This window comes from Corynebacterium sp. ES2775-CONJ, assembly GCF_024814515.1.
In the GTDB taxonomy this organism is placed as follows: domain Bacteria; phylum Actinomycetota; class Actinomycetes; order Mycobacteriales; family Mycobacteriaceae; genus Corynebacterium.
In genome coordinates this window covers 170,986-228,656 of sequence record NZ_JANUXT010000004.1, presented here as the reverse complement: position 1 = coordinate 228,656, position 57,671 = coordinate 170,986, and the positions used below count along the sequence as shown (strand labels likewise).

The 57,671-nt window shown below is 53.1% G+C and carries 55 protein-coding genes (2 of these 55 only partly in view); 21 read left to right on the top strand and 34 right to left on the bottom strand.

The window, feature by feature from the left end:
• Together NXT01_RS06605 and radA are read left to right on the top strand one after the other, a co-directional pair.
• Positions 1-104 carry the final stretch of a hypothetical protein gene (locus NXT01_RS06605; protein ID WP_396124760.1) on the top strand. Its footprint begins 451 nt before the window's first position, so the window shows 104 of its 555 coding nt (coding positions 452-555); its start codon lies beyond the left edge, outside the window; the stop codon is at positions 102-104.
• 71 nt (positions 105-175) lie between these two features.
• The gene (radA, locus tag NXT01_RS06600; protein ID WP_259078875.1) at positions 176-1,552 is read left to right on the top strand and encodes a DNA repair protein RadA; all 1,377 of its coding nucleotides are present in this window, start codon (positions 176-178) and stop codon (positions 1,550-1,552) included.
• A gap of 4 nt (positions 1,553-1,556) precedes the next feature.
• On the opposite strand, the gene NXT01_RS06595 is transcribed toward radA, so the two are convergent.
• Positions 1,557-2,360, bottom strand: coding sequence for a hypothetical protein (locus NXT01_RS06595; protein ID WP_259078874.1), 804 nt, complete (start codon positions 2,358-2,360; stop codon positions 1,557-1,559).
• Between the two features lie 77 nt (positions 2,361-2,437).
• Positions 2,438-3,055, bottom strand: a complete 618-nt coding sequence (locus tag NXT01_RS06590) for a carbonic anhydrase (protein ID WP_310470433.1) — start codon at positions 3,053-3,055, stop codon at positions 2,438-2,440.
• A gap of 63 nt (positions 3,056-3,118) precedes the next feature.
• On the opposite strand from NXT01_RS06590, the gene NXT01_RS06585 reads away from it, so the two are divergent.
• Positions 3,119-4,036 (top strand): A/G-specific adenine glycosylase, encoded by a 918-nt coding sequence (locus NXT01_RS06585; RefSeq protein ID WP_259078872.1) that lies wholly within the window; start codon positions 3,119-3,121, stop codon positions 4,034-4,036.
• Between the two features lie 40 nt (positions 4,037-4,076).
• Complete coding sequence (locus NXT01_RS06580; RefSeq protein WP_259078871.1) at positions 4,077-5,438, top strand: lipase family protein; 1,362 nt, start codon at positions 4,077-4,079, stop codon at positions 5,436-5,438.
• A 47-nt stretch (positions 5,439-5,485) separates the two neighbouring features.
• Here NXT01_RS06580 and NXT01_RS06575 read toward each other — a convergent pair whose 3' ends face one another.
• The 3 genes from NXT01_RS06575 to NXT01_RS06565 all read right to left on the bottom strand — a co-directional run bounded on the left by NXT01_RS06575 (position 5,486) and on the right by NXT01_RS06565 (position 10,640).
• The gene (locus NXT01_RS06575) at positions 5,486-6,118 is read right to left on the bottom strand and encodes a twin-arginine translocation signal domain-containing protein (RefSeq protein ID WP_259078869.1); all 633 of its coding nucleotides are present in this window, start codon (positions 6,116-6,118) and stop codon (positions 5,486-5,488) included.
• 2 nt (positions 6,119-6,120) lie between these two features.
• Positions 6,121-7,500, bottom strand: coding sequence for a 6-pyruvoyl tetrahydrobiopterin synthase (locus tag NXT01_RS06570; RefSeq protein WP_259078867.1), 1,380 nt, complete (start codon positions 7,498-7,500; stop codon positions 6,121-6,123).
• A gap of 434 nt (positions 7,501-7,934) precedes the next feature.
• A complete protein-coding gene (locus NXT01_RS06565) occupies positions 7,935-10,640 on the bottom strand; it encodes an ATP-dependent Clp protease ATP-binding subunit (protein ID WP_259078865.1) in 2,706 nt (901 codons plus the stop codon).
• Positions 10,641-10,911: 271 nt separating this feature from the next.
• Between NXT01_RS06565 and NXT01_RS06560 the strand changes: the two genes are divergently transcribed.
• Positions 10,912-11,829, top strand: a complete 918-nt coding sequence (locus NXT01_RS06560; protein ID WP_396124759.1) for an SPFH domain-containing protein — start codon at positions 10,912-10,914, stop codon at positions 11,827-11,829.
• Positions 11,829-12,029, top strand: coding sequence for a hypothetical protein (locus NXT01_RS06555; protein WP_259078864.1), 201 nt, complete (start codon positions 11,829-11,831; stop codon positions 12,027-12,029). The genes NXT01_RS06560 and NXT01_RS06555 overlap by 1 nt, the downstream gene beginning before the upstream one ends.
• 56 nt (positions 12,030-12,085) lie before the next feature.
• Here NXT01_RS06555 and NXT01_RS06550 read toward each other — a convergent pair whose 3' ends face one another.
• The 3 genes from NXT01_RS06550 to NXT01_RS06540 all read right to left on the bottom strand — a co-directional run bounded on the left by NXT01_RS06550 (position 12,086) and on the right by NXT01_RS06540 (position 15,797).
• On the bottom strand, positions 12,086-13,729 hold the full coding sequence (locus NXT01_RS06550; protein ID WP_259078862.1) for a phospho-sugar mutase: 1,644 nt from the start codon (positions 13,727-13,729) through the stop codon (positions 12,086-12,088).
• A 2-nt stretch (positions 13,730-13,731) separates the two neighbouring features.
• Positions 13,732-14,385 carry a deoxyribose-phosphate aldolase gene (deoC, locus tag NXT01_RS06545; RefSeq protein WP_259078861.1) on the bottom strand — a complete coding sequence of 218 codons (654 nt, stop codon included), beginning with the start codon at positions 14,383-14,385 and terminating at the stop codon, positions 13,732-13,734.
• 128 nt (positions 14,386-14,513) lie between these two features.
• On the bottom strand, positions 14,514-15,797 hold the full coding sequence (locus NXT01_RS06540; protein ID WP_259078859.1) for a thymidine phosphorylase: 1,284 nt from the start codon (positions 15,795-15,797) through the stop codon (positions 14,514-14,516).
• 170 nt (positions 15,798-15,967) lie between these two features.
• On the opposite strand from NXT01_RS06540, the gene NXT01_RS06535 reads away from it, so the two are divergent.
• Together NXT01_RS06535 and NXT01_RS06530 are read left to right on the top strand one after the other, a co-directional pair.
• Complete coding sequence (locus NXT01_RS06535) at positions 15,968-16,420, top strand: cytidine deaminase (protein ID WP_396124758.1); 453 nt, start codon at positions 15,968-15,970, stop codon at positions 16,418-16,420.
• A 35-nt stretch (positions 16,421-16,455) separates the two neighbouring features.
• Complete coding sequence (locus NXT01_RS06530; protein WP_259078841.1) at positions 16,456-17,670, top strand: NupC/NupG family nucleoside CNT transporter; 1,215 nt, start codon at positions 16,456-16,458, stop codon at positions 17,668-17,670.
• Positions 17,671-17,733: 63 nt separating this feature from the next.
• Here NXT01_RS06530 and NXT01_RS06525 read toward each other — a convergent pair whose 3' ends face one another.
• The gene (locus NXT01_RS06525) at positions 17,734-18,690 is read right to left on the bottom strand and encodes a sugar-binding transcriptional regulator (protein WP_259078839.1); all 957 of its coding nucleotides are present in this window, start codon (positions 18,688-18,690) and stop codon (positions 17,734-17,736) included.
• Between the two features lie 272 nt (positions 18,691-18,962).
• Between NXT01_RS06525 and NXT01_RS06520 the strand changes: the two genes are divergently transcribed.
• Complete coding sequence (locus NXT01_RS06520) at positions 18,963-20,177, top strand: NupC/NupG family nucleoside CNT transporter (RefSeq protein WP_259078837.1); 1,215 nt, start codon at positions 18,963-18,965, stop codon at positions 20,175-20,177.
• Positions 20,178-20,310: 133 nt separating this feature from the next.
• Here the strand turns inward: NXT01_RS06520 and lysS are convergent, their stop codons facing one another.
• The 13 genes from lysS to dacB form a co-directional block, all read right to left on the bottom strand.
• Positions 20,311-21,876: a lysine--tRNA ligase gene (lysS, locus tag NXT01_RS06515; RefSeq protein ID WP_259078835.1), complete on the bottom strand. Its 1,566-nt coding sequence runs from the start codon at positions 21,874-21,876 to the stop codon at positions 20,311-20,313.
• Positions 21,877-21,974: 98 nt separating this feature from the next.
• The gene (locus NXT01_RS06510; RefSeq protein WP_259078826.1) at positions 21,975-22,787 is read right to left on the bottom strand and encodes a pantoate--beta-alanine ligase; all 813 of its coding nucleotides are present in this window, start codon (positions 22,785-22,787) and stop codon (positions 21,975-21,977) included.
• A 6-nt stretch (positions 22,788-22,793) separates the two neighbouring features.
• Positions 22,794-23,381 (bottom strand): hypothetical protein, encoded by a 588-nt coding sequence (locus NXT01_RS06505; protein ID WP_259078820.1) that lies wholly within the window; start codon positions 23,379-23,381, stop codon positions 22,794-22,796.
• Positions 23,374-24,474: a DUF6779 domain-containing protein gene (locus NXT01_RS06500; protein ID WP_259078818.1), complete on the bottom strand. Its 1,101-nt coding sequence runs from the start codon at positions 24,472-24,474 to the stop codon at positions 23,374-23,376. Before NXT01_RS06500 ends, NXT01_RS06505 begins: the two co-directional genes overlap by 8 nt.
• A gap of 70 nt (positions 24,475-24,544) precedes the next feature.
• Positions 24,545-25,009: a DUF3180 domain-containing protein gene (locus tag NXT01_RS06495; RefSeq protein ID WP_259078816.1), complete on the bottom strand. Its 465-nt coding sequence runs from the start codon at positions 25,007-25,009 to the stop codon at positions 24,545-24,547.
• Positions 25,010-25,028: 19 nt separating this feature from the next.
• Entirely contained in the window at positions 25,029-25,550 is a 522-nt protein-coding gene (gene folK / locus NXT01_RS06490) for a 2-amino-4-hydroxy-6-hydroxymethyldihydropteridine diphosphokinase (RefSeq protein ID WP_259079001.1), read from the bottom strand.
• Between the two features lie 2 nt (positions 25,551-25,552).
• Positions 25,553-25,918 (bottom strand): dihydroneopterin aldolase, encoded by a 366-nt coding sequence (gene folB, locus NXT01_RS06485; protein ID WP_259078815.1) that lies wholly within the window; start codon positions 25,916-25,918, stop codon positions 25,553-25,555.
• A gap of 3 nt (positions 25,919-25,921) precedes the next feature.
• Positions 25,922-26,734: a dihydropteroate synthase gene (folP, locus tag NXT01_RS06480; RefSeq protein ID WP_259078812.1), complete on the bottom strand. Its 813-nt coding sequence runs from the start codon at positions 26,732-26,734 to the stop codon at positions 25,922-25,924.
• Complete coding sequence (folE, locus tag NXT01_RS06475; RefSeq protein WP_259078809.1) at positions 26,727-27,296, bottom strand: GTP cyclohydrolase I FolE; 570 nt, start codon at positions 27,294-27,296, stop codon at positions 26,727-26,729. Before folE ends, folP begins: the two co-directional genes overlap by 8 nt.
• Positions 27,293-29,806: an ATP-dependent zinc metalloprotease FtsH gene (gene ftsH / locus NXT01_RS06470; RefSeq protein ID WP_259078807.1), complete on the bottom strand. Its 2,514-nt coding sequence runs from the start codon at positions 29,804-29,806 to the stop codon at positions 27,293-27,295. Before ftsH ends, folE begins: the two co-directional genes overlap by 4 nt.
• A 319-nt stretch (positions 29,807-30,125) precedes the next feature.
• Positions 30,126-30,728 (bottom strand): hypoxanthine phosphoribosyltransferase, encoded by a 603-nt coding sequence (gene hpt, locus NXT01_RS06465; RefSeq protein ID WP_259078801.1) that lies wholly within the window; start codon positions 30,726-30,728, stop codon positions 30,126-30,128.
• Between the two features lie 82 nt (positions 30,729-30,810).
• Positions 30,811-31,695 (bottom strand): tRNA lysidine(34) synthetase TilS, encoded by an 885-nt coding sequence (gene tilS, locus NXT01_RS06460; RefSeq protein ID WP_259078796.1) that lies wholly within the window; start codon positions 31,693-31,695, stop codon positions 30,811-30,813.
• A gap of 8 nt (positions 31,696-31,703) precedes the next feature.
• Entirely contained in the window at positions 31,704-32,972 is a 1,269-nt protein-coding gene (gene dacB / locus NXT01_RS06455) for a D-alanyl-D-alanine carboxypeptidase/D-alanyl-D-alanine-endopeptidase (RefSeq protein WP_259078794.1), read from the bottom strand.
• A gap of 157 nt (positions 32,973-33,129) precedes the next feature.
• Here dacB and NXT01_RS06450 point away from each other — a divergent pair, with 157 nt between their 5' ends.
• The 4 genes from NXT01_RS06450 (at position 33,130) to NXT01_RS06435 (ending at position 35,164) form a co-directional block, all read left to right on the top strand.
• Positions 33,130-33,603 (top strand): inorganic diphosphatase, encoded by a 474-nt coding sequence (locus NXT01_RS06450; RefSeq protein WP_259078791.1) that lies wholly within the window; start codon positions 33,130-33,132, stop codon positions 33,601-33,603.
• A gap of 94 nt (positions 33,604-33,697) precedes the next feature.
• On the top strand, positions 33,698-33,988 hold the full coding sequence (locus tag NXT01_RS06445; RefSeq protein WP_259078790.1) for a rhodanese-like domain-containing protein: 291 nt from the start codon (positions 33,698-33,700) through the stop codon (positions 33,986-33,988).
• Between the two features lie 417 nt (positions 33,989-34,405).
• A complete protein-coding gene (locus NXT01_RS06440) occupies positions 34,406-34,546 on the top strand; it encodes a hypothetical protein (RefSeq protein ID WP_259078789.1) in 141 nt (46 codons plus the stop codon).
• A gap of 138 nt (positions 34,547-34,684) precedes the next feature.
• Entirely contained in the window at positions 34,685-35,164 is a 480-nt protein-coding gene (locus tag NXT01_RS06435) for a MarR family winged helix-turn-helix transcriptional regulator (RefSeq protein ID WP_259078788.1), read from the top strand.
• Here the strand turns inward: NXT01_RS06435 and ppk2 are convergent.
• The 4 genes from ppk2 to groL all read right to left on the bottom strand — a co-directional run bounded on the left by ppk2 (position 35,161) and on the right by groL (position 38,865).
• The gene (gene ppk2, locus NXT01_RS06430) at positions 35,161-36,057 is read right to left on the bottom strand and encodes a polyphosphate kinase 2 (protein WP_259078784.1); all 897 of its coding nucleotides are present in this window, start codon (positions 36,055-36,057) and stop codon (positions 35,161-35,163) included. The genes NXT01_RS06435 and ppk2 overlap by 4 nt on opposite strands.
• 149 nt (positions 36,058-36,206) lie before the next feature.
• On the bottom strand, positions 36,207-36,374 hold the full coding sequence (locus NXT01_RS06425) for a hypothetical protein (protein WP_259078780.1): 168 nt from the start codon (positions 36,372-36,374) through the stop codon (positions 36,207-36,209).
• A 60-nt stretch (positions 36,375-36,434) separates the two neighbouring features.
• On the bottom strand, positions 36,435-36,620 hold the full coding sequence (locus NXT01_RS06420) for a PorH family porin (RefSeq protein ID WP_259078778.1): 186 nt from the start codon (positions 36,618-36,620) through the stop codon (positions 36,435-36,437).
• 601 nt (positions 36,621-37,221) lie between these two features.
• Positions 37,222-38,865, bottom strand: coding sequence for a chaperonin GroEL (gene groL / locus NXT01_RS06415; RefSeq protein WP_259078775.1), 1,644 nt, complete (start codon positions 38,863-38,865; stop codon positions 37,222-37,224).
• Between the two features lie 219 nt (positions 38,866-39,084).
• On the opposite strand from groL, the gene NXT01_RS06410 reads away from it, so the two are divergent.
• Entirely contained in the window at positions 39,085-40,461 is a 1,377-nt protein-coding gene (locus NXT01_RS06410; RefSeq protein WP_259078773.1) for a dipeptidase, read from the top strand.
• 49 nt (positions 40,462-40,510) lie between these two features.
• Here NXT01_RS06410 and NXT01_RS06405 read toward each other — a convergent pair whose 3' ends face one another.
• From NXT01_RS06405 to NXT01_RS06390, 4 genes are read right to left on the bottom strand one after another with little or no spacing between them, the layout of a single operon-like run.
• Positions 40,511-40,894, bottom strand: coding sequence for a hypothetical protein (locus tag NXT01_RS06405; protein ID WP_259078772.1), 384 nt, complete (start codon positions 40,892-40,894; stop codon positions 40,511-40,513).
• Complete coding sequence (locus NXT01_RS06400) at positions 40,895-42,034, bottom strand: glutamate--cysteine ligase (protein ID WP_259078771.1); 1,140 nt, start codon at positions 42,032-42,034, stop codon at positions 40,895-40,897. It lies immediately after the preceding gene.
• A 4-nt stretch (positions 42,035-42,038) separates the two neighbouring features.
• On the bottom strand, positions 42,039-42,746 hold the full coding sequence (locus NXT01_RS06395) for a LytR C-terminal domain-containing protein (RefSeq protein ID WP_259078770.1): 708 nt from the start codon (positions 42,744-42,746) through the stop codon (positions 42,039-42,041).
• A gap of 3 nt (positions 42,747-42,749) precedes the next feature.
• Positions 42,750-42,989 (bottom strand): DUF3263 domain-containing protein, encoded by a 240-nt coding sequence (locus NXT01_RS06390; RefSeq protein WP_259078769.1) that lies wholly within the window; start codon positions 42,987-42,989, stop codon positions 42,750-42,752.
• 17 nt (positions 42,990-43,006) lie between these two features.
• Between NXT01_RS06390 and NXT01_RS06385 the strand changes: the two genes are divergently transcribed.
• Genes NXT01_RS06385 through NXT01_RS06370 form a run of 4 tightly spaced genes read left to right on the top strand, consistent with a single transcriptional unit; the run spans position 43,007 to position 46,753 of the window.
• Entirely contained in the window at positions 43,007-43,612 is a 606-nt protein-coding gene (locus NXT01_RS06385) for a peptide deformylase (protein WP_259078768.1), read from the top strand.
• Complete coding sequence (locus tag NXT01_RS06380; protein ID WP_259078767.1) at positions 43,612-44,505, top strand: hypothetical protein; 894 nt, start codon at positions 43,612-43,614, stop codon at positions 44,503-44,505. Before NXT01_RS06385 ends, NXT01_RS06380 begins: the two co-directional genes overlap by 1 nt.
• A 38-nt stretch (positions 44,506-44,543) precedes the next feature.
• A complete protein-coding gene (locus tag NXT01_RS06375; RefSeq protein ID WP_259078766.1) occupies positions 44,544-45,299 on the top strand; it encodes an exodeoxyribonuclease III in 756 nt (251 codons plus the stop codon).
• Positions 45,296-46,753: a phospholipase D-like domain-containing protein gene (locus tag NXT01_RS06370; protein ID WP_259078765.1), complete on the top strand. Its 1,458-nt coding sequence runs from the start codon at positions 45,296-45,298 to the stop codon at positions 46,751-46,753. Before NXT01_RS06375 ends, NXT01_RS06370 begins: the two co-directional genes overlap by 4 nt.
• Positions 46,754-46,790: 37 nt before the next feature.
• Here NXT01_RS06370 and NXT01_RS06365 read toward each other — a convergent pair whose 3' ends face one another.
• From NXT01_RS06365 to NXT01_RS06350, 4 genes are all read right to left on the bottom strand, one after another.
• On the bottom strand, positions 46,791-47,960 hold the full coding sequence (locus NXT01_RS06365) for a multidrug effflux MFS transporter (RefSeq protein ID WP_259078764.1): 1,170 nt from the start codon (positions 47,958-47,960) through the stop codon (positions 46,791-46,793).
• A gap of 163 nt (positions 47,961-48,123) precedes the next feature.
• Positions 48,124-48,891, bottom strand: coding sequence for a multidrug ABC transporter permease (locus NXT01_RS06360; RefSeq protein ID WP_396124764.1), 768 nt, complete (start codon positions 48,889-48,891; stop codon positions 48,124-48,126).
• A gap of 6 nt (positions 48,892-48,897) precedes the next feature.
• A complete protein-coding gene (locus tag NXT01_RS06355; protein WP_259079000.1) occupies positions 48,898-49,839 on the bottom strand; it encodes an ABC transporter ATP-binding protein in 942 nt (313 codons plus the stop codon).
• Between the two features lie 1,795 nt (positions 49,840-51,634).
• Positions 51,635-53,230, bottom strand: coding sequence for a hypothetical protein (locus NXT01_RS06350; protein WP_259078762.1), 1,596 nt, complete (start codon positions 53,228-53,230; stop codon positions 51,635-51,637).
• Positions 53,231-54,172: 942 nt separating this feature from the next.
• On the opposite strand from NXT01_RS06350, the gene NXT01_RS06345 reads away from it, so the two are divergent.
• The 3 genes in view from NXT01_RS06345 to NXT01_RS06335 are tightly spaced (each overlapping or abutting the next) and all read left to right on the top strand, a layout consistent with a single transcriptional unit that may run on beyond the window.
• A complete protein-coding gene (locus NXT01_RS06345; protein WP_259078761.1) occupies positions 54,173-55,543 on the top strand; it encodes a phenol hydroxylase in 1,371 nt (456 codons plus the stop codon).
• On the top strand, positions 55,543-56,550 hold the full coding sequence (locus NXT01_RS06340) for a glutamate ABC transporter substrate-binding protein (protein ID WP_259078760.1): 1,008 nt from the start codon (positions 55,543-55,545) through the stop codon (positions 56,548-56,550). The genes NXT01_RS06345 and NXT01_RS06340 overlap by 1 nt, the downstream gene beginning before the upstream one ends.
• Positions 56,550-57,671, top strand: partial view of a tetratricopeptide repeat protein gene (locus NXT01_RS06335; RefSeq protein ID WP_396124757.1) — the 5' end (the start) only. The gene runs 1,128 nt beyond the window's last position; the window shows 1,122 of its 2,250 coding nt (coding positions 1-1,122); the start codon lies at positions 56,550-56,552; its stop codon lies beyond the right edge, outside the window. Before NXT01_RS06340 ends, NXT01_RS06335 begins: the two co-directional genes overlap by 1 nt.

The window sequence follows — 57,671 nt, the reverse complement described above, 5'->3', positions numbered from 1 at the left end:
CTTTCGTCTTCGACGATTCCTCGATCGTGGTTGATGCCACCACTGCGGCCCCCGTACTCGAATCTGGCCAGCACGACCGCGAACACAGCCATACCGAGCACTAATATTCTTTCCTTTGCTGCGCTGATCGCTTCGATGAGCGCAGTATTTTTTTGACCTTTGTAAGGTAGAGGCTATGGCGAAGAAAGTACGGAGCACTCATATCTGCGCGGAATGTGGCTATTCCTGCCCCAAGTGGCTAGGACGGTGCCCCGAATGCGGTACCTGGGGATCCATGGAAGAGAGAATGGTCCAACCCGTAGCCCACCAGGTCCCTTCCGCAGGCACAGCTCTCACGCCAACATCCCCCGCTACCTCGATCACTCGCATCAATCCTGAAGATGCGCCCTCGGTGAGTACCGGAATCGGAGAACTCGACCGAGTTCTAGGAGCCGGAATCGTCGCCGGATCTGTTATTCTGCTGGCTGGCGAACCTGGGGTTGGTAAATCCACGCTCCTTTTAGAAGTGGCCTCGAAGTGGGCTAAGGAAAAAAATCCCGATGGATCTCCTCGTATCGCCCTATACGCTACCGCCGAGGAATCTGCTGGCCAGGTGCGTATGCGCGCGGAGCGCACCCACGCTTTAGAGGAAAGCCTCTACCTCGCAGCCGAATCCAATGTGGATATTCTCTTTGGCCATATTGAAAAGTTGCAACCAAGTCTGCTCATAGTCGATTCTGTGCAGACTATGTCTCTTAGTGGTGTTGAGGGCGTATCTGGTGGGGTGGCGCAATCACGCGCAGTCACCGCAGCGTTAACAACTGTGGCTAAACGCTCTGGAATACCTATTATTTTGGTAGGTCACGTCACCAAGGACGGCACTGTGGCCGGCCCGCGCGTTCTCGAGCATCTCGTCGATGTGGTTTTGAATTTTGAAGGTGACCGGCACTCTAGTTTGCGTTTTCTGCGTAGTATTAAAAATCGCTTCGGGGCCACCGATGAGGTGGGATGTTTTGAGCAGCAATCCGACGGTATCAAGGAGGTCGCAGATCCCTCGGGGCTCTTCCTCTCCCATCGAGATTCCACCCCCGATGGCACTGCTGTCACGGTAGCCATGGATGGTGTGCGTCCAATTTTGGCAGAAGTGCAGTCACTAGTGGTACCTACTGAATCCAAAAACCCCCGGCGCGCCGTTACTGGGTTGGATGCCACCAGGGTTCCCATGGTGCTCGCTGTATTATCAGCGCGCGCGGGCAAACGGACCCACGACAAGGAAGTCTATGTGGCGACCGTTGGAGGGATGAAGGTGGGTGAACCCGCAACCGATCTGGCAATCGCTTTAGCGACTGCCTCAGCAATGGCGAGGAAATCGCTTCCGCCTCAAACTGTGGTTTTAGGAGAGGTGGGTTTAGCTGGCGAGATTCGACGGGTCCCCCATCTTGCACGTCGCTTAGCAGAGGCTAAACGGCTGGGTTATCAGCAGGCGATTATTCCGCGCACGGAGGAAAAAATAGAGGGCATCACCGTCTTTACGGTTGATACCCTCCTCGATGCGCTGAGACTTTTTCTATAGCCTCCTATCCCAGTTTGAAATCGAAAGGCTGGGAAGCATTGGAGCCCATGACGGTGTGCAAATAGTAGGCTCCGGCTGGTACTGGTTGTCTATTGGCACAGCTTTCAGGGGTTGAGGTAGTCCGAGACCAGCGCGCTTCAAATTTGCGCTCTTTGCCTGCCGGGAATATTTGAGTACCGAGCCCCACGGGGGCGTTGCAATCAATATCTGCCCACATGCGGCTATTATTCGCCAGCTGGTAAACCTCGAAGCGTAAAACATCAGAAGTAAGATCAATGGAACAGTCCGCTTCGGTGGGATTCTTCACCGTCATGAAGAAGCTCGGGAGCTCCTTATCGTTATAGAAAATCTTGTCAGCTGAGGCGGTGATCATCAGGTCAGCTAATTCGCAGGTCTTTTTCACTTCAGGTGCTTGCTCGTTTGCCGGGTTTTCCGGTGGAAGAGTGGGATCGACTTCTTTTGCTGGTTGGTCCGCGCTTTCATCCGAGGGCTCGAGGGTGATTGTGACACTCGGTACGCTCGTCTTTTCAGGCTCGTCCAAGGCGATGACCGCCTTTGTTGAGGTACTGGTGACAGTCGATGCGACGGGGGCAGAATTATCGCTACCCCGAGTTGTTAGTAGGAAGATGAGCGGCAGCGCGATGGCCGCAACGATAATGATGGCGGCCCAACGACGGCGTCGATAATAAATCTCGGGGAGCCTTTTCGGCCCAGCATGATCAGCATGGTCGGTACCCCGCCGTCGGGGAGCTCCTGGTGCAGGTGACTGCGGGCGGGAATAACTGGAATGATTATCTCGGCGATCCACACCCTAAGCCTAAAGCGAAACTACCTAACAAGCGCGCTTAACCGGCGGTGTGTTGCCAGTATTTTCTCTCAGTCCCGTCAAAAACCTGCGGTTTTCACGGTATCTACATGGCCATCGACGATACTGTAGTGGGCAGCTACCATTGCGGTCTCACCCTTTTCAACGGCAGCGTTAATCACCGACGATAATTGAGTTATTTTGCGCATAATCGCCGAAGCATGTTCCCGCTCGAAGTCTGCCGAGCTGTGAAAACCATGACTCTTTGCCTCCAAGATGGACGGGGCAATTTGCTCCACGATGGCTCGCTGATGGCCAGTGGGCACTTGTGCTCCCTCAAGAACCACCTGGGCAGCAGCTTCAACGGCACCACAGGAAGCGTGTCCAAGGACCACAACCAATTCCACTCCGAGATTGGCCACCGCAAATTCGAGGGAGGCTAGTACCGCGGTATCGACGACTTCGCCAGCGGTACGAACCACAAAGGTATCACCCAAGCCGACGTCAAAAAGCAATTCAACCGGAACTCTCGAGTCGCCACACGTGAGTACAGCGGCGCGAGGCTCTTGCTTCAAAGATAATTCAGCGCGTCGGCTCACTGATTGATTGGGGTGCTCCGGGGCGCCTTCGGCGAAGCGGCGATTGCCCTCAAGCAATCCCTTCCACACGGCTTGCGGGTCCCGCGATAAACCTGTCATAGTGAGTATTTTTACACGGCGGTAGCGCTGGTGGAAATAGGCACGATAGAATAGAGCGTTCTCATGCACACATCACCATCACCTCAGCTCCTCCCTCCAGAAGATTTAGCGCATATTCAGAATACTGTTATTCAGTGGTATTCCCATAACGCCCGGGAGATTATTTGGCGCACGCCAGCGACGAGCGCGTGGGGCATCTTGGTCAGTGAAGTGATGAGCCAGCAAACCCCGGTGGCTCGTGTGGAACCTCTCTGGCAGGCGTGGATGCATCGGTGGCCGGAGCCGCGCGATCTGGCCCATGCTCCCACCGCCGATATCTTAAAAGCATGGGACCGTCTCGGCTATCCGCGGCGAGCATTACGGCTAAAAGAATGCGCTACCGTCATTGCCCATGAGTATGGCAATGAAGTGCCCAGTGATCTGGGCTCATTATTGTCGTTGCCAGGAATTGGCACCTATACAGCCGCTGCGGTTGCGGCTTTTGCCTTCGGCCAACGAGTACCGGTACTAGATACCAATGTGCGTAGGGTACTCTCGCGTCTCATTTACGCCCGCTATCTTAATCCTAAAAGCTCTACCAGCAAGCGTGAATTACGTGAGCTCGAGGATTTGCTTCCCGCTAGCGACGCTCCTCAATTCTCCGTTGGACTTATGGAGTTGGGGGCACTCGTTTGCAAGACCATTCCCGCCTGTGATCGATGCCCCTTAACTGGCCTATGTGCGTGGCAACGAGCTGGATGCCCCGAGCCGAGCACTCAAGAACGGGAGATAGCACGTCACAGAGTACAAAAATTCAGTGGAACCGACCGCGAGGTCCGCGGCAAAATTATGGCTGTGTTGCGCCACGCCGAGCACCCAGTCAGTGCGATGGATTTGGCCACGATATGGCCTGACAGTGAGCAGTACACGCGCGCCCTGGAGGGGCTTATACGAGACAAACTGGCCCAAGAAAGCAATGGGTTCTTCCATCTTCCCCACTAGAATCTATTATTTTTTCATCAGACTCGGTTAGATTGGTGGTATGAAAAGTAGACAACGCCTTATCGGGGCCATTTCAGCTATTGCTCTCAGCGTGGGAAGTTGTGTTCTTGCAGTACCCGCAGTAGCCCAATCCTCAGTCAATGATGTAATTGCGGGTGTTGATTGGGCCGGGACACACCGAACTGATGCGTGGGTTGAATCGCCTATCGACGATGCTTTTTACGCTACTCCTGAGGTTATGGATCCGCGCCCGGGTGCAGTCTTAAGAACTCAGCCGGCTCCCCATCTCCTCAATACTTTCGGCCCGCGATTTCCCGCATATGCACAGAAGATCCTCTATACGTCCACCACTCAGGATGGCCGCCCAGTTCCAGTCAGTGGCTATATTATGGAGCCTCGGAACCCATGGCGCGGACCGGGCCCTGTGCCCACAGTGATCTTTGCCCCCGGCACCCGTGGTCAAGCAGATATTTGCGCTCCCTCGCGCGGTGCATACCTTCTGGGATCCTATTCACGCCCTGATAAGGCGCTGGGAATCAACTACGAGATTATCGTGCAATATCATCTCCTGGAGCTCGGGATGAGGGTAGTGAACACGGACTATATAGGTTTGGGAACTGAGGGGGTGCACACCTATGTCAATAATATTGAAGAGGCTCACGCGGTTCTGGATGCTGCCCGCGCAGCACTATCTGTAGCCAACGTAGACCCGCGCTCCCCCATTGCCTTCTACGGTTATAGCCAAGGTGGTGGCGCTGCTGCAGCAGCCGCGGAATTTGCCTCGAGCTATGCCCCCGAACTCAATGTTAAGGGGACATACGCCGGTGCGGTACCAGCTGATCTCCCCCAGGTCATCAAGGCGATCGACGGCTCGAGCATTTCCGGTGTCCTGGGAATGTCTATCAATAGCTATGCGGCACGCGATCCGGAATTTAGAGCGATCGTAAAGGAATATCTCAATGAAGCTGGTGAGGAATTCTTAAGGCGCTCAGCACGTAGCTGCCTAGCAGATGCCGCCGTCGACGATGGACTCAAAACTACAAGGTTCTTTACCAAAGATGGGCGCACACTAAGCGAAAGTCTCGGCAGCGATCCGCGGATTATTAAGATTCTCGACCGCCAAAAACTGGGAAGAAAGAAGCCAAGCGCTCCCATTATGGTGGGCTCGGCAATTCACGACGATCTCGTTCCTAATGCGCAAGTGCGCCAACTAAGTCGCGACTACTGTCAGCTAGGCGCTGAGGTCTACTACTTCGAATCATCACTTCCGGTCATAACCCCGAGCATTCCTTCCGGGCTTAATCACGCGGCGCAGGCCTTTGGTGATCTGCCTGAGGCTGCACGCTACCTATACGATCGCTTCCTGGATCGCCCGGCTTTGAATAATTGCCCAGCAACATAGTCACCCGAAAATAAATGACCTCCCCGCAGACTGGGGAGGTCATTTACTTAGAAGGGGAATGTTTTCCACCAAGGGGTTTGGGTTCGAGGGCGTGGCTTCGGGCGCCGCCGGCGCGGTCGCTTCGGTTGCTTCGGCTGCTCAGGTCGTTCTGGGCGCCGCGGCCGGGAGGGGACTACCTGAAGCGAGCTTGAGAATGGTTGACCAACAACAAACTCCTGGGAAAAAACCTCATAATAATCGTTGTGATCGGTACTAAGCTGTGCGGTTGCTAGAAGTCGTAGCCCTGTTGCAGGCTCACCGGTCCACTGCAGTTCGAAGATCGATGTCACCTGTGGCGAGATGGCTTCTGGCAGGCGGAAATTCCACACGCCATCTTCTGATTTGAAGCCGTGGTCACCTTCGAGAGCTGGAATGGCCTGGGAAGCCATACCAATAAGTCCAGCTGAATCCAGCTGGCGTGCATTCATGCGGATATTCACTGCATCCAGCACCATATCTGTCGGATTGGATATCACGAGGTAACGCGGTAGACCAGCGGGATTTAGTTCAGCGAAATCAAGAGTAATAAGCTCCGTTTGCGCTTGCCCATGAGGGCGCGCTGCTGCAGGTAGCGCACTGGATGCGACCATAACGGCACCAGTTACGGCTATCGATGTCATAAAATCACGGCGAGAGAGCATCTCTACTGCCCCTTTCGAGAGATTCGGAAAATGCCACCAATGGTGCCCTGCCACCAGGTTCCATAGGAGTCGATGGTGCCCACCATCTGAAGGGTGTCAGTACCCAAAAGAGTGACTAGCCCTGGTAGGCGTTGAGAATATACGGTTTGGCCGGTCTCAATATCGATGGCAACGGCGTTGACGGTAATCCCATTAGCAAGACCGGCAGGTCCTCGAGGGCGTTCGCAGGTATAAATCAACCCATCTGCGGCTGAGTATCGCGGGACGGCGGAGGAATAGATATCTTCTCGCCTCCACACCTGCTTGAGACCGCGAGCGCCTAGATCCCAGCGCTCAAATCCAGGGGAGAAGAGATCGTGAGCTGGCATGGAGGGGCCGGCCCCCTCTGGATAGCGAGGATAGGGATAACCATAGGTGCAGGCGGCAATAATCGTATGACCGATGCCGATCATGGAATTCTCGCTGCCAGACTTAAATGGCATGAAAAGCCCCGCTCGCCCCAGCTCCTTGGCAGTTGCTGTCTCGTAGACTACGACGGACTCCTGGATATCCCCGTTATCGGTGAGCATGAGGTAGTCGCTGCCATTTGGCCCAAAGAACGTGGGCGAAGCCCCGGAGCCGTACGCCAATTTTCCGGGTTTACGGTGTGAGCCGTAATCGTAGCCCACAGACCAAACGACCTCCGGCCGACCGCTGCGCCAATCAAGCAGATACATCCCGCGGTTGGTGATGACCGAGACACCCTCGGGGGCCGAGGAAATGGAGTTATCTACTCGCTCCCCGGTGGGATCGAAGTGGTTGAGGGTGATGCCGCGCACCTCGCGGAGATTTTCATCCATAACGGCCACCCGGCCGTTACGCGAGGCCAGCCAGACACGACCTGACCAATCGGGGGTCAATCCCACGATCTGGTCTCCAGGCTGCTGAGAGAGAAAACTTGATAGATCAGCACGCTGATCAACATAAAGAGCAGACCCAGATGCATCGTGTGCGACGCGAATTAGTGTTCCGGTACCGTCGGTGACCACCATGCGATTGCGGTGGTCGATATAGGCGTATACAGCCCCAAGCAAGGCGCCCTTAGGAATTTCCAGCGAGCTGAGAAGAGATCCATTGGGGTGGAGGAGGGAGATCTTTGGTTGCAGAAACGTGAGGTCGCTGCCAAAGCGCTGGGTGGTGAGGACCTGAATGAAATCATCGTGGCCTACCAAGACTGTGGGGCAGGCTCCACCCAAGTTGAGGGCTTGTATATCCCAAGGTCCTGCGCCCGGCCCGGGCAATGGGGTGCAGTCCGAGGCCTGGGCGTCGCCATGCATAGTGGCGGTTCCCAATGGCCCCAGAAATGGGTTGGGTTGCGCGTTGTAATGTAATTGCGTCTTCATTGTCTAAGGGAGATATCTTTCAGTAATCTTCGAAACTATTCGAAGCTGCCTAAGTTGAACCTCAGCAATTATAGGTGTCATATCAACGTCTACCGATTCGTGCCCGGCGCACCCCAGGCCGGCCTCAAATCGGCTCCAAAATATTCAAAAAATACTTAAGATCGCTTAGCATTTTCACATAAAAAGCTCTCCGCACCCCCTCGGGGGTATGGAGAGCTATCTCTTAGTTCTGCGGAGCAATAACCCGCCGCCTTGCTACGCCAGCCCTCCCCCCATATTGGGCCACCACAGCCCGTTCGTCCGCTGACTCATGGGCGGTATGGTGATTAATTTCACAATTAACCCGCCAAAATCTCTTTATAGCCACAGCCAAAAACCGCCCCCACACCTTTACGCGGGGGGCGGTTTTTCAACACTAAAACAGTGGACTTATCTTAAGACTCGCGATCCTCATCCTCGGGGGAATCTTCTGCTGTCAAAAAATGTCGGCCTCGCTCTCCATCAGCGGTAGCGCTTTCAGATTCCTCCTCCGGGGTAGGAGCTTCACTAGCCTCAATAACTTCTTCTTGGGCTTGTTCCGCGGGGCTGAGCCCAGGCAAGTCAGGCAGTGGCTTTGGGCGGGGGCTAAAGGTGAAAGTTGCATCCGCAATATTCTTAGATTCACCATCCCAGCCGTCAACATCCACGGTCACAATCTCACCGGCACCTATTTCACCGAAGAGGATCTTCTCGCTCAAGGCATCTTCGATCTCCCGCTGAATGGTGCGGCGCAAAGGACGAGCACCTAGCACTGGATCGAAGCCGCGTTTGGCCAGAAGATTCTTAGCCTTTGTAGATAGCTCAATACCCATATCCTTGGCAGCAAGTGCCTTCTCCACGCGAGCGATGAGCAGATCCACCATCTCCACAATCTCGCTTTGGGTGAGCTGGTGGAAGACTACAATATCGTCGATGCGGTTGAGGAATTCGGGCCTGAAGTGCTTCTTAAGCTCGTCGTGGACCTTATTCTTCATCCGCTCGTACTGGCCCTCGACGCCGTTATCGTCAGAAGAGCTAAAGCCGATACCGACTGCCTTAGAAATATCTCTCGTGCCTAGGTTCGACGTGAAAATCAAAACAGTATTCTTGAAATCCACCACTCGCCCTTGACCATCGGTCAGCCGGCCATCTTCGAGCACCTGCAGCAGGGTATTGTAAATTTCCTTGTGCGCCTTTTCGATCTCGTCAAAAAGTACCACGGAGAATGGTTTGCGGCGAACCTTCTCGGTTAATTGGCCGCCTTCTTCATAGCCCACATATCCTGGAGGGGCACCGAAGAGACGGGAGGCTGTAAAGCGATCGTGGAATTCACCCATATCGATCTGGATCAGCGCGTCATCTTCCCCAAAGAGGAAATTCGCGAGTGCTTTTGACAGCTCCGTTTTACCCACACCTGATGGGCCGGCAAAGATGAAGGAACCGGAGGGGCGACGCGGATCCTTAAGGCCGGCCCGTGTGCGCCTAATGGCACGCGCTACCGCCTTGACGGCATCATCTTGGCCAATAATGCGCTTGTGCAGCTCGTCTTCCATATGAAGCAGGCGCGAGGATTCTTCCTCGGTGAGCTTGAATACGGGGATGCCCGTCCAATTGGCAAGCACCTCAGCAATCTGCTCTTCGCCTACCTCGGCGATATCCTCGAGATCACCGTTACGCCATTGCTTTTCCTTCTCATCGCGTTCTTCACCGAGTGTGCGCTCTTGATCACGCAGACCCGCAGCTTTCTCGAAATCTTGGGCATCAATGGCGGCTTCTTTTTGTTTGCGCACTTCAGCAATGCGCTCATCAACTTCGCGCAGGGATTCCGGCGCAGTCATTCTCTTGATGCGCATCCGGGCACCCGCTTCGTCGATAAGATCGACAGCTTTATCGGGTAAGAAGCGATCATTGATATACCGTGAGCTCAAATTCGCTGCGGCGGCCAAAGCTGTATCCGTGATAGAGACTCGGTGGTGAGCCTCGTAGCGGTCGCGCAGCCCCTTCAAGATCTCGATGGTATCTTCCACCGATGGCTCAGGAACATTGACGGGCTGGAAACGGCGCTCGAGCGCAGCATCTTTTTCAATATGCTTGCGATACTCATCAAGTGTAGTTGCACCGATAGTTTGTAATTCACCACGTGCCAGCTTCGGCTTGAGCAGGGATGCAGCATCGATGGCGCCTTCAGCAGCGCCAGCACCAACAAGAGTGTGAATCTCATCAATGAAGAGGATAATATCGCCGCGCTGGTTGATTTCCTTGAGCACCTTCTTCAGGCGCTCTTCGAAATCACCACGATAACGAGAACCTGCGACTAGCGAGCCTAAGTCGAGGGAGTAGACCTGCTTATCCTTGAGGGTCTCAGGAACCTTGCCATTGACAATATCTAAAGCTAATCCCTCGACAACAGCAGTTTTGCCGACGCCTGGTTCACCGATGAGCACTGGATTATTCTTCGTACGACGCGAGAGCACCTGCATAATGCGTTCAATCTCTTGCTCACGGCCCACAACGGGATCCAGCTTACCTTCACGCGCTGCCTGGGTAAGGTTTCGGCCGAACTGATCTAAAACTAGGGAATTGGAGCGGTCCTGGCCGCCGCGGCCCCCGCGCGGGCTGGAATTGCCTACGGTACTGCCGGCACCCACTGCCTCTGGCCCCTCGGGATTATCCTTATTCTCCCCCTCGTAGCCGGAAAGTAACTGAATAACCTGTTGACGCACCCGAGGTAGATCAGCGCCGAGTTTCACTAATACTTGAGCTGCTACCCCATCGCCTTCGCGAATGAGCCCAAGGAGTAGAAATTCGGTGCCGATATATTTGTGCCCCATCTGCAGTCCCTCACGAAGGGAGAGTTCGAGAACTTTTTTAGCTCGAGGCGTAAAGGGAATATGACCAACGGGAGCCTCGGAACCTTTGCCGATAATATCTTCCACCTCTTGGCGCACGGCCTTGAGTGAGATGCCCATAGACTCAAGGGCTTTGGCGGCAACACCTTCACCTTCGTGGATAAGACCTAAGAGAATGTGTTCGGTACCAATATAGTTGTGGTTAAGAGTGCGTGCCTCTTCTTGAGCCAGCACGATAACGCGCCTAGCTCGGTCGGTAAAACGCTCGAACATGGTATAAGTGATCTCCTTTTGTCTCTACAGCTAATAGCCCTTATGTTATCGCAGGAAAAAACACTCTCGGCGATCAACGTTCGATCCAACAGTCATCAAGGCGGTGTTTTTCCAGTCCACGGGTAGTTTTTAGAGCTGTACGCCTGTAGCGAACACCTAGACAATCGCCCTTTTCAGACCCATTTCCCCAGTGGCTTCTATTGGCGGCGGAGCAGTGCTAGCGTAAAAAAGTGATATCACTTTTTATCCCCTCAACGCCTAGGAGAGCTCTATGGACGCCCCGCTCCAAGTCCCAACCGCAAGCAATACCAATATATCCATCAATGAAGTACCAGCTCAGTCCTTCCGGGGTGCCACAGCAGTAGCAATTATGCTCACCTCCTTCATCCTCGTAATCCTCGCGGCCCTAACCGCCTTTGTTATCCCCGACGTCTGGGCGGACGGCCTCGTAGGGTTTTTCGTAGTAGTGCTAGGTTTCATTCTTCTTCATATTCGTATCATTTCTCCTGGACAAACGCTCATTGTGCAGTTTTTTGGTTCCTACAAGGGCACTCTTCGCGCTGATGGCTTACACCTGATTTACCCCTTGCATACGTCCAGGAAAATCAGCGTCAGGGTTCGTAATTTCGAGACTGCGACGACCAAGGTCAACGATCTCAACAGCAACCCGATTACGATCGGTGCTATTGTCGTCTGGCAGATCACCGATACCGCGAAAGCACACTTCGCCGTAGAGGAGGTGGAAGACTTTATCCAATCCCAGGCTGAATCAGCATTGCGCCACGTCGCCACCACACACCCCTATGATTCCCAAGATGTTGACCATATTCCATCACTAAGCGGCAGTACCGATCTCGTCAGTGAGGAATTAGCTCGAGAAGTTGCGGCACGTGCCGTCGTTGCCGGTATTGATATTATCGAGGCGCGAATTTCTTCACTCTCCTATTCCCCAGAGATCGCTCAAGCAATGCTGAGGCGGCAGCAAGCCTCTGCCATTGTCGATGCCCGCGAAACTATCGTGGAGGGTGCGGTCTCGATGGTTGACTCAGCGCTGGAACAAATCGAACGCCGCAATATTGTCGACCTAGATCCTGAGCGTCGCGCCGCGATGGTATCCAACCTCTTAGTGGTGCTGTGCTCGGATACCTCGACTCAACCTGTGGTTAACGCCGGTAGTCTATATAGCTAGTGGCACCGCGTAAAGCCCTCCCCCTCAGACTCGATCCCGCTATTCACCGCGCTGTTAAGCAATTAGCTGACGATAGTTTTATCAGCGTCAACGCTCAAATCGAGATTCTTTTGCGGGAGGCACTTAAGAACCGAGGGCGCCTGCCTCGCGATATTGGTGATATCCCGAGACCGGGTCGACCTAAAAAGACCGAAGGATAAATAAAGGGAGCCGCCTTTTCCACGTAATGGAATAGGCGGCTCCGAGTGGCGTTGAGCTAAAAGCCAAGAATTTCTTTGAGCTCTATCTTGAGAGCGTCGAGGCGCTCATCTGCATTCTTATGAGAATCCGATACTACTTCGAGGTAGCATTTCAGCTTCGGTTCGGTACCGCTCGGGCGCACCACAATGCGGTCCTTGGCGCTGGTGGCAATCCAGAAACCCGGGGTACCTGGTAGCCCACGGAAGCCATCCGAAAGGTTACTAAATTCTGTCACCTCGGCGCCACCTAGAGTTTTCGGCGCCGTGGTCTCCAAATTGTGCAGACCTTGTTGGATCAAGCTGGTATCTGCCACGCGGAACGTTAGAGGACTGGTCTTATACAGGCCGTATGCCTGTGCAATCTCGTCGAGAAGATCTTGGATATTCTTACCTTCCGCGACCAAGCGCTTATTAAGATCGGCTACCCGCAGGCAGGCAGTGATACCGTCTTTGTCACGCACCGCTTGCGGATCCGAGCAATACCCTAATGCTTCTTCGTATCCAAAGATGAGGTTGGGGGTGCGCCCAATCCACTTGAATCCCGTGAGAGTATTGGCAAATTTCAGTCCATGACCACGAGCGATCTCACCCAAAAGTTGAGAAGAAACGATACTGCAGGCCAGAGTGGCATCATCATCGCCGTGGTGGGCACGGGCAATATCCTCACCTAGAAGAGCACCGACCTCGTCGCCTGAGAGCTGACGCCAGGTGCCCTTGTGTTTGATAGCCACTGAGCACCGATCCGCGTCGGGATCGAGAGCCAAGATCAGCTCGGCTCCACGACGATCTGCTTCTTGGTAGGACAGATCAAGTGCGCCCGCTTCCTCTGGGTTAGGGAAAGCGACGGTTGGGAAATCAGGATCTGGTTCCTGCTGCTCGGGGCAAGGGAAAGCATGGCTAAACCCGGCGCGCTTGAGAGCTTCACCTAACGTTGCTCCACCCACGCCATGCATGGCGGTAAAGACCATAGGAATATCACACGTCGTCGCTGGTGCCTGAGGGAGCTCCAGGGCTCTAGCAAAATACGGTTCCAAGACTTCTTCGGAAGCAATATCGCGGATACGTTCGCGGTTGCGGGCTATCTCATCGGCGAAGGGAGCCGCATCGATCTGAGCGGAAATTTCTGCATCTGCTGGGGAGACGAGCTGCACGCCCTGTTCCGCTTCACCGTGGACCGCGCGACCGCCGAGGTAGACCTTGTAGCCATTATCTTGAGGTGGATTATGCGAAGCAGTGACCATAATGCCTGCATCGCAATCGAAATAACGCACGCTGAAGGCGGTAATCGGGGTAGGGAGTTGCTGTGGGAGAGCCAGCACCTCAATACCAAGAGCACTCAAGATCTCGCAGGTTGCTTGGTAAAAATCAGCGGAACCGTGGCGAGCGTCGCAGCCCACAACCACTTTAGGGCTATCGATGAGTTCCACGAGATATTTACCAACACCGTAGGTAGCGCGAGATACAGTTGCGACATTCATGCGGGATTCACCCGCCGCTACCGCGCCACGAAGACCCGCGGTACCAAAACTCAAAGGTCCTTGAAAGCGCTCCGCTAAGGCTTCATGGTCACCAGCGTCGAGGAGGGCTTGTAATTCCTTCTGGGTTGCGGGGTCGGGATCATGAGCGATCCACTGCGTGACCTTCTCGTTGAGGGTGCTCATGATTATTCAAGACCCTCGACAATAGCCTTAGAGGCGGAGCAGCCTAGTCGGGTGGCACCAGCGTCAATCATGGCTAATGCAGTTTCGGTGTCGCGGATGCCGCCGGAGGCCTTCACGCCGAGGCGATCACCCACGGTTTTCGCCATCAAGGAAACCGCATGAGTGGAGGCTCCGCCTGATGGGTGGAAGCCCGTGGAGGTTTTGACATAATCAGCACCAGCCTTTTCGGCTGCCTCACAGCAGGCCACGATTTGCTCGTCGCTGAGCGCGGCCGATTCGATGATGACCTTAAGGAGGGCATCGGGAATAGCTTCGCGCACGGTACGAATATCGTGTTCGACTTTTTCAAAGTGGTTTTCTACGGCATCGGAAATATTGATGACCATATCTACCTCATCTGCACCGTGAGAGACGGCGAGTTTGGCCTCAAAAGCCTTGACCTCTGGGTGGTGATTACCGGACGGGAAGCCCACCACAGTGGCTACCTTGACGTGCTCAGGGGTCTCCAGCGGAAGCTGGGAAGGAGAGACGCACACTGAGAAGGTGCCGAGTTCACTAGCTTCGTGCACGAGTTCCTCAACCTGGGCGCGGGTGGCTTCGGGCTTGAGGATGGTGTGGTCGATATAGTGCGCGAGTTCTTGGCGGGAAAGAGTCATGATTCTCCTTGTCAATATTGGGTGTTCTAGTTACGAGGTTGTGGCGCCGAATTGGTGGATAGTAAGGTGCTGGCCCCACTATCCACCAGTGCGCTCGACGCGGGCGCTATCGATTATTGGCCGATCGTTTAGAAAACCTTATCCAAGATGATGCGGCGTTCAGCTGGCTTAGTGGCACCGATTTCGATACCTGGCAGGATCGAGTCAAGAGCACGCTCGAAACGATCCGGGGTTTCGGTATGCAGGGTCAAAAGTTTTTGCCCCTTCTTGATTTCTTGACCGTAGTCGGCGTGAATCTCGATGCCAGCGGTCAGTTGTACGGGTTCGTCCTTTCGGGCTCGGCCAGCACCCAGGCGCCAGCTACCAACGCCGAGTGCCAAGGCATCAAGCTTGGTGAGGTAGCCGTCTTGTTCGGCGAAAACTTCATGGGTATGAGGAGCGCGGGCGAGCTGTGCATCAGGGTCGCCGCCCTGGGCGCGGATCATCTTGCGCCACGAATCCATGGCGCGGCCATCCTTGAGGGCCTCCTCGACGTCGGCATCAGGGATACCCGCCATATCGAGCATATGGCGTGCGAGCTCGCAGGTGATCTCGATGAGATCTTGAGGGCCACCGCCGGCTAGAACCTCGATGCTCTCTTCCACTTCGAGACCATTACCGATTTTCCTTCCCAGCGGAATATTCATATCGGTTAGGAGGGCGCGGGTATTGACTCCCGCATCCTTGCCTAACTGCACCATGGTTTCTGCCAGCTGGCGGGCTTTATCAAGATCTTTCATAAAGGCGCCGGAGCCTACCTTCACATCGAGAACGAGGGAGGCGGTTCCTTCGGCGATCTTTTTACTCATAATGGACGAGGCGATTAGCGGAATGCAGTCCACGGTGGCAGTGATATCGCGCAGTGCGTAGATCTTCTTATCCGCTGGGGCAAGTCCGGCACCAGCTGCGGCAACGACGGCTCCGGAATCTTCCAAGATAGCCATCATGCGGTCGTTCGGCACATCTGCCTGCCAACCGGGGATTGCTTCGAGCTTATCGAGGGTTCCACCGGTGTGGCCAAGTCCGCGTCCGGACAGCTGTGGGACAGCAACCCCGTAGGAGGATACGAGCGGTCCGAGAGGGAGGGTGACCTTATCGCCGACTCCGCCAGTGGAGTGCTTGTCAGTGGTGGGCTTGCTGAGAGAATCGAAATTCATGCGCTCACCGGAGTTGATCATTGCTTGGGTCCAGTCCACGATCTCTCGGCGGCCCATATCGCGAATAAAGATCGCCATATTCAATGCTGCCATTTGCTCATCGCCAACTGCGCCGCGGGTATAGGCGTCGATGACCCAGTTGATTTGATCGGTGCTGAGCTCTCCACCGTCCCGTTTGGTGCGGATGATATCGACGACATCGAATTGTTCAGCCATGCCTTGCTTCCTTTCCCTTGCTGCACTGAGCTATCCCACCCTGATTGTGAAGCGGAACACAAAATGCGTGGAGCGTTATTTTAATCTCTTGCTTTCAGTTATAACTCTGATTATTATCATGCCCAGAACAATTGTCAAGGGTTGATTTTTCATTTGTTCCACCGCTCACAGTGTCTCCCCCTTGCCTTAATTACAGAAAGAAGGCCCACATTATGACCATGAGCCCTCAAGAGCTCATTGCCGCAGCTAAAGAGGCTGCCCATCACGCCTACGCCCCGTATAGCAATTTCGAAGTGGGCGCCGCCATACTCACCACCGACGGCACAGTATTTACCGGATGCAATGTTGAAAATGCTAGCTACGGTCTCACCCTCTGCGCCGAGCGCAATGCCGCAACAACAATGATTGCTACCACCAAACCCGACAGCCCCCGACAGATCCACAGCGTCGCCATCGTGGGTCTGAAGGCAAGCCCTTGCTGGCCATGTGGATCCTGCCGCCAAGTACTGCGTGAATTTGGCTGCCAAGAAGTCTTCGTCGAAGGCCCTACAGGCGAGGTGCACAGCTTGAGCTTCACAGAACTCCTCCCCCACTCTTTCGGCCCTGAACACCTCGATACTTAAATATCTCCCCATACCCTTCATAGGAGGTCCAACTGATGGAACGTCTGCAAGGACTCATCGGTGTGATCGCAATCTTTGCGGTCATCTTCAGCTTGTCTAATGCCAAGCGGCAGATCAACTGGCGTACCCTCGGCGTGGGTTTCGCCCTACAAATCGGCTTCGCACTCCTGGTGCTCAAATGGGAACCAGGCTTCCACGCTCTCAAGGCAGTATCTGGAGCGGTAGAAAAACTCATCGACTTCACCAACCACGGGACCTCCTTTGTCTTTGGCGGGCTCTTCGGTGAAGATAACGGATTCATCTTCGCCCTAAATGTTCTTCCCGTTATTATCTTCCTTGGTGCCCTCATCGGCGCCTTGTATTACCTGCGCATCTTGCAGTGGTTCGTCGAAATCGTCGGTACTGCTCTCAATAAGATTATGGGCACCTCCAAGGTAGAGTCCGTATGGGCCTCTACCGTCATCTTCTTGGGCCAATCGGAGGCTCCCCTGGTCATTCGCCCGTGGATACCGCAATTGACACGCAGTGAATTATTCGCTTGTATGAGCGGCGGCTTCGCGTCCGTCGCGGGCTCCACCCTCGTGGGCTACTCCCTCCTAGGCGCGCCACTGCCCTATCTACTCGCAGCTTCAGTCATGAATGCCCCAGCTTCCCTGATGGTAGCCAAAGCGCTGGTACCAGAAACCGAAGTGCCCAAAGCTAATGCAAATGTCCGCAATATGCGCGACGAGCACTCCAAAAACGTCATCGATGCCATTGGTGCGGGCGCGCTCTCTGGCGGTCGTATCGCGGTAACCGTTGCTTGCCTTCTCATTGCCTTTATTGCCACCATTGCTATGCTCTCCGCAGTCTTGGGAGGTATCGGTTCCATTTTTGGCCAGGACAATTGGTCGCTTGAAGGACTCTTCGGCGTCATATTCTCACCTTTAGCGTGGGCTATTGGCGTTCCGTGGGAAGAAGCTTCCCTCGTGGGTAATTTCATTGGCCAAAAGACTATTCTCAATGAATTCGTGGGCTATACCGCGTTCTCCGAGCACGTCGATACCCTCAGTGAGAAGTCCATCCTCATCTCATCATTCGCTCTCGCAGGCTTTGCTAATCTCTCATCCATCGCGATCCAGATTGGTGCCTTTGGCGCACTCGCCCCAGAGCGTCGCTCAGAAGTGGCATCCATGGGGCTCAAGGCGCTCCTTGCCGGTTTCTGCACAAATATGCTCAACGCTGCAGTCGTGGGCATTATTGTTTTCTAAGTTAACTTTTAAGTAAGCACTATAAGAATTACCCCCGAATCAGTGGCATTCAGGGGGTAATTTTTATGCGTCCTCCCACAGCGCAATAAGGGCGAGAGCGGTCGCCCCATCAATGACTAGATGCGAAGCCAGACCCATGACAAGCGCCGTATTGATAGCTCTGAGCTTCGACGCTCCTCCTGCTACCAAAATGCGAACCGGGCGTGAAGCGAGATCCTCAAGTGAGATCCCTACGGTGCGTTCATCCACACTTGGTACCGCTACCTGCCCATATTCATCGAAAAAACGGGAACAAGCATCACCGACCGCGCGCGTTGAAATCAGCTGCTTTTCGGTATCACTCAAATAGCCTAAGGTCAGTGGAAGAGAATCCCCGCTGGTGGAGCCAACGGTAAATATAACCACATCGGTGTGGCGGCCCATATCCAGAATATGGGAGATATGCCGATCGCTCTCCACCGTGCGTTTAACCTCAACGTTGTCAAAAATCACTGGCAAGGGGAGCGTGCGCGCATAAGCATCGAAGGCACGGCAGAATCTGTTAATAGTCTCAATATCGTTGGTAGAACGCTTGGTATAGCTCAGTCCACCTTTGAGTTGCACAATCTCTACACCAGTATGGGGATTATGCCGTAGCGCTTTGGCAACGGCATACATGGTATTTCCCCAACTCACGCCCACCATATGACCGTCCTGCACCTGTTCTTCGAGAACCAAGGCGCCCACTCGTCCAAGCTCTTTTAAGATCTCCTCCGGGGTCTGCCGGGCCGCTTGCACAATGCGCGCTTCTTCCAGGCCGTAGGGACTAAAAATTTCTACCAGCTTTTCCGCTAGGAAACTTCCCTTGTCACGGGGATCTCTAATTTCTATAACCACGAAGCCACGCTGTCTGGCATAGGCCAAGAGCTTAGCGACGGTCGGCCGTGACACCCCGATTTCGGCCGCGACTTCGGCCTGACTCAGGCCCTTTTGATAGTACAGTTTGGCGGCCTGCAATGATTGTTCATCTCGCAGCAGCATATAGAACAGGGTAGCAAAGATGGGCGCTTTTTCTGAGCTGGGGAGGGAAGCGAGTAATCAAGAAAATAATAAGAAAATCTCATCTGCGCAGCTCGCATTTATACCATTCAAGCTGGGAAAACGTCTATCTTAGAACTTTTGCTTTTAGCTGCGAAAGCGATTAGCGTTCATTGCACCTCTGCACCCACATACCTCTGCACACCTATACCTCTACACTCATCTACCCGGGTACCCGCGCAGACTTCCCGCATCGTATTAGGAGAATATTGACCATGGATCGTCTGCAAGGCCTCATAGGAATTATCGCCATCATGGTGATACTGCTCTGCCTTTCTAATGCCAAACGCAGTATAAACTGGCGCACCCTCGGAGTAGGTTTCGCCTTGCAGATCAGCTTCGCGCTGCTCGTGCTCAAATGGGAACCAGGATTTTTAGTGCTCAAGAAAGTATCTGAGGGTCTAGAAAAACTTATTGGCTTTAGCAATGCTGGGACCTCTTTTGTATTCGGAGGTCTGTTTGGAGAAAAGAACGGCTTTGTCTTTGCCCTCAACGTTCTCCCCGTTGTTATCTTCCTCGGTGCTATTATCGGCGCCCTTTATTATTTACGAGTCCTGCAGTGGTTTGTGGAGATAGTCGGCTCGGCGCTCAACAAAATTCTAGGCACGTCCAAGGTGGAATCTGTGTGGGCTTCCACTGTCATTTTCCTCGGTATGGCCGAGGCCCCTTTGGTGATACGCCCGTGGATTCCCCAATTAACCCGCAGTGAACTATTCGCCTGCATGAGCGGTGGCTTCGCCTCCGTCGCAGGCTCCACCCTCGTAGGTTACTCCCTTCTGGGCGCCCCACTTCCCTACCTCCTTGCCGCGTCGGTGATGAACGCCCCTGGGTCGTTGATCGTGGCAAAAGCCTTAATGCCGGAAACCGAAGTATCTCGCGCAAACGCCAATATTCGCACCATGCGTGATGAGCACTCCGAGAATCTCATTGACGCTATCGGTGCCGGGGCGCTTTCCGGTGGACGGATCGCTGTAACCATTGGATGTTTACTTATCGCTTTTATCGCCACCATTACTATGCTTTCGGCAGTATTGGGCGGAGTTGGCTCCGTATTTGGTCAGGAGAACTGGTCGCTGGAAGGCCTTTTTGGCCTCATCTTTGCTCCTTTGGCGTGGGCTATTGGGGTACCGTGGGACGAAGCCTCATTGGTAGGTAATTTCATCGGCCAGAAGACGATCCTCAATGAATTTGTGGGGTATACAGCTTTTTCCGAATACGTGGATACCTTGAGTGAAAAGTCCATACTTATCTCATCTTTTGCACTCGCGGGTTTTGCCAACCTCGGATCTATTGCCATTCAAATTGGTGCCTTTGGGGCGCTCGCCCCCGAGCGGCGCGCGGAGGTGGCGTCGCTAGGACTCAAAGCCCTCTTTGCTGGTTTTTGTACCAATATGCTCAACGCTGCCATCGTGGGCGTTATCGTTTTTTAGATTCGGTGAAAGCGCATTTCCCCCCTACCTGCCGCCGAGTAGGGGATGGGTTCGTCACATGGGTGATTACTGCGAAAAAAGTGGGTGAAAGAGGTCTTCTCTCTCACCCACCCGGCCGATATTGCACCTAATCTTAGCGCTCGGGCTTGACCATCGGGAATAGCACAGTTTCCCTAATACCTAAACCGGTCAAAGCCATGAGCAAGCGATCAATACCCATGCCACACCCGGCGGTTGGGGGCATGCCCTGCTCCATGGCGGCAAGGAAATCTTCATCGAGAACCATAGCCTCCTCATCGCCGCCAGCGGCGAGACGTGCTTGATCCTCGAAGCGTTCCCGTTGAATCACGGGATCAATGAGCTCAGAATAGCCGGTGGCTAATTCGAAGCCGCGGACATAGAGATCCCATTTTTCAGTGACACCCTCTTGTTCGCGATGTTGCCTGGTCAAGGGTGAGGTTTCCACCGGGAAATTGCGCACGAAGATCGGCCCGTCGAGCTGATCTTCGCACAGAACTTCCCATATCTCCTCTACCAATTTGCCATGCCCCCAACCAGCATTCGAAGGGACGTCCAGGCCGATCACTGCTGCTACCTCTTTCAGTTCCTCCACGCTGGATTTGGTAGTGACTTCCTGGGTGCCTGGGAATTTACGGCGCAGCGCCTCATTAAGGGAAGGATACATTTCAATCTCCTTCCACTCGCCTCCGAAATCATAGGTGGATCCGTCGGCTAGCGTCACGGTCGTGGATCCGAATACATCCTGGGCGACATATTGGATGAGTTCCCGGATCATTGTGGCGCCATCGTCATAGGTACCCCACGCCTGATATGTTTCGAGCATGGCAAATTCTGGGGAGTGCGAAGAATCCACGCCCTCGTTGCGGAAATTGCGGTTAACCTCAAAGACGCGCTCAATTCCGCCCACCACACAGCGCTTGAGATAAAGCTCAGGCGCGATGCGCAGATAGAGATCAATATCGAGGGCATTGGAGTGGGTCTCGAATGGGCGCGCTGCCGCACCGCCGTGCAGGGTTTGCAGCATGGGAGTTTCTACTTCTACAAACTCTTGCGATTCGAGATAATTCCGCAGTGCTCGCATCACCTTGATGCGCGTCATCGCATTTTCACGCGCTTTTTCCCGCATAATCAAATCGGTATAGCGATGACGCACTCGAGAATCTTCACTCATATCCGCAAAAGCCACGGGCAGAGGACGCAAAGACTTTGATGCCATGGAGAAACGTTGCACCATAATGGATAGTTCACCGCGTTTGGACGAGACTATTCGACCGCGAATGGAGACAATATCACCGAGGTCAACCTCTGTTTTCCACGCTGCGAGCGCCTCTTCGCCTACTTCAGCCAGTGAGAGCATCGCTTGGATATGCGCGCCATTGCCCTCTTGGAGCGCAGCGAAACACAGCTTGCCGGTATTGCGAATAAACATGACGCGCCCGGCGATAGCTACCTCGTCGGACGTTTCTTCGCCAGCTTCAAGGTAGATGCGCCCTGGAATCTTCTCCGTATCGGGACCAATACTTTGGTACTTCTTTTTGATCTCTGTAATCGAGTGGGTGCGATCAACTTCTACAGGATAGGGATCGCGACCAGATTCGATGAGCTTAGCGCGCTTCTCACGGCGGATGCGTAGTTGCTCAGGGACGTCTTGTACGGGGGCTTTCTTTGCGTTCGTCACAGCACAAACAATAGCCCAGACCCCACGAAAAATCTAAGCCCCATTACCCTTAGCCACTGCCCAATAGGGAGCTCACAACGCCCCTGTGTCAAAATTACCTAGTCGAGATTTTTAATGCCGATGCCCAAGGGAATCTCCGCTCCATCTATTAAGTGCGTGTGGGCAAAACGCGCGGCGATAAAAAGCCTGGCCGGTTTTTTCTCTACCGCAGGTGATAGGTCAAGCGCAGTGAGTTTTTTATATATCACATCCACTCCAGCCGCCTGAAGCACGTCCGAGACGACTGCCAGTACTTGAGCACTCCCCATCTCTGCTGCATGAAGTCCCGCAGTAACCGCAGCCGACAGGGCTAGAGCTTGGTCTCGCTCACGAGCCAGGAGCGCATCATTTCGACCGCTTATAGCAAGCCCCTGCGCATTGCGTACCGTGGGTATTCGGTGAATTTTTACGGGAGAATGGAACACTCGGATCGCTTCGGCGAGGTGAGCTAAGAGTTCATAGTTCTTTTCCCCCACGATGAGATCTGTCGGCGCCACGGCACCAAGCAGGGCCAGGATTTCCAGCAGATCGGTTGCAAGTAGCTGAGGAGACTGCATCTTATGGTCGGGGATGTTAAGGCCGAGCGTGGGCGGGCGTGACCATAGTTGCTCTTTGCTATACGGAATATAGAGATCAATATGCTCGGCTTCCACAACCGCACGGTCGATCGGGTGAAGGCTCACTACCACGACTACAGCACCAGGGATGCGGCGTGCTGCCCGCATGAGTGCGATATGCCCGGCGTGCAGTGGGCTCCGCAGGAAAACTGCCACCACAGGTTTACCTTGCGTTTTAAATACTTTGGAGAAGGCGGCTGCTTGGCTAAGCACAATCTCATGAGCGGTGCGGGGTTGAAATCTCTGTGGTGTCACGCCCGGTTATCCTTCCGTTGATAGTGCTTCCACTGCCTGCCGATACAACTGTTGGTTGTGGGGGAAATGTCGAGCCAGAAAGTGCAGAAGACTATTCTCTTCGCCCGGTCCTTCTTGCAGGGTTACGCAGCGTTTAACTAGAGGCCATTGCTGAAAAGCAAGGGCCTCAGGCGCTGGATCGAGGGCTGATATGAGTGCTCGGTGAGCGATGAGCGCTCGAGTTTTCTCCCATTCTGCAGGTTTGATGAAGGTGTAATTTTGGTTGAGTTCAGTAAAGATGAGCTCCGCAATCGTAATCCCCACCTGACTCGTCGATGACAGAGCGAAGCCTCGAGCAAGAGGGAGTACTCCTAGTGAAATACCGGGGAATTGCCGGTAATCACTGGTATAGCTGTGGCTGAAAACAATAGTCCGATCAGAAAAGATACCTGGATAGCGCTTGGAAATATGTGCTACCTCATGATCAGGGCAGCCCACAAGATGTAGTTCTGCGAGCCGTGGATCGCTCGTTCTGGTGTGCTGGTGGTTCTCCAGAATGTCGCGCAAGGGCGATGTTCCCCACAGGTAGAAGCTAAGTCGAGGGCTCCTATTCACGTTCGCGTGCCTTTTTGAGTAATTCCTCGACACTGATACCACCGTCGATGGCTTCTCTACGGCGCCGGCCACCTGAATGGTGTGGCGCGATTTCGGGAGAGCGTTCCGTATTCGGGGTGGACTCTGGTTTCCGGCGGCGTCCGCCTGTTCGACCGGACGTGCTCGCCTGGTGATCCGCCTGGGCTCGCATATGCCGTGCGTAGTCAATCGGTGCCTCGGTGTCCTCCCGGATCAGCCACGGATAATCGGTGGGCCGAGATTCAGGCGCACTCGCTCCATGCTTATTGGTTGGCTGCGTTAAAGTCTCGTGGCTGAAAGTAATGGCAACCTCATCAGCTTCGCTGGAACTCTCTTTGATCGGTGGTGTGGATCGAAATGACCTCGTGATCGGTTCCGCTGGGGCGCTCGCTGCTGATTCTTCGTGGTTCTCTTGATCGCGAACGGGCTCAGGGCTCTGGACTGTCTCAGGTTCTTTATGAGGTTGCTCATCGAAGGGCTGGACTGCCTCGAATTCCTCAGTATGATCCCACGGAGTTCGAGAAAATGAGGTGGGATCGAAGCTGGGGCGGTATGAGGGTTCATAGTGGGGATCCTCATGCTTAGATTCCAGTTTTTCAGCTACTTCTTCTATTTCTTTAACTCGAACTGCCTCAGCTTGTAGCACATTGGTATTTGTGGAATAGATAGCGCCACTTAATTGCTCCAGTTGGCTCATGACGGCCTGCAGCTGAGAATTAATTTCACCCAAGGCGCTTTCCGCTTGGATATCCACTCGCTCGTTGATACGGCGTTCAAATTCCGCTTCGGAGCGCCGCTTCTCCGCTAGATAGCGTTTTTCATTGGCGAGCAGTTGCGCTCGATATAACCTCGTCTGACTGCCCATATCGCGTTGGTAGCGAAAGACGAGGAAGGCTCCGATGAGGGCGGCCCATAAAGCCAAGACCATGGCGACTTTGAGTGAGCTAATACTGGAGGTAACCAGCATGATGACGCTCGCAATCACCGCAAGTGATACCAAGATGACTAGCAAAACGGGGCTCAGATCCCGATTTTTATCCACTGGCCTGAGGGTATCTTTGTCTTCGGCTTTCATATATACGAACTTACCTCATATTTATCGATCTCGAATGTGCCCCTCAGGTTTTAGCGAAGCTGGAATACTCCTAGGCAGGCTCCCCTTCGGCAGGCGGCGGAGCCTGCAATCCGCGTTCCAACCACAGCGCGGCGAGCATGACACCACAACTGGTCACGACGCACGCGATGACGCGTGGACCATCATAGCTAGCAGCAACAAGAAGGTCCCACCGGGGAAGAATATAGGCAGCAAATCCTGCGTAAACCCCAAAGAAGAGTGCTCCCGCCCACGCGCAAGATTGTGCGAGCACGAGGAAACTCGCCGCGCGAGTGGGGTCTAATTGGCTGCGGTCGAATCCAATTTGATTCTGCCCGATACGCCGGCGTGAGATGAGTCCAAGTCCGAGCAGTAGACACGCTAACGCGCCCAGGGTAATAGCAACCGAACTAGGGATGGGAGGGAAATAGGTATAAAAGCGCGAAACCACAATATAGCTCGCACTAGCACTAAAACCTGCGAGCGCGATGAGATTGATCAGCGCAGTAGGTTTCATATATTAACTCTTCCGTTTTCTAGGAATGTATAGGCGATGAGGAGAGGCTCGTGCTGTGACCATCGATAGCCTCCACTGCTTCGATATCGCGGGCATCGAGACGTGATAGGAGCACCGCCAATGGAATCCCCTTTAGCTTGGCTTGCGGATCGGCCTCTAACCAAGGGACGAGGACAAAAGCGCGATCGTGGGCCCAAGGGTGGGGCAAAATGAGTTCGGGATCATCTTGCACAAGCTCAACACCGTTACTGAAAACCTGCACTATATCCACATCGAGAGTGCGCGGCCCCCAGCGTTTGGTGCGGACTCGCGCGGCATTATTTTCAAGCTGTTGAGCCCTGCGGAGGAGTTCCCGGGGGCTCGACTCCACTTCTACAATAATGACGGCGTTGAGGAATTCTTCCTGATCGATCACTCCCCATGGTGGGGTGGAATAAATCTGTGAAGATGCTATTGTTTCCGCCGCAAAATCCTCGATCACTGAGTGGATAAGATGATAGCGGTCGTCCATATTGGATCCGATAGAGAGTACGGCGCGAATCATCAGCGGCGACTCCGGCGAATGACAACAGCAATATCATCGAAGATATAGGCTACCGGGGCGCTGGGCTTGTGCACCGTGATCTCCACCGCGAACAACTGGGGATATGTGGCCATAAAATCATCGGCAAGAAACCCACCCACCTTTTCAATCAGGTTAAATCTCTTCGAGGTGATGACCTCATGGGCGCGCTGTGCTAACTCAGCGTAATTGATGGTATCGGCCACATCATCGCTTTTCGACGCCGCTTTAAGGTCCAACCAACACACGATATCGATGCTGAATTCCTGCCCAATGTCACGCTCGTGGGCTAAGACTCCATGATAACCATGGGCCTTCATACCCTTAATCTCAATACGATCAGCCATATACTATTGTGCTCCTGTCCATTGGGCAGCCACTTTTATGGCCGCTACCGTAGGGGCGATTGCATGAACTCGGAAACCCCAGGCACCTTGCGCTGCGGCAAGTGCTGATACCGCTGCCGTTGCTTGATCCAGATCGGTACCCAAAGCGGCGAGGAAACGCTTGCGGGAGGCGCCGATGAGAACCGGATAGCCCAGAGCTTGAAGCTCTCCGATATGGTGCAGCAAACTCCAATTATTCTCCGGTGTTTTGGCAAAGCCTAGGCCTGGATCAATGCAAATATTGTCCGCTCTAATACCTGCGGCCTGTGCTGCACGTACGCGCTCTCTCAGGGCGGAACTAACCTCAAGGGCGATATCCGAGCTATCACTATGGGCGGTGCCAGCGGCATCTCCAAAGCGCTCCGTTTTCCAGTGCATCAAACAGATGGGAACCCCTGCCTCGGCCACGATCTCAAACATATGAGAATCGGCGAGGCCTGCAGAGACGTCGTTGATCATATGCGCACCTGAAGCGATAGCTGCCTGGGCTATATCTGCGCGCATAGTATCAACCGAGATGGTAAAGTCACGGCGCGCTAATTCTTCGACTACAGGAATGACACGGTGATATTCTTCATCGGCAGACACTCTCGTAGCACCTGGTCTGGTGGACTCGCCTCCGATATCGACGATATCAGCACCGTGAGCACGCATATTTTCCGCGTGGGCAAGCGCGGACTCTATATCGAGGTAGTGACCGCCGTCGGAGAAACTATCCCGGGTGATATTGAGAATGCCCATCACTGCTGTAGGGAATTGCTGGAAAATATTAGCCATGGATAAGACTCAGCACCTCAGCTCGTGAAGCCGCGTTCTTCTTAAATCCACCCCGCACAGCCGATGTGGTAGTAGATGCACCCGGTTTTCTAATTCCTCGCATGGACATACAGAGATGCTCACATTCTAAGACCACAATGACCGATTGGGCTCCGAGTTTGTCCACCAGGGCATCGGCTACCTGGCTGGTGAGACGTTCTTGAACTTGCGGGCGCTTGGCGTAAAGATCCACTAATCGGGCCAGCTTCGATAGGCCAGTCACTTTGCCTGACTCCCCTGGAATATACCCAATATGGGCCCGTCCAAAGAAGGGAACGAGGTGATGTTCACAGGTGGAGTAGATAGGGATATCTTTGACTAAGACAATTTCCCGATGGTCCTCGCTGAAGGATTTTTCTAAAACTACTGTGGGATCCTCATACAGCCCCTGAAAAATCTCCTCATAGGCGCGCGCCACTCGTGCAGGTGTTTCTTTAAGTCCTTCGCGATCAGGGTCTTCCCCGACCGCAATAAGTAATTCCCTCACCGCCTTCTCCGCGCGTATACGATCGAATGAACTCATGGGAGTGGTTCACCTTCATCACGGGTGGTATCCGGCTCTTTATAATGTCGTCCCGAGGTGCTTGGTTGCGCAATTTCAGTGGCCCGAGAAACCGGGTATTCCTCGTCTGGAGTTTCATCGTGGGCCTCATTATCGTCCCATGAATTCTCGGGGCGTTCTCGTTCCGGCAACCTAAAACCAATCTCTACTTCGGTCTTCTTTGCCTCTTCTAGGCCGTAATGATCCAAACCAGGGTGGCGTCCAATCTCGTTGTCGTCCGCTGTCAGTTGACCGCTTACCGATTCACCATTTTGGGCAGGCTGGTTCTCTCGATCCGGTGCAGCGGCTGCAGCATAAGGATTATGGGCAATATCGCCTGGGATGACCCAATCAGCTGGTGGAGGCGTCCCCCCATAACGTCGTGGCAGATGATTCTCATCCTGAGCTAGGTTGTTATCGCTATGGGGTGCTTTATCCCAGGGACGCACGGGGACGGAATTTCTCTCCGGGTTAAAACCTTCGGCTTTTCTCTTTGCGGCGCGCTCGGCCCGAGCCTTTTTTGAGGCATCCACGATACGGAAGGGTTTCGGAGGTTCTTCCCCGCGCTCGAGAGCTATCTCGGTGGGTGTTTTAACGGGTTCACGGCCTAGCTGACGGGGGAAGCGATCGTCTTCACCGGGGAAGACCTCCCCCACATCGCGCGGAGTGATGCCGCTGAAAAGAGCCTCAAGATCGGGGCGCCTGAGTGTTTCCTTTTCGAGCAATTTCTCCGCGAGCTTGTCCAAGTAGTCTCGGTACTCACGCAGAATTCCATAGGCTTCAGCGTGAGCCTTATCCATAAGATATTTCATCTCTTCATCGATCAGCGCTGCTGTTGCCGGTGAATATTCAAGGGATCCTTGGCCAGGGCGGCCGGAGAAGGGGTCGCCTTGTTCGTCTCCGTATTTCACTAGTCCCAGTTTCGGACTCATACCGTATTCCACCAACATCGATTTAGCGATTTTGGTAGCCATCTCTATATCAGCGGATGCACCCGTCGTGGGTTCCCCAAAAACTAATTCTTCGGCTGCGCGACCGCCCATAGCAAAGACCAGACGGGCATAAAGTTCATCACGGTTGTACATGCCCTTGTCATCTTCTTGGGCGGTCATTGCATGTCCCCCGGTCTTGCCGCGGGCCAAAATTGTCACCTTATAGACGCGCTCGATATTCTTGAGCGCCCACGCGGCGAGCGTATGTCCACCCTCGTGGTAGGCAGTCACCTTCTTTTCCTTCTCGGAAATAATCTTCGAGGAGCGGCGAGGCCCCCCTATGACGCGGTCGGTCGCTTCTTCCAGCGCATCTGCAGTGATCACATTGCCGCCCACACGAGCGGTCAAAAGGGCTGCTTCGTTTAAGACATTGGCGAGATCAGCGCCTGACATTCCAGCGGTGCGACGAGCCAAGGCTTTGACATCGGCGTCATCTGCAAAAGGTTTTCCTTTGGCGTGAACGGCAAGGATCTGTTCGCGACCCTTGAGATCCGGATTAGTCACCGGAATCTGCCTATCAAAGCGGCCGGGGCGTAAAAGAGCGGGATCTAAGATATCGGGTCGGTTGGTTGCCGCCATAATAATGACACCTTCGCGGTCCCCGAAACCATCCATTTCTACGAGCAGTTGGTTGAGTGTTTGTTCTCGTTCATCGTGGCCCCCTCCCATGCCAGAACCACGCTGGCGGCCTACGGCGTCAATCTCATCGACAAAGATAATACAGGGGGAATTTTCCCGTGCTTGTTTGAACAGGTCCCGTACCCTTGAGGCACCAACACCCACGAACATCTCAACAAAATCGGAGCCTGAGATGGAGTAGAAGGGTACGCCAGCTTCGCCAGCGACAGCGCGCGCTAAGAGGGTTTTACCAGTGCCCGGTGGGCCGTAGAGCAAGACTCCGCGCGGAATCTTTGCGCCCACTTGCTCGTAGATCGAGGGGTCTTGCAGAAAATCCTTGATTTCTTGCAGTTCATCCACGGCTTCTTCGGCGCCTGCCACATCATCGAAGGTATTGGTTGGCATATCCTTAGTGAGCTCTTTGGCCTTAGAGTTGCCGATCCCAAATAAGCCCCCGCCGCCTTGCATCCGGCCCATCATCCAGATGATGAGGCCGAAGACGATCACCATCGGTAGGATATAGCCCAACATTTGCAGGAGAATGCTGTCTTGAGTGACATTGGTGGTGAATTTCTCAGCACCACTTTGATCCACCGCCTTAAAGATCTCGGGGCTGGTACGCGCAGGGTACTGCGTCAGGATCTTGGTAACGTCTTTTTTGCCCTCATATTCAATGGGCTCAACTAACTCGAGGCGTAGGCGCTGTTCGCGATCATCGATAGTGACCTCTTTGACATTCTTCTCAGTAAGCTGTGCCAATGCCACTGAGGTCTCCACTTTTTGGAAACCTTGGGTACTGGAGCCAAATAGGGTCAGAAGATACAGCATGATCAATGCCACTGCGGCGAGAGATCCAAAGCGGAGGAATTTCTTGGTGTTCATAGATGCATCGGTTGATCACTCAGCCATGAGCCAGGTGCTGTGAGCTGATGGGAAGTGGTGAAAAACCGATCCCTTTCTTGTGGTGTGCGGTCCTTAGAAAAAATTCTTGCTCGCTATCGTCTGGGAGATAGCAGATGCCCGTCTATCAATAGGTATAACGTTAAAAAGTAGCCTAATAGTTCCAGACACTTCACAGGCACCCGCGAGTACTCACAAGCACTTGAGTTAGCTGGAAGTGAGATCGCTCCCCTGAGCGAAATTCCCTTTGGGAACGTTTAACAGGCGTGGGTACCCAGTATGCCCTTTTGACAGGGAAGTTTTAGGACTGATCGCCACCGTTATCGGGGAATAGTCGAGGCTGCAAGGTGCCCACATAGGGTAGATCTCGATAGCGCTCAGCAAAATCGAGGCCGTATCCGATAACAAACTCATTGGGTATATCGAAGCCAACGTCGAAAAGCGAAATATCGACCTTCACAGCTTCGGGCTTGCGCAGCAGGGTGACTACTTCGAGGGATTTAGGCTTGCGATTATTCAGATTGCGCAGCAGCCATTTAAGGGTCAGCCCGGAGTCAATGATGTCCTCGACGATCACTACATCGCGGCCTTCTATATTGCGGTCTAGATCTTTTAAGATGCGCACCACTCCGGAGGATGTGGTGGAATTTCCATAAGAGGACACCGCCATAAATTCACACTGAGCGGGAATTGAGAGCGCCCGAGCGAAGTCGGTAAGGAAAAAAACGGCACCTTTGAGCACGCAAATCAGGACGATATCTTGGTCACTATCTCGGTAGTGCTCTGAGACTTTATCGGCCATCTCTTGGATTCGAGTTTTCAGCTGTTCTTCGCTGATTAACACCGCTTCGACATCGGCACCATAGCGGTGAGCTGGGACGTTAAAGTCCTTGATCAGTTGCATAGACACTTTCCTACATTCTGCAAATAAAGGGCGATACTACCTTTACAAAGTGTGCCACGTTTAGCGTGAGTATTCCATTCTTTTATACGTGCTCGATAATCAGATCAGCGCCGCGCCGGCGAATCTGGATTGCACCGCACGCAACCGCCCCTTGACCATGCCAGCGCATGATGAGGGCGTTTATAGCCTCCACAGTTGTGGCATTGACGGTGCCTCCATATTCATAAACCAAGCCCCGAATGCTAGCGAGGCGCACTGGGGTAGCCAAATTTTGCAGCGTGGAAATATCTGTGGTCACAACCGCCTGCTGACGAATAAACTCGTGGTTCACAGCCACGTGGTGTGCAGCGTGAGCGAGATTGTCAATCACTCGATCGCCTGCAAGATCTTTAAATAGCGGCAGCAGCTGATAGCGCAACCGGGTACGTAATAATGTTGAGTCGTGGTTCATCGGGTCTTCCCAATACTCCAACCCCAGTTCGCGACAGGCCCCTTCGGTTTCTTCTCGACGCAGGCTTAGGAAGGGCCGGCGTACCTCTCCGTCAGGGAGCATTCCGGAGGCATGTCCACGAATCAGTGCCATCAGCAGAGTTTCGGCTTGGTCGTTGGCGGTGTGGGCCACCCAAATTTCGGTGCCGTATTCTCTTAGAGCCTGATAACGCGCGGCTCGGGCTTGGGCTTCAATATTTCCGGGTGCAACAACGACACGGCGCACCTCCGCGGGGATGCCCAGGGCTTCAGCTTGGGTGGCGGCGCGGGCAGCTTGAGTATCGGAATTGAGCTGCAGACCGTGATCGATGCAGATGGCTCTTGCTGCTACTCCCTCCGCTGCCGCCGCAGCTACTAGTGCCAGACTATCTGCACCACCCGATAATCCGATGACGGGCTTGAGATCTTTAAAGGGGCGCACCGCTTTGCGGCAGAGCAGAAAATGGGGACTCTTATCAGGCCAAAAGGGCGTAGACACAATCTGGGCTATCCTTGCGCCCGCAGATCGCTCAACAGCTCATCCATGGCGAGGCGTCCTTCTAATACGTCGATATCATTGCCAATAATGGCGAAAGAGTACACGTTATTTGATGCACCCTGAACGATCCCCGCCAGGGAGGCAACGTGATCGAGCGTACCTGTTTTAGCACGTACCCATCCCCGCCCAGCTAAATTCTCATAGCGCGTCGCGAGGGTGCCGGTCCCACCGGCGACGGGGAGGGTAGATAGTAGGGGCCGTAATTGTTCCAAATCCGTGGCGGCACGGAAGACGATATCCTCAAGCAGCGCACTCGGAATGCGGTTATCCACCGATAGCCCCGAATTGTCTACGAGCCTTATACCGTCCAGATTGAAATAAGGCGCGAGGACCTCTTGGGTCTTTTCCACTGGCCTTACAGGATCGATTTCTCGGGCAATGGCTTCAGCCATGACATTATCCGAATCCTCCATCATTCTCTCGAGACGTTGCTCTAGGGGCGCGGACTCGTGGCGGAAAATCTCCGGCAGAGTGTCGACGTTTGTTAGCGTGGTTAGGCCAAAGGTGTCCACCCCTACCCGGGCGGCCACTTCTTGGGCTACGTCGAGCGCAGGGGTGTGACTCCTCGGTACGTAGCCACTTTCTGCCCCTAATCGCCCTTCATTGATCATGACCGATTGGATGGGGGCTACAAATCCGCCATCAATATCCCTTGGATCCCAGCCTGGCATGAATTCTGGTGCTCTAAAGGCGGAATTATCCACCAAGATGGCCCGCACCTCAGGCAAGTGTGAGGTAATCGCTTGGGCCATCTCATCCAAGTCTGCAGCCCTTAAACTAACATCACCCGCTCCTTTGATGACCGCGGTATGTTGGTCTTGGGCTACTACGGAGGTGCTGATTGTTTTCTCCGGTCCGAGTGCGATAAGAGCTGCCGCCGCGGTGAGCATCTTAGCGGTGGACGCAGGTTTGAGAGCCAAAGCAGCGTTTTTATCCACAACTACATCACCTGTTGCTGTATTACGCACCTTGAAACTGGCTGTACCCAAGCGAGGATCGTTGAGGAATCTATCTACAAGGCGCAGCTTCGCTGGGTCGTATGTGGAGTCACTTAGGGCTGAGATGGGGATAACTTTAGGGTTTTCTAAAGGATTGGCGTGCGTGGGGGCGTCATAGTAAAGCTTATTGCGCTCGTTGACGATGACTGCCGTACCAGCGGTTGCTCCCACTACCACGGTTGCTGTTGTTGTTGCGATCCACCATTGTGCTTTTTTCATTTGTTCTCAAATATAGTCCACTGGCTGTGACATCGGGTAGATTTGTTGTGCTCACTGAACCGTCGCCTGCCACCCTGATGCTCAGGCGTGGGGTAGAATATCGGTCGTTGTCATATTCGTTGAGACTAAGGTCTTTACATAAGGAGTGGAGAACTCTATGAGCGTGGAAGTAACCATCGAGATTCCTAAGGGATCGCGTAATAAATACGAAGTCGACCACGAGACCGGCAAGGTCTACCTCGACCGCTATCTATTTACCCCTATGGCCTACCCACTAGATTATGGCTTTATTGACCACACGCTGGGCGAGGACGGCGATCCTCTTGACGCCCTAGTAATCCTCCCTGAGCCGGTATTCCCTGGCGTTATCGTTACTGCCCGCCCCGTAGGCGTATTTAAGATGACCGACGAAGCTGGTGGCGACGACAAGTTGCTGTGCGTAATCGATGATCCCCGCTGGGCCCACATTCAAGATATTGACGATGTGAGCACCTCGCTGAAGGATGAGATCGAGCACTTCTTTGTGCACTATAAGGATCTGGAGCCTAATAAAGACGTCACTGGTTCTGGTTGGGGCAATAAAGCTGAGGCCGAGAAAATCCATCACGAAGCTATCGAGCGCTTCAAATAATCTCACCTCATAAGGCTTGCACTAAGGGGCCTTATCTCTTCGACTCCGAAGGGATAGGGCCCCTCGTGCTTGGTAGAGGAGGTAGCATCAAATTATGCGTGAAATTACCGTGAGGGAAGTCCCTCAGAACTGCCAGCTTATCGACGTCCGCGAGGCCGATGAATTTGCGGAAGTCCGCGCCCGAGGCGCGGTGAATATTCCTATGTCTGCGATTAAGGAGCGATGTGAGGAGATCGATAAAACAAGTGAGGTTTATGTGATCTGCAAGGCCGGCGGACGGTCCGCTCGGGTGGGTGCATTCTTAGAAGCACAAAGATTCGATGTTATCAATATCGCTGGTGGCACAGACGCATGGCTTGCCGCCGGACTGGATACCGCATCTTAATCTTCGCTACAGTAACCTACTAGGACCTGAGCCCCGCGTGGCTCAGGTTTTTTGTTGGAAAAACAGACATTCGGACATATATCGGGCATATCAACGCCCAAGTCTCAACGCTGTTATGAAAATCACACTGGCCTATCCTTTGACTATTATCACACTAATCAAGTAGTCAGTAACCCATATTTCTTCATACTATTAGATACCAACAGGTGTTTTAGCTGAAAAATTATGCAAGAGTGGAATTTATTCCGTTCTTGTGCCCTAGCCGCACACGCTCAATGGCACCCCTTCCGATTAGTTTTGTTTTGCCCTTGCTTTCCCTCCACAGAAGGTGCACTATAGGTCTTAACGGCAGCAGAAAGGCTGCGGCCGGGAAAACAAAAACTACTCTTAATACTCGAAGGAATGAGTTAAAAAATCATGAGCAACGGCAACGGATTCCTCGCAAACTTGATATCCGGCCTTCCATTTGTATCCTCGCACTCTGATGACGAGGGTTCGGCTCCAAGCATTCACAATACGATGGCCACCTCTGCTGCCACCATGCAGCATATGTTCTAATTTAAAAAGTTAAGCCCCAGATAAAACATAGTTTTATCTGGGGCTTTTTTCGTCCACTGACCGGTCAATAGTATCCACATATAGTATTAGGCTAAAAAATAGCAACACTCCCAGCATGCTCACAGTATGATAGGTGTCATGCCCACATTCGAAATCCCCACCGCGCTGCTCGAGTCACCCTCGTTCCAGCTGGAACGACTGCGTCGACGCACTCGCGATATCATCGAAGCCGGCCTCGTGGACAAAGAAGTAAGCCTACGCGAGTTTTGGGTCCTTTCGTGTTTGATGAACACCAATGCCACCAGTCAGACCGCGCTGTGTGAGTTACTAGCAGTAGATGCTTCCGATATGGTTCGTCTCATCGATGCCCTGGAAAAGAAGAAGTGGGTCAAAAGAGAACGAGACGCAAAGGATCGCCGCCGCCAAATTGTTAGGGCGACGAAAAAAGGTCGTAAAGCCCAAGAAGAATTGGCCACCATTGTTAGTCAGGCCGAACACACCGCTTTGTATGAGTCCACACATAAGCAGTTAAAGCACTTGCGGCGCCTGGCCCACGCCATCATTGATGCTGAGCTCAGCGACGCACAGAGCACTCTGGATGAGAACAGTCTTCATTAGTCGCCAATGCGATCTCGCCCCCGCATAACGATCAGGGGGTCTGGTTCACCAACCACGTCATAATCCTTGTTGGTATATTCAAATTTGCTCAAGATATAACGCATGGCGTTTAAGCGAGCCCGCTTCTTGTCATTCGAGCGAATAGTAATCCATGGGGACTCATCGGTGTCGGTATACCTAAACTGCTCTTCCTTCGCTTGGGTATAGTCGTCCCAGCGATCTAAGGAAGCGAGATCCATAGGCGAGAGCTTCCATTGACGCACGGGGTCAACTTGGCGAATAGCGAAGCGCGTGCGCTGCTCTTTTTGTGATACGGAGAACCAAAACTTCGTTAGTGATATGCCAGAGCCGAGAATCATATTTTCCAGCATTGGAACTTCGCGCAGAAATTCTGCGTGCTGCGACTCGGTACAAAACCCCATGACGCGTTCTACTCCCGAGCGGTTGTACCACGAACGGTCAAAAAAGACGATCTCGCCGGCACTAGGAAAGTGCTCAATATACCGTTGGAAATACCAGGAGGTCGATTCCCTCGGGGATGGCTTCTCTAGGGCCACCGTGCGTGCACCACGGGGATTGAGATGCTCGTTAAAGCGCTTAATGGTTCCACCCTTGCCGGCGGCATCCCGCCCCTCAAAAAGAATGATATGGCGCTGACCCGTATCCTTGGTCCAGTTCTGCCATTTGAGGAGCTCAATCTGTAATTGGCGCTTTTCATGTTCGTATTCTTCGCGGGTAAGACGCTCGGAATAGGGATAACCTTGACGCCACGTATCAACGGGTGTTCCATCCGGTGCTAGGAGGACCGGATCATCCTCATCGGTATCGTCAACGATATAACCCTCGGTGGCAGCGAGGTCGATGACGGGCAGGTCATTATCGTTATCAGCCATATACAAAGCATACCCCGCACGCTCAAATATTGCCCATGATTACTAGCCTGATAATCGATAATATACGCATAAAAGAAGTCCGCATTCTCACGAATGCGGACTTCTTTTATTTAAAGATATTAGCTGCTCTATAAGTCAGCCCTTTCAGCTTACTTGAGGAAGCTGAGCAGATCGCTAACGCGACCGAGGTGCTTAGCGAGAGCCAAGAAGATGTCGATGAGGCCACCGATGAGGCCTTCGTTGGAAAGGCCGGTCCACTGCGTGATGGCCTCGGTGAAACCTTCGTATGCCTTTACTGATGCTTCGCTCTTGTTCATTTAATTCTCCTGAAATTTTGAGAGGTGAAAGATTTATTTATGAGGCAGGATGCCTAGCTACTATTCAGCAGCAGCCTTGGTAGGAACCTCGAAGTAGCCCTTGGTCTCACCAGCGAGGCTCTCGATGTTGTAGAAGAAAGAACCGAGGCTCTTGAGGAAGCCTGGGAAATCCTTGAAGAGGTTACCGAGGGCTTCGACGAACTTCTTGAAGTTGTTGAACTGATCGACGATCATAGAAACATCCATGAAAATCTCCTTGTGTTGAAACTGACCGTGAGTCAGTTTGTGAAGCGGATATGTCGTACACCCCTGATGAAGCGGTGTCTCTGAAACTATTGTGCCACAGGATGAGCAATCTACAAATCAAGTTGGTCATAAAGTTTATCCAGCCTGCAAAGATCTCGGTAGGTTCACCTACGTCTCACCGATTGGGCTAAAACTTTATCGACCCGAACATATTGGGTCTCAACTGGGTTTATAAGGTTTACTCACGCAATGATTATAAAGATTTACTCCCCCAACCGTAACGCAGAAGATGCTGGCCACGATAACGCTCCACACTGTGGCTCACCGCGAAAAATTAGTATGAATATTATTCTCCAATACCCCTTAGCGGGGGTGCAATATCCCAGCTAGACGTTCCACACTAGCTCCATCACGTCGCCGAGAATATGAGCAGATTGCTGGGACAATAGGGGGAAATTGCCGGCGTCTAGCACCTGCCTTACCCTTAACTGCAAGAGATGCGAAATCTAAGAGCACTACACGAGTGCATTCCTTGGGGTTTGACAGCACAAAAAGACGCCGTAGAGTCAACCCCTACGGCGTCAAAAGAGCTTTCTAGAACTTAGAAGCCCATGCCACCCATCTCATCGGCACCTGGCATTGCAGGCGCACCAGCAGGCTCAGGCTTATCCGCCACCACAGCCTCAGTGGTGAGGAAGAGTGCTGCGATAGAAGCAGCATTCTGCAGTGCGGAACGGGTTACCTTTACCGGATCGTTAATACCGGCTTCCATGAGGTCAACGTATTCACCGGTAGCAGCGTTCAGACCCTGACCGGAAGGTAGACCAGCAACCTTATCAGCCACCACACCTGGCTCTAAGCCGGCATTGTGGGCGATTTGCTTGAGCGGAGAAGAAAGCGCCTCACGCACAATCTTCACACCTGTAGCTTCATCGCCCTCGAGGCCCATATCAGCATCGAGAACATGCGCTGCCTGCAGCAAGGCTACGCCGCCACCGGCAACGATACCTTCTTCGACGGCTGCCTTCGCATTGCGAACGGCATCCTCAATGCGGTGCTTGCGCTCCTTCAGCTCAACCTCGGTAGCAGCGCCAACCTTAATAACAGCCACGCCACCAGCGAGCTTAGCCAAACGCTCCTGCAGCTTCTCACGATCATATTCGGAGTCGGAGTTCTCAATCTCAGCGCGGATTTGGTTGACCCGGCCTTCGATCTGCTCCGCAGAACCAGCGCCCTCAATAATGGTGGTCTCGTCCTTGGTAACTACCACCTTGCGTGCGCGACCCAACAGCGGCAGATCAGCGGTTTCGAGGGACAGACCCACCTCTTCAGCGATAACCTGACCACCGGTGAGAATAGCCATATCTTGCAGGTTGGCCTTCCTGCGATCGCCGAAGCCGGGGGCCTTGACGGCTACCGACTTGAAGGTACCGCGAATCTTATTGACCACGAGGGTCTGGAGAGCCTCACCCTCGACGTCCTCTGCAATGATCAGCAGTGGCTTGCTGGCGCCCATAACCTTTTCCAGCAAGGGGAGAAGATCCTTAATATTGGAGATCTTGCCAGATACCAACAAGATATATGGGTCCTCCAATACTGCTTCCAAGCGCTCCATATCAGTAGCAAAATATCCGGAGATATAGCCCTTATCAAAGCGCATACCCTCGGTTACTTCTAGGTCCACACCGAAGGTATTGGACTCTTCAACAGTGATAACCGATTCTTTGTTGAGCTTGCCGCCGCCCACTGCGTACATTGCCTTAGCGATCTGGGCACCAATTGCAGGATCAGCAGCGGAGATACCAGCGGTAGCAGCGATCTGCTCTTCGGTCTCTACTTCCTTGGCGTTCTCCAACAGTTTCTTGGTCACCGCATCGACGGCCTTCTCGATGCCGCGCTTAATACCCATGGGGTTGGATCCAGCTGCAACATTGCGCAGACCTTCGCGCACCAGGGCCTGGGCCAGCACGGTGGCAGTGGTGGTGCCGTCGCCAGCGACGTCGTCAGTCTTCTTAGCTACTTCTTTAACGAGCTCAGCGCCGATTTTCTCATAGGGATCTTCGAGCTCGATCTCACGAGCAATGGAGACACCATCGTTGGTGATGGTAGGGGCACCCCAGCTCTTCTCGAGCACGACATTGCGGCCCTTGGGCCCCAAGGTAACCTTGACAGCATCAGCGAGGGTATTGAGACCCTTTTCAAGGCCGCGACGGGCTTCTTCATTGAAGGCAATAATCTTTGCCATAGTGCTTGTTCTCCTTAGAAACGCTTACGTTTTTCGAACCTTTATCTAGCACTCGTGGTAGCTAAGTGCTAATTACGTTCTAGCAGTCAAACTACCACGAGTGCAAGAAAATTCGCTCGCAGCGAAGTCCAAGTTAAGTCCAATCGACTCATATCTATACTCCTACACGGATAAGCGCCGGATGGAAGGTACGTACCTTTCATCCGGCGAGTGACTAGAATGACCCCCATGATAGAAAAATCCACCATTGCACGCGTTCGCACCTATATTGAAGGTCAACGCGAACTCATCTGGGCTGACCTCAAAGCCCTCACCTCTTTCAATTCCGTCCACGGCATCACCGATCTAGCTGCCGATCACGCCCACGCCGGCCAATGGGTGCGCGAACAATTGGAATCCCTCGGCTTGGAAGTCACCGCCTATAAAGAGGAAACGCACTCCCCCATATTTATTGGCACCAAGGAGGCGCACGATGGTGCGCCTACCGTGCTGCTCTACAGCCACTACGATATTGTCCCAGCCGGTAATCGGGAACACTGGGACTCGGATCCTTTCTCCCTCACCGACCGGGATGGCCGCTGGTATGCTCGCGGCGCCGCGGACTGCAAAGGCAATATAGCCATGCATTTGGCCGCGCTACGCGCCGTCCGGGAATTCGGTGGGACCAACGCGGGTCTGATCGTTTTGCTTGAAGGGTCAGAGGAGCAAGGTGGTGCTGAGCTTTCAGCTCTCTTAAGCGAACGCCCCGACCTCGTCACTTCCGACGTGATCCTCATTGCCGATTCAGGTAATGCCAGCGTTGGTGAACCGACATTGACTACCTCACTTCGCGGCGGTGGCCAGATCGATCTACGGGTGGATACTCTGAAAACTCCCGTCCACTCCGGCTCTTTCGGCGGTGCCGCCCCAGATGCCACCGCTGCATTGATCAGAATTATTGATTCCTTCCGCGATGAGTTTGGGCGCACCACGATTGATGGTGTGGACTGTACCGCCACATGGTCAGGCGCTAGCTATGATAAAGATACTTTCCGCTCCGATGCGGGCCTCCTTGAGGGCCTTGAGGTCATGGGCACCGAGGACGACAACCCAGCCGATATGGTGTGGGCGCGCCCTGCAATTTCAGTGACCGGATTCAGCTCCACGGAGGTAGCTGAGGCCGTTAATGCTGTACCTGCTACTGCCGCCGCGCGCCTGAATCTTCGTGTGCCCCCGGGACTCGACGCTCACGACGTGGCCGAAGCCGTAGCTGCTCATGCCCGCGCGCACGCTCCGTGGGGAGTCCACCTTGACGTGGAAATCAGTGATATCAACCAGCCGTTCTCCGCGTCGGTCGACGGGCCCGCAGTTAAGGAATTCAGCCAAGCTCTCTCTGGCGCCTACGGAGATCGGAAAGTCAGCTATATCGGCTCGGGTGGCTCCATTCCGCTATGTACGGAACTCATGGAGATTAACCCCCATGCCGAGCTCACACTCTTCGGTGTAGAAGAGCCGCTGTGCACCATCCACTCCCCCAATGAATCAGTCGATCCCAATGAAATTCGCGATATTGCGATCGCCGAAGCAAGTTTCCTCCTAAGCTACGGGAAGAATTAGGATAAAGGCCTTGAAGAGCCACTCTCTTCAAGGCCTCTTTCGTTTGCTCTTAGGAGTTCGAACTTAGCAGCGCGAGCAACTCAGCGTCATCGTTGACCTGGTGGAAAGCAATTTGGGTAGGAATCACAGCCTTGTCGCGGAATATAAACCTCGGCAGTTTTAAGAGCTGAGACGGGTAATGATAGATATATAACTCCCGGAAGCGCTCCGGGGAGCGCTCCTTCAAAAGCTGAGCTAAAAATCCGCTCAAGCCGCGGGCTACTATATGGATCTCTCCGCGCACTTCGTGTTTATCCAAGAAACGCTCGACCGCGCGGGCTTGTTCGCGTAGGGGGCCAGGGCTAATGGGAGCGATTTTGATAGGGTGCAGCTTTTGTACCAGATCAGTAAAAATATCTGGTCGCTCACGTGGATCGTGCAGGAGGAGAAACATTTAGACCGGTTTTGGTGATTGGTGCGGTTGGTGTAATTCGGCTACGACCATATCCATCGCCGCATCCCAGGAACCGGTGCGTTGGTAGAGCTTTCGTTGGCGTTGATAAGAAGCTCCCGTCGCTATGATCGTGCGGATCCCTAGCAGCTCTTGGTCACACTGTAACTCACGAGCCAGTGGTAACAGCTCCGTCACTAGGGCTTCTAATTCCTCGGTCACTGGGCGTACTGAGGCGTCTTCATCAACGATCAACTCGGCCTCTAAGCCGAAACGCGCAGCACGCCATTTATTGTCTGCCACCTGCCACGACTTCAGAGAAGGTAAGGTCTCGCCGCGCTCAATCATGCGGTCGAAGTGCACGACGAGGCAGTGCGCTAAAGCCACGGTTGCAGCCAACTCAGGGAAATTAGTAGGGGCATCGCACGCCCGAATCTCAATGGTCCCCCATTTACCCGAGGGACGGATATCAAGATGCATGGTACCGGTTAATTCAGTTACCCCAGCCCGCTCTTGGTCGTTCATAAACAGTTCCCATTCCGACCAGTTAGCAAACTGATAGGGCAGACCTGCAGTTGGTAGTTGCTGATATAACATGGTGCGATTGGACGCATAACCAGTATCGCAGCCTTCCCACCCTGGACTCGATGCAGTAAGCGCCAAAAGATGAGAGTACTTAGTCATGAGCGCGTTAATAATGGGCCACACGCGCTCCTTATCGGATATTCCCACATGTACGTGGAGACCCCAGATAAGCATCTGTTTGCCCCAGAATTGGGTGTATTCCACCATCTCGCCGTAACGGCCCTTGGTACTTACTTCCTGATCTAAATAGTGAGCGATGGGGTGTGAGCCAGCAGCCCACAATTCGAGCCCCCGCTCGGTAGCGGCTTCACGCACCGCACGCAGACCTACATCCAGATAGTTCACGGCCTCACCAACGGTTTGGCAAACGGGCGTGACAATCTCGACCGTATTTTGGAGGTATTCCAGCTCGAAACGAACGTCGGTACAGCGCTCACGAGCCTGCTCGGCGATTTCTTCAGCTATAGGCACCAGCTGGTAGGTCTGTGGATCCATGAGAGCAAGCTCCCATTCGACCCCGAGAGTGGGGTGCGCCGAGGCATTGAAACGTTGCTGCATATACCTAGCGTATTTCCTGAGTCAGGACCACAGTGAGCGAACCAGGATCCTTGTATTCTTGAGGTAGATCAGCGGGAGCAGGTGCCGCGTTAGCACCCAGCTTTTGAGCAAGCTCGCGGGCTCCGGCCTCATTGTCGGTGTAGTAAACCGTATTCTGCGGGGCTACGAGCTGGCTCTCGGGAAGATTTCCCACTTCACCAACTTTGAATCCAACGTCATTGACTCGTATTTCCACACGGCCCGCCAACCCTGGTATGAGAGAGTTATTCAACACATTTACTGGCGCGGCTGGAGCGGGCGCCGGTGCAGGAGCTGCGGGCGCCGGTGCTGCTGGAGGAGTAGCTGGGGTTCCGGGGTCCACGGCTCCAGCAGTCCCACCCCGTGGGGTGGCCGGGGCTGGGGTTGCTGGTGCAGCCTCTCCTATATTTTCAGCCCAAGGAACCGGGGCTGGGGTTGCCTCAGACTTCTCCTTGTAAGACGTGTCAGTCTTTTTTACTGAAGCAGGGGTGGTTGTTTCCTTTCGGGCTACGGGTTTCCCGGCAGTCTTATCGGTGTCCGCGACGGGGTATGGAGCTGCCCAGTTATCTAAAGAATCCGAGCGATTGAGCTGGAATACTCCCCACGATGCGAGGAGAAGTGCCACTGCAATCAAAATCATGGCCATTCCGCGCAGGGGAAGCGTCTGACTGGTCTCTTTGTCCATCACATTCATATCCTAACTCGTTGTACCTGAACGCTTGAATCTCTCTTCATCCCTAGTATCCCTTAACCTGCGCAGGCGCGCAGTCAGGAGTGGATATTCTTGCATCATGGCTGGCTGATCAATAATTTTATTCAAAAGTTGATAATACCTAATCGGGCTCATTCCCAATTGCTTTCTAATCGCTTCTTCTTTGGCCCCAAGACTCCGCGGTGCTTGTTGCTCGAAAGCAAGTAGATTACGTGCCTCATCCATGTAATACACTGTATTGCATGACTGTTCGACCTATCGTTATATATGGTACCCCCGTCCTGCACGCTCCCACGGAAACTGTTACCGAACCCGTCTCTGAACTGCAGGAATTAATCGCCGATATGTATGAAACCATGGCGGTTGCACGAGGAGTAGGCCTAGCAGCGAACCAGATCGGTGTGAATAAACGCATCTTCGTATTCGACTGCCCCGATGACCAAGGTGTCTACCACCGTGGGTGCTTTATCAATCCTGTGCTGGAAACCTCCGATATTCCTCTCGGCATGCCAGAAACTGATGGGTCGGATGATGAGGGATGCCTGTCGCTGCCGGGTCTGGGCTTTCCTACTGGCCGCGCCTCATGGGCAAAAGTCACTGGTCTTAACGAACAGGGCGAAGAGGTCAGTATGGAGGCCACTGGTTTCCTAGCGCGGTGTTTCCAACACGAAGTGGGCCACCTCGATGGCTTCGTCTACGCCGATGTACTCGTCGGGCGTTGGAAGCGTGCCGCTAAAAAAGCTATTAAGGCTGAGGGTTGGGGTGCTCCCGGCTCCACATGGATGCCTGGCGAAGATGTCGATCCCTTTGGACACGATGATCTCGACGAGGAATGTGACGAGAACTAATGTCTTTTATCTTTAGGTCCGACTCCCCTGCGGTAGGCGAACGCATCGTCTTGCGTCGTGCTGTGGCCGGGTCTTCGGAGTTAGAGGCTCAAAAAGCGCATACCGATATCATTGGCCATGTCGTCGAGATCAACCAGGGGCACTCAATCACGGTGCGCCCCCAAAAGGTTGGCGGTTATATTTCCTCCAAACCGGTCATCACAGTGCCGTGGGAGGAAGTGCATATTATCAAGAAGTTATCCCCACGTACCGTAAGAAATGCAGATATCCGCGCTCTGGAGTCAGCTTATGCACACAGCGTTGCTTGCGAATATCACACCTGGTCTACCAACAGACAATGGCTCATGCGCGCGGGGAGCCACCACGGCTTAGCCTTCGAATCGGCCATCCCCCTTGGCCCGTCAGCAGCTTTTGGCGAGGTCCCCGTGGCGGACATCCAGGCCTTCTCCCAACACCACGGGGTGCCGCCTCGCGTGTGGCTACCAGAACGGATAGGCAGGCCCGCCGAGCGCATGGTAAAAGATGTCGGACCAGAGATTATCGCCTTAGTACAATCGCTGCACCCGCTCAACGCGGATCGCGCAGCACCCGAGGAGTCTGCGCCTATTCGGCACACCGTGAGGATCGAAACGGCGGACAGTGAACTAGATCTTTGTGCCACTGGGGTGGTCGTCCATGGTTATTTGGGTATTTTCCTCCCCGAAGTAGCGCCACACGACCTAGCTAAAAGCCAGGTGGACGCGGCGATAGCAGCTATCATATCGTGGGGCTCGAGCGTGCAGGCGCATACGGCCTATTATTATATGCACCCAGGTTACGAAGCCCTGCTATCGGTCTTCGAATCCCTGGGTTTTTATGAGCATCACCGGTCGCGGGTGGGAGTTTTGGGCTAGCAGCGCATATCCCTCGTAGAAGGGTTAAACTCTTGGTTATGCGAGTTGCTAATTGGAATATAAATTCGGTGCGTACTCGGACCGAGCGGGCACGCCAGTTCCTAGACCGTCACGATATTGATATCTGCCTGCTGCAGGAAACGAAGTGCACGGACGAGCAATTCCCCTATGATGCTTTCCCCGACTATGAAATCGCCCACTGTGGTTTTGGCCAATGGAATGGGGTAGCCATTCTCTCACGGGTCGGTTTGGATGATATCCAATATCATTTCCCTCATCAGCCCGGCTTTGCCAAAGACCCCCTTGCAGCTCAAGAGGTTGAAGCACGCGCTATTGGCGCCACCTGCCAAGGAGTTGAGGTGTGGAGTCTCTATACACCTCACGGTCGAAGCATCGCCGATGCCCACTATGACTACAAACTGCGATGGCTTTTTGGGTTACGCAACTATGTCGACACTACCTCGGGACCGCTTATTTTGGGTGGCGATTTTAATGTGATCCCCCGCGATGAGAATGTTTGGTCCGTTGCTGCTTTTGCTGGTAAGACCCATATTACGGAACCCGAACGACAAGCCTTCTTTGCGCTAATCGACGCCGGTCTCGAGATAGCCTCGCCCCAAACGGGTTATTCGAATTTTGATTACAAAGACTTCCGATTTGAACGCAACGAGGGTTTGCTCATTGATTTCCAGCTCAGCCGAGATTTAACTATTGGCGATAGCTTTATTGACTTAGACGAACGGCGTGGCAAGGGGGCTTCTGATCATACCCCGGTGGTAGTTGATTATCGGTGAATCTAGACCTCGGATCGTGGCAGACCATCCTGCTCATTATTGATTATTCGATCAAAATTATCGCCATTGGTTTCGTACCCGAGGGTCGGCGCCCCTCATCCTCGACTGCATGGTTGCTTGCAATTCTTGTGCTGCCCTATATCGGGTTGCCGCTCTTTCTCTTAATGGGCTCACCCTATATCAATAGGCGACGCCACGCCGTACTCGAAGAGGCAAATAAACGCTTCTCACAGCGAAAACACATCAGTACTGTTCCCACCTTGATCCCCGAATTGGCATCTATAGTTAGCCTGAATAAGCATCTCACCTCCATGCCCTTGGCGACAGGGATCAATTATGGGGTGCACTCTTCTTTCCACGACAGTTTGAAACGCATGACCAAAGCGGTCGATAATGCGCGCGAAAGTGTGCACGTAGAAATCTATATTGTCGCCTGGGACGAGGAAACTGATGCGTTTTTCCAGGCACTCAGGCGCGCAGTCGAGCGCGGGGTTACCGTCCGACTCCTCTTTGACCACGTGGGGTCGTGGAAATATCCAGGTTATTTCTCTTTAGGCAAACGCCTCGACGCTATAGGCGTGAGATGGCATGTCATGTTGCCGCTGCGCCCGTGGCGGTGGCGATTCCGGCGCCCCGATCTACGCAATCACCGCAAAATTCTCATCGTTGATGGTCACCGCGCCTTCTTAGGGTCGCAAAACCTTATTGCACCGCACTATTTATTGCGCAAGAATCGCCGTGACGGGCGCGAATGGGTAGATATCATGGTGGAAATGGGTGGGCCCATCGTTACTGATATCAACCATATCTTCGCGGTGGATTGGTATCTTGAAACTGAAGAATTATTAGAACTGCCCGAGAACCCCGCTCCAACCCCCGGCGCGGATCACGTCAATATTATGCAGTTAGTGCCCTCCGGCCCAGGTTATGAAACCGAACCTAATCTGCGGATGTTCAACTCGATTATCCACCAAGCAGTGGACCACATTGTTATGTGCTCCCCCTATTTCATTCCCGACGAATCCCTCCTCGAAGCGGTCACATCAGCATGCTACCGCGGGGTCACCGTCGATCTCTTGGTTAGTGAAAAAGGGGATCAATTTATGGTGGCGCACGCTCAATCCTCCTATTACCAGGCTTTATTGGAGGCGGGAGTCAATATTTACCAATATCCAGCGCCCTTTGTGCTGCACAGTAAATTTCTCCTAGCTGACCCATTATCCGAGAATTCCTTGGGGGTATTCGGCTCCTCAAATATGGATATGCGCAGTTTTGGCCTTAACTACGAGATCTCAGTAATGCTCACTCACGGCGATATGATCGAGGATCTCCACGAGATCGCCGTACAGTACCGAGATGCATCTATACCCCTGACCCTGGACGAATGGAATACTCGGTCTCTAGGCAGGCGCTATATTGATAATATTATGCGCTTGAGTTCAGCTCTTCAGTAGCAAACAAGAATAAGCATGATTAATGTGCACGTAGGTATTACGCGCTGATTGAGCGACGTCCCAAACTAGATAGGCACAACGCTCCCGTTGCACACACCGCCATAGACGCCACCATCATAGCGGGTGGATAGCTCCCAAGGGGCGCAATGGCGGAGACAAGCCCTGCCATAAGAAATTGCCCGCACCCTAAAAGCGCACTGGCTGAACCAGCTCGAGCACGCACCGCACCGAGGGCGATGGTCGTGGCATTACCCATCACCACCGAAAGTGGAGCGATAGCGAAAAACAGCGCTGCAAAAAGCACAAAATGATGAGCCCTAACCAATCCTGCAGTGCTGAGAACCCCCACAGCGAGGAGCACAACCACGAGGGCGCCTCGCAGAATTGAGCTCGGAGGATAGCGATCAAGCAATTTAGTGTTGATGAAGCCACCTGACATAAGGCCAAGGGAATTTATGGCAAAAACCAAGGCGAAGATCTTAGGGGAATATCCCATGATCTGCTGGATAATGATGGAGGCGCTGGAGATATAGCTAAAAAGAGTACCAAAGCCGAGAGCAAAGCTCCCGCAGAAGAAGAGGAAAGTTCGGTTACGCGCCACTTCGCTGAAGGCGCTGATATTAAAGGGTGTGCGGGCACTAGGGGGTCGGGTTTCGGGTATGAAGAAAATAACCACCATCATTTGTAGAAAGGCTATAGCCACGAGCACGAGGAAGATCCCGCGCCACGACATGAAATCGATAAGAAAGGCACCTACTACGGGAGCCAGGGCGGGTGCGATCCCACCAACGATCATCATCCAGCTAAAGGCCTTCGCGGCGGCAACCCCTTCCATCAGATCAGGAATGACAGAGCGGGCGAGGACTACGCACATTCCGGCACCGATACCCTGGAAAAATCTGGCGGAGATAAGCATTCCAATGGAAGGGGCGAATGCACAACCTATAGCGGCAACGAGGGCTATACCAGCGCCGGCGATCAGAAAGCGCTTGCGGCCGTAGGTGTCACTTAGGGCTCCTACACCCAGTTGACCACAAGCCATCCCAAGCATGAAGGAGGAGAGAGTCCATTGCACTTTTGAGGTGGCCAGCTCCGCGGCCACCTGGGGCAGCCCGGGCAAATAGAGGTCAATAGAAAAGGGGCCTGACGCTGTTAATAGTGCCAGGGCAAACAGCAAACCGAGAGAAATCGTAGACGTTTTTTGCATCAAAGCCTCAAATTTTCAAGTTGAAGGGATACCGCTGGAAGTGAGAATCTCTATATAACCCTGTGTAAATCTCAGCTGATACTAGGGAAGGGTACCCTACCAAAATTATAAAGCCAGCCCCTGGTGGAAAAGGGGCTGGCTGAGTTTGGGGCTACGAATCGTACTAGGCGTCTCGCAGCTTCACCATAACGGTGCCAAGGATGAGGATGGCGAGCGACCATACCGCAAAATAAAGACCCGAACCTTGGTAGCCCCACACGATATCCTGAATATCCGTGCGCTGTACAAAGGCCTGCATATTCGACATGGGACCGTATTTAACGACCCACGGACCGATTTTCGGCAGCAGCCCCACAATATTCTCCAAGGCAAGGATCCACATCGACATGAGCGCAACCGCGCCCGCAGTTTGGCGCACGATAAGGGCAACGCCCTGTGAGAAGGTCACCATGAGAACGATAACTAACGGCAATACCCACATGAGACGAAGGGCATTATCATCCGACCACACAATGAGCGTTTTGCTCGCTTCTTCACTCGCAGCCCACTTGGCGATGTAGAAACAGCTGATAGTGGTGATAAAGGTCATCACAGCCGCAAAGAGGCTGTAGACGAGCCACTTAGCTACAACCACTTGGATGCGCTGCGGGGTGGCGGCAAAGGTGACCGAGGCATAATTGTGGCGGTACTCAGCGGTAAACACCATAATTGCTTGGATACTCACGATGAATAAACCAAAGGTATTAACAGCTAATACTGCGGCGCTGGCGTAGAGAATGGGAATATTAAATAGTTGTGGCTGTGGGACGGTATTCCACCCCATCAACGCAGCTGTTCCTGCACAGAGTGCAAAAAAGAGCGCAGTAGTCCAGTAGATGGCTTTGGTGCTTATTAGTTTGGTCCACTCTGAAAAAATCGTTTTGAGCATAATCTTTTCCTATGATCCTTCCGTTTGCTGAACGGTCACGGTGGACTGATACTGCACAGCGTCGCCCGTCATGCCCATAAATGCTTCTTCCAGGGATGCCCGCTGCTGGGTGAGTTCCTGGATGAGGTGCCCGTAGGAAAAAGCCACAGCACCGATATAGTCGGTAGTCTGATCTGGAACCAGGAAGATATCGCGACCTTCTTCGTCCTTGCTTTGCATATATTTGATTCCCTCCTCATCGAGATTGGAAGCAAATTCCTCGCTGCGTTCGGTGCGAATTTTCACTGAGGCTGCGGAGTGGCTCTTAATAAAGTCATAGGTAGATTGATCCGCGACCAATTTACCCTTGCCAATGACAATGAGGTGATCGGCGGTTTGTGCCATCTCGCTGAGTAAGTGCGAAGACACCAGAACGGAACGTCCCTGCGCAGCAAGCGAACGCAATAATTCGCGTACCCAGTGGATGCCCTCGGGGTCGAGACCGTTAACAGGCTCATCAAGAATTAGAATCTCGGGGTCACCCAGGAGTGCCCCGGCAAGGCCCAGGCGCTGCCCCATACCTAGGGAAAAACCGCCGGCTTTTTTCTTCGCCACGCCACCCAGGCCCACAATATCGAGGACCTCTTGAACGCGTGCAGTAGGAATACCATTCGCTTGGGCGATCCACTTGAGGTGATTATAGGCCGAACGATTGGGGTGCACAGCCTTAGCGTCGAGAAGCGCACCGACAGTCCCCAAGGGGTTCCTCATAGACCGGTAGGGCTTACCATTTATCAGCGCGGAGCCCGAGGTGGGATTATCAAGCCCGAGGATCATCCGCATTGTGGTGGATTTACCGGCACCGTTGGGTCCGAGAAAGCCGGTTATGATCCCCGGCTGGACGTCGAAGGATAAATCGTCGACAGCAAGGACATCACCATATTTTTTGGTTAATCCGCGAACTTCAATCATTCTTGCCATTCTTTCATACTCTCGCGCACCGCGTCCCAACTCCCCTCAAAAGGCGGGGGATAGGTGCGGTGTGCGACCTTTATCAAGGGAATAATTCTAGCGCCTGGGCGCCAATGTGGGGAATAAGACCTCGGCATTCAGGGAAATGACGATCCACTCAGTTGTACTGCCTCCTCGCACAAGCCAAGAGATTCTGTCCTTACCTGCCTGTGGAGGGAGGAGTCAGCAATCGTGTTAAGAAGGGTCGAAACTTAGCTACGAGGGTGGATGCGCGACGACGGATGTCGTGCCGCGAAAGAAATGCGAAGACGCCCAGGGAGTTGTTGATCCGGAAAATGGTGATAGAAAACCGCTGAGATCGCTGTGGGAATTTAAGACAATTAAATCGGGGAGTAGCGCTCTACGAGAAACAGATTCCGATTTGGAGTTAACGACTAGAGGGGGCTAGAGCCGGATATGATCAGCACAGTCACCGGTTCAAAGCTAGCTAAAGTTGTTGCGTGGTAACGTCACCAATTTTGTGACTTTTACACTATAAACTTCTCTCACCATCCCTGAAGTCGAATTTCTCAGACAACAAGCATATTCTCGACAAATCTATCCACATGGTCGCAAAGTATGAATACAGAGGCCATCAAGCGCATTCTGGGGTTATTGAATACCTGCTGCTGAAGGTGGCTCTACACTGGCCATCGTTAGGTACCGAAATTGCAAACGATAGGTTCATCGGAGTCCCCAGTATCCACTGTGGCGACCGAAAAGGATTTTCTGAAATCGCCGAGTCAACGACGATTTGTGTGACGTATCTATATCGCAGCGAATTATGAGGATATCATGGTAGCCGCAGATCAGTTCAAGGCCAGGGAAATGGGAGAGGTACTCGTCGCTGGGAAAAGTTCAGCAGGTGCTTGGAAGAGTTCCGTGCCATCTTTTGATTCTGCCTATGGCCGGAAAGGTAGTGGGTGCCACAATATCCGTCTAGTCTAGAAACAGCATGACATACAAAATCTCCCCGCAACCTCAGGACACTCCCCAAACAGTTACTGCAGCGATTAAAACTCTACCGACAGCGACCTTCAACATCGATCACCGTTGGGCATCCTGACGAGCAAAGAAGTCAAAGCTACAGCTTTAACTACATAGCTTGTCGAAGGAACTGAGATCAGTAACGAGATCAACGCCACCACTCAGCTTTCGATCACCTAAGCACAGCGATTTATTCTTCATCGATCCATCAGCCTCGGATACAGAGTTTCTGGCATCCTCGTTGGACTACCTTAGAAAACCCAGAGTCCTTGCACACCCCAACATATCCCAATGATGAATCCGCTGTGCACCTCGTAGGTAAAAGCCCGATTGACCAAAAAGTTAGTAGTGCGGCGACAGCCGTCGCCACGTTTCAGGGATCTCCATACAGAAGCAAACTAATATGCTCTCCCGAGAATACGATTGGGTTCAGCACCTACACCCCGAGTCCGATGTCTGCCCTAACTGCAAACCCTTTTGATCTCTCATTAACGAAAGCTGGTAGGCCCTAATTCACCGTTATGCAGCGAGGAGACTTCACCAATCCAATTCGGATTAACCACGTGGAAGCCTCTCTACTCATACTTGATAAATATATCCAGGGCTAACAACCTGGATATTTAGGTGCCCGATGTTTAGCATTGCATGACTTGCTCTTTGTGTCCTGTCCTTTTCGACTTAGTCATAGGGTAGCTAATTACCCTTGTCCACCTAAGGTTTTGTGGGCCCAACTGCGCTACCCTTCCGACGGAAAAGCGGTGATCTAACGTTACGCTGTCCACCAAGGATAATGAGCATTAGCTCCCACCCACTCGTTGAACGCATCCTGTGCCAGTGGAGTCTGACTAACACTGTTGGCGTTGGGAGTGAAAGTTGAGTAATCAACCGAAAGTGGCTCATTTATATCATTGAGAACCTGGCCGAAGAAATCGGAGCGGATTTGATCCAAGCAGATCTCTAGCTGTTTTTTATCGGCCTCAACAGGAAAGTTAGGTGTTCTCCTCTCCGGGTAGGGAATTCCATAAGTTGTTCTCACTTCTCGTTCGACTTTCTCGCGGGCAGCACGAAGGCTCTTCACAGCCGCATATTTTTCGGTTTGGGCCTCTACAGTGAGTTCTTTTGCCTCGCCTAGTTGCGCGTCTACCATATCGAGTTTAGCAACCACATTCTTTAATTCAGCGCGAGATTCCTCTCGCAGCTGCTGGAGTGCCCTATCCGCCGCATTTTTAACCACTACAGCCGTTATGAGGGAAGCGGCTACTAAGACCAAAAGTGCGACCCCAAGGATGACAACCAACGCTGTCAACGTCAGAGACCACGGACCGATCAGTACAACGAAAATACCGAGAATCACTGTTGCTATCGCGGCTGGGACGCCTAGCCTGTTACCAAAAAATGCACTCCTCAAGTCCATCTCTTTGTTCTCTGCTTGTGCGAGAATATCCTCGAGCTCAGCTTTTTCGCTTCTCAAGTCTTGGTATGCGCTGGTCACTTCGATCTCGTTCTGCTCTGCACGTGCGGCGAGACTTTCGCCAGCCTCCTCTGCCTTAATCAACGCGGGAAGATTATACGCTTCCTCAATCTTAGCGAGCTTTTGCTGCCAAATATGCTGCCACGACAGTTTAAGCTCATCATAATCGTCAATAAAGCCTTCCAGCTGCCCAATCTGCTGACGCTGGTCCAGACGAGAATCGAGACGCTGCTCAATCAATTGGCGAAGATCTTCGCGATAAGCCCGTCGTTGCGATTTCCATTCATCGACAAACTTAGCAATTTCTTTATCTAAGGTCCTGGCACTTAATGGAACCTTCGCCGCCTCCCGCTTGGCTACTGTGCACTCCTTTTTAGCCTCGCGAAGATCCTCCTTAAGATCCGTCCGCTGAGCCCTCATCCGTTCTATCGCATTTTTCAGATCGACCAGACTATATTCAATTGAATTGATAGCCTCCTCAATTTCCTGAGCTTTACTGGAGTGCCAGATTGTTAATCCAGTATTAACAAAGGTACTCATCTTTCCTGCAGTTTTTAGCTCAGCTTCGTAGCGACTGCCCCGCATAGCGCGTTTAGCTAAATTAAACTCAGTTCTCAGCCGCGATTTTTTGATCTTCAGATGTGCGATCTTCTCCCGTGCTAACTCGATATCTTCGTTGACCTTATCAATCTCACCCTGCAGCGAGTGGATATAACCCTTCACTTGTTTCAACTCTGCCTCGGCTTCGCGCTGAGGATCCAACTCTTCGTAAAGCTGATCATTTAACTCGTCAAGTTTCTTCTGATTTGCACCCTCCCAATCGCCGTATTGGTCAGTGTAAAGGATGTCTAACAAAGCGGTAAAGGTATTGGAATCAATATCAGGGAAAGGCATCTTGTCTCCATTCAAACAGCGGGTCTAGCGATAGCATCTTTCTAGATCGGCTTTGGGCAATATGTGTACGAGATTATCACTAGCCTGAAGGGCGGAGTAAAATAGGAATTTTTCTAAAAATATGCCTTTTCATAATTCTTTAATAACCGAACTTAGTTTCCGCTGCTCAATTTTTTCCCGTGAGTTGCGGCAACTAAGGGCCTGTGGACACGATATCCTACTCGAATCGACACCTGATTGAATGTCTCAACCTATATTCCCCTCGGATCCTGCTATCGATCGCCACTAAAGAGATAAATGGTGCATACTGGTCGAATCTAATAAACAGAATTACAAATACCCTAGGTGCCCATCTAGTAATTATCCGTGACAAAAACGGTGTACGCCCCTCACCTTTTCAAAGGAATACTGGGGATATTAGTTACCAGACTCGGCTTCTACCCGTCTCTGAAGACCTTCTGTTTTACGTCCGAGATCGGTGACCCTAATCAGCTCCAGCGGAAGATAAACCCCGTGCGCAGTCCTGACTTCCACCGACAATAAAGGCCCTCGCCTGCATTGGCGAACCGTTTATCACCCGAATAAACAGATTTTTCACCAATAACTTTGCTATGGGCTGGGTCTCAACCTCGGCAGTGGTATCCCGCTTTGTGAGCTACGTGCCGGCCTTCGCCCTGCTCTCACGGGCAGAGCCCAGAGCAGTTACGTGATACCAAAAATTTTACAGATTCCAGTTAATCCCAGGATCACGAAATAGGGATCTATGCCCGTAGTTAGCCCCCTGGTAGATGCCAGATAACTCGTTTTTCACAATTAAAGGGGCCCGCTCGACGGCGGTGATAAACGTAACTCCTACTTCACACCAGCACTTCGTAGCTCGGTATCAGCTTGACACCTATATACTTAATTCCCAGAGAGCTCGATGAGGGATGCGATAATGCCGTGACGCACACAGAACAGAATTCGCCGCAGATAGTGCCTGAGAATATTCAGGATGAGTGGTTGGAAGAGACATCTCACCACCGCAGTGTCTACCAAGAGTTTTGGCATGACTATATCAACTATCCCAAGGCGCTCATCCAACACGGATGGAGCTTTCTGAAAACGACCCCGGGACGCATGACCGCCCTCATGCTTGTGCTGAGCATTGTGGTGGTCGGTACAGGGATGTTCATGAGTCAATCCGCTGCGCAGCGTCGCAGCGACCTCGATCACTTAATTACCACCACCGAACCTGTGAGCTATCTAGCACAGTCTCTGTACTCCAATTTGGCGGCGGCGAATACGGCGGCGAGCTCCGGCTTCGTCTTGGCTGGGGTCGATTCCAACTCCAATCGCGATGACTATCAGTTGGCGTATCAGCAAGCAGCCCGAGATATAGCGGTTACCGCCAATGGAATTACCGACCCAACTGGCGAAGAGATGAGATTGATTACTCGTCTATCCGAGCATTTACCCATCTATACCGGGTTGGTGGAAACTGCGTGGGCTAATAATCGCCAAGGCAATCCAGTTGGCGTGGCGTATATGTCCGAGGCGTCTACGCTAATGCGCGAACATATGCTTCCCAATGCTGCTCGTCTTTATGCACTTACCAGTGAGAACGTCCACCAGCAACAGACAACGCTGACCCAACCCCTGTGGATTCCCCTCATAGGCTTATTGGTTGCTCTCATCGCACTCATTCTCACCCAATTGTGGCTGTCAAGTGTGAGTAACAGGCGTTTGAACCGGGGTATGGTAGCGGCCACCTTCTTGCTATTAATTGCTAATGCGTGGGTGATTTCCTCAGCCGCTCTTACTTTTCAGGCGGGAAATCAGTCCTATACTCAGGCTTCTCAGCCCCTATCGGAGGTCATCGAGGCTAGAATTGCGGCCCAACAAACGCGTGGTTCGGAGATGCTCGCTTTAGTTTGGCGTCAATCGTTGGTGAACTCGACGAAGAATTTTGACACCACGATCAGCGATATCAATGCCACTTTAGACCTTTTTCCGCAGAGTAAAAGCAGTGATGCTCATGAACTCCTTGATCGATGGTCTCGTTCTCACCAACAATTAGTCACCCTCCTCAATGCTGGGGATTATGATCAGGCACAAAAACTTACCGCCGCTGCTTCCTCGAGTCATCCTTATCAGGAATTGGATACAGCTCTAGCGACTCTCATCGATGATTCACGAAGCCAGATGCGCGACTATATCAATCGAGGCATCGCGGCCTCGGCCTCCGTTTCGGCAGTCACACTCGTCCTCTCCCTCCTAGCGGTTGTGAGTATCTGGATGGGAATACGCCCTCGTTTACAGGAATATCTCTGATGAAGAATCCTTTTGCCCTTAACCCACTACGCTGCGGTCTCGGTGCGTGCATGGCTGTGATGGGCGTGACGAGCGGCTGCCAGGCATCACCAGCCAACCCTCCGCTGATCGCCAGCCCTAGGACCGAGGCGATTATGCCGCTACCCCACAAAGCGGTCAAAGAAGATGCGGGAGCCCAGAAGGCCCACGAATTTCGCAGTGTAGAGAATCGCGGATCCCTCCGCCCTGATGCTTTAAGTCCCAAGGAGCGGGTGCCATTGATTGTCCGCCGCGGTCGGTTAATCGTCGGCGTCGACCAAGCTCACAATCTTTTGAGTTTTCGAGACCCTACGACTGGCACGCTGGAAGGCTTCGAAGTAGATATCGCCCGTGAGATAGCTCGAGATATTTTCGGTGACCCTAATCGCATTGAGTTCCGCTATATTAACGCCACAAACTGGGAAGATGCTTTGCATACGGAAGCAGTTGATATTGCGATGCGTACGATTTCTATCACTCAAGAGCGAGAAAACGAAGTAGAGTTCTCTATTCCCTATTTCGCCGGATACACCCGAATGCTGGTCGATAAATCCTCGGGCATCAGTTCTCTTGAAGATTTAGCAGGGGGCACTGCCTGTGTCACAGAGAATTCTACGGGAGCGGCCTTTGTACGGTTGGAGGCTCCTCAAACCCATCTACTCATCACTCAAACAAGTGCTGATTGCCTAGTGGCCCTGCAGCAAGATCAGGTAGCGGCGATTATCACTGACGATACTATTTTGTCAGGAATGGCTGCCCAAGACCCCTTTACAGCCATTGTCGGAGACAACCTCAACAGGCAGGATTACGCGGTGGCGATTGGACAGTCAGATTATCGTCGCAACACGTCGGGATTGGTACGTCAGGTTAATGTCACCCTCGAGCGCATTCGAGCCGATGGCACGTGGCAGCGTTCATATAATAAGTGGTTGGGTGCCTATTTACCACAGATAGCGCTACCTGCACCACGGTATCGAGAGGAGGAATAATGGATACTCATAGTGAACGTATGCATCCCGAGGTTGCTACCTCGGCGGTCCCCTTCGATCCCTTTGCTGATGATACTGAGGGCACTAGCTTCTCCTTGACCACCGCTACTCCTGCTATAGATGATCCTTCGGTACGCTCACACCAGGAAGCGCTTTCAACCTTTCGCAAACGCCGTGCAGCTACCAGGGGGGCGCGCGCGGTTGCCAACGGCATGGTGTATTTGCCCTTTGTACCCATTAAGGAAACGGAATTTCTCACTTCTGATGCGTGGAAAGACCACCAGAGCCCCGTGCTGGGGCCCGGCGATGTGGTGGGCGACCAGTATGAGGTACTCGGCGTATTAGAGCGTGGCGGTATGGGGTGGATCTATCTGGCCAAGGACCGCAATATCACCGGGCGTGTGGTGGTGCTCAAGAGTATTGTCAGCCGCGATAATCCCCGAGATTATGCGGCGGCTGTAGCGGAGCGGGAATTCCTTGCAGATATTACCCACCCGGTGATTGTTAAGGCCTACAACTTTATCGACGACCCGCGTATCGACGGTGGCTTTATCGTCATGGAATTCGTGCCTGGACCCAGCCTCAAGGCCCTACGCAGCTCCCAATATAACGGGCTCTTCCCGCTCGATATAGCTATCGGCTATATTCTGGAGATTCTACCGGCGCTGTCCTATTTGCATGCCCGCGGGGTTGTCTATAACGATTTGAAGCCCGATAATATCGTCGTCACCGAGGATCAAGTCAAGTTGATCGACCTTGGGGCGGTTTCTGGTATCGGCGCCTTTGGCTATATTTTTGGCACCAAGGGTTTTCAAGCCCCCGAGGTAGCCACCCAAGGTCCGAGTGTGGCTAGCGATATTTATACCATCGGACGTACCCTCGCTGCGTTGACCGTTCACTTACCTGTTGATAACGGCCACTACACTCTAGGACTTCCTACTCCTGATGAGGAGCCTCTCTTTGCCCATTATTTGAGCTATTACCGGCTCCTGCAGCGCGCTCTAGCTCCCGATCCGGCAGCTCGCTTTAGTTCAGTCCACGAAATGGAAACTCAGCTGTATGGAGTATTGCGGGAATATTTAGCGATCCACAAATCGCTGCAATACCCGGCGCAGCACTCA

Excerpts from the sequence above, each read along its gene's own strand:
- NXT01_RS06530 (WP_259078841.1), top strand. The coding sequence starts at position 16,456 with ATGGAACGTCTGCAAGGACTCATCGGTGTGATCGCAATCTTTGCGGTC.
- NXT01_RS06500 (WP_259078818.1), bottom strand. The coding sequence starts at position 24,474 with ATGAAAGCCGAAGACAAAGATACCCTCAGGCCAGTGGATAAAAATCGG.
- NXT01_RS06585 (WP_259078872.1), top strand. The coding sequence starts at position 3,119 with ATGCACACATCACCATCACCTCAGCTCCTCCCTCCAGAAGATTTAGCG.
- hpt (WP_259078801.1), bottom strand. The coding sequence starts at position 30,728 with ATGCAACTGATCAAGGACTTTAACGTCCCAGCTCACCGCTATGGTGCC.
- groL (WP_259078775.1), bottom strand. The coding sequence starts at position 38,865 with ATGGCAAAGATTATTGCCTTCAATGAAGAAGCCCGTCGCGGCCTTGAA.
- NXT01_RS06565 (WP_259078865.1), bottom strand. The coding sequence starts at position 10,640 with ATGTTCGAGCGTTTTACCGACCGAGCTAGGCGCGTTATCGTGCTGGCT.
- NXT01_RS06590 (WP_310470433.1), bottom strand. The coding sequence starts at position 3,055 with ATGACAGGTTTATCGCGGGACCCGCAAGCCGTGTGGAAGGGATTGCTT.
- NXT01_RS06385 (WP_259078768.1), top strand. The coding sequence starts at position 43,007 with ATGACTGTTCGACCTATCGTTATATATGGTACCCCCGTCCTGCACGCT.
- NXT01_RS06405 (WP_259078772.1), bottom strand. The coding sequence starts at position 40,894 with ATGTTTCTCCTCCTGCACGATCCACGTGAGCGACCAGATATTTTTACT.
- NXT01_RS06525 (WP_259078839.1), bottom strand. The coding sequence starts at position 18,690 with ATGCTGCTGCGAGATGAACAATCATTGCAGGCCGCCAAACTGTACTAT.
- NXT01_RS06355 (WP_259079000.1), bottom strand. The coding sequence starts at position 49,839 with ATGATTGAAGTTCGCGGATTAACCAAAAAATATGGTGATGTCCTTGCT.
- NXT01_RS06390 (WP_259078769.1), bottom strand. The coding sequence starts at position 42,989 with ATGGATGAGGCACGTAATCTACTTGCTTTCGAGCAACAAGCACCGCGG.
- ppk2 (WP_259078784.1), bottom strand. The coding sequence starts at position 36,057 with ATGGCTGATAACGATAATGACCTGCCCGTCATCGACCTCGCTGCCACC.
- NXT01_RS06450 (WP_259078791.1), top strand. The coding sequence starts at position 33,130 with ATGAGCGTGGAAGTAACCATCGAGATTCCTAAGGGATCGCGTAATAAA.
- NXT01_RS06520 (WP_259078837.1), top strand. The coding sequence starts at position 18,963 with ATGGATCGTCTGCAAGGCCTCATAGGAATTATCGCCATCATGGTGATA.
- NXT01_RS06580 (WP_259078871.1), top strand. The coding sequence starts at position 4,077 with ATGAAAAGTAGACAACGCCTTATCGGGGCCATTTCAGCTATTGCTCTC.
- NXT01_RS06380 (WP_259078767.1), top strand. The coding sequence starts at position 43,612 with ATGTCTTTTATCTTTAGGTCCGACTCCCCTGCGGTAGGCGAACGCATC.
- NXT01_RS06395 (WP_259078770.1), bottom strand. The coding sequence starts at position 42,746 with ATGAATGTGATGGACAAAGAGACCAGTCAGACGCTTCCCCTGCGCGGA.
- NXT01_RS06400 (WP_259078771.1), bottom strand. The coding sequence starts at position 42,034 with ATGCAGCAACGTTTCAATGCCTCGGCGCACCCCACTCTCGGGGTCGAA.
- NXT01_RS06560 (WP_396124759.1), top strand. The coding sequence starts at position 10,912 with ATGGACGCCCCGCTCCAAGTCCCAACCGCAAGCAATACCAATATATCC.
- dacB (WP_259078794.1), bottom strand. The coding sequence starts at position 32,972 with ATGAAAAAAGCACAATGGTGGATCGCAACAACAACAGCAACCGTGGTA.
- NXT01_RS06570 (WP_259078867.1), bottom strand. The coding sequence starts at position 7,500 with ATGAAGACGCAATTACATTACAACGCGCAACCCAACCCATTTCTGGGG.
- NXT01_RS06420 (WP_259078778.1), bottom strand. The coding sequence starts at position 36,620 with ATGGATGTTTCTATGATCGTCGATCAGTTCAACAACTTCAAGAAGTTC.
- folB (WP_259078815.1), bottom strand. The coding sequence starts at position 25,918 with ATGGCTGATCGTATTGAGATTAAGGGTATGAAGGCCCATGGTTATCAT.
- NXT01_RS06440 (WP_259078789.1), top strand. The coding sequence starts at position 34,406 with ATGAGCAACGGCAACGGATTCCTCGCAAACTTGATATCCGGCCTTCCA.
- deoC (WP_259078861.1), bottom strand. The coding sequence starts at position 14,385 with ATGACTCTTTCCCGCCAAGAACTCGCGCACTATATCGACCACACCATC.
- NXT01_RS06445 (WP_259078790.1), top strand. The coding sequence starts at position 33,698 with ATGCGTGAAATTACCGTGAGGGAAGTCCCTCAGAACTGCCAGCTTATC.
- NXT01_RS06365 (WP_259078764.1), bottom strand. The coding sequence starts at position 47,960 with ATGCAAAAAACGTCTACGATTTCTCTCGGTTTGCTGTTTGCCCTGGCA.
- NXT01_RS06495 (WP_259078816.1), bottom strand. The coding sequence starts at position 25,009 with ATGAAACCTACTGCGCTGATCAATCTCATCGCGCTCGCAGGTTTTAGT.
- NXT01_RS06550 (WP_259078862.1), bottom strand. The coding sequence starts at position 13,729 with ATGAGCACCCTCAACGAGAAGGTCACGCAGTGGATCGCTCATGATCCC.
- NXT01_RS06350 (WP_259078762.1), bottom strand. The coding sequence starts at position 53,230 with ATGCCTTTCCCTGATATTGATTCCAATACCTTTACCGCTTTGTTAGAC.
- NXT01_RS06435 (WP_259078788.1), top strand. The coding sequence starts at position 34,685 with ATGCCCACATTCGAAATCCCCACCGCGCTGCTCGAGTCACCCTCGTTC.
- NXT01_RS06425 (WP_259078780.1), bottom strand. The coding sequence starts at position 36,374 with ATGAACAAGAGCGAAGCATCAGTAAAGGCATACGAAGGTTTCACCGAG.
- ftsH (WP_259078807.1), bottom strand. The coding sequence starts at position 29,806 with ATGAACACCAAGAAATTCCTCCGCTTTGGATCTCTCGCCGCAGTGGCA.
- folP (WP_259078812.1), bottom strand. The coding sequence starts at position 26,734 with ATGGCTAATATTTTCCAGCAATTCCCTACAGCAGTGATGGGCATTCTC.
- NXT01_RS06540 (WP_259078859.1), bottom strand. The coding sequence starts at position 15,797 with ATGGCTGAACAATTCGATGTCGTCGATATCATCCGCACCAAACGGGAC.
- radA (WP_259078875.1), top strand. The coding sequence starts at position 176 with ATGGCGAAGAAAGTACGGAGCACTCATATCTGCGCGGAATGTGGCTAT.
- NXT01_RS06575 (WP_259078869.1), bottom strand. The coding sequence starts at position 6,118 with ATGCTCTCTCGCCGTGATTTTATGACATCGATAGCCGTAACTGGTGCC.
- NXT01_RS06410 (WP_259078773.1), top strand. The coding sequence starts at position 39,085 with ATGACCCCCATGATAGAAAAATCCACCATTGCACGCGTTCGCACCTAT.
- folE (WP_259078809.1), bottom strand. The coding sequence starts at position 27,296 with ATGAGTTCATTCGATCGTATACGCGCGGAGAAGGCGGTGAGGGAATTA.
- NXT01_RS06375 (WP_259078766.1), top strand. The coding sequence starts at position 44,544 with ATGCGAGTTGCTAATTGGAATATAAATTCGGTGCGTACTCGGACCGAG.
- NXT01_RS06340 (WP_259078760.1), top strand. The coding sequence starts at position 55,543 with ATGAAGAATCCTTTTGCCCTTAACCCACTACGCTGCGGTCTCGGTGCG.